Source organism: Pseudoselenomonas ruminantium (genome assembly GCF_900142515.1).
Classification (GTDB): Bacteria; Bacillota; Negativicutes; order Selenomonadales; family Selenomonadaceae; genus Selenomonas_A; species Selenomonas_A ruminantium_D.
The window spans coordinates 1-57,671 of the sequence record NZ_FRBC01000022.1 but is presented as its reverse complement, the minus strand read 5'-3'; the positions used below and the strand labels follow the sequence as shown (position 1 = coordinate 57,671).

Sequence of the window (57,671 nt, the reverse complement as noted above, 5' to 3'; positions counted from 1 at the left end):
AATACGATTGGCAAAGGCATCCAATATCCAGCGGGTGGTTTTCAAGGCATTCTTGTCACTCTGACTGGTAAATATCACCATCATTGCGCCCATCCCCCTTATACCACTGCAAACTCTGCTTTTCTATCGTGTCATACATAAATTCCAAGACCTTATGTTCCGTGAACTTTTGCAGGCAGTATTCGCGAAATTCCTGATTCTCCAAACCATTTCTTGCGCAGACAAACGCGCCCGGCAATACAATGGCATCCTTTACCAGATCTGCCACGTCAAAGACCAACGCTCCCCGCCGTGTCTTGCCATGCATTACGGCAAAACCATGCGGAATCCCTAGCACCCACAGAGCAGAGGCCGCCATACCATAAGCCAGATAATTGCCATGATTGAGGAAGATATTTGCAATATCCGTCGCATCTGTATCCCGGGTAAAATCCCCATAATCAGTCCGCTGCACGGCATATTTATACAACTGTTTGGCAAAATTAGCCTCTGCCGCCAATAATTCCGTTACATTTTCCGCATCATCAATACGCTGGCGAAAACCTGTCAGCGCACCTTCTATCTCCCGATCATCCACAAAGAAACCTTCCCCTTGCAAATCACGGTCCTTCCCCCAAACCTTTTCCAAAAAATCACAGCGTTTATACTGGAAATTCTTTGCCGCCTGCAAGCGCTTATCCTCTGCAAACCAAAAGGACATCCAGCCCTGCACATACTGTGTCGGTCGATATTCACTTTGCGGATTCAGCCATTCAATTTCTGTACCGGCCAATAACGGCGTACCACCGCCACCACAAAAACCCACAAGCACACCTGCACCGGCCAGCATCCGCATAGCCGCCTGGGTTATGGAAGTTCCCGTCCCCAGAAGAATTACCGTCGTATTGGCGATGGGGATATTCCAATATTGATTGGCTTTCTTGCCTTCTGTCAGATAGAGCACACGCCCATCCTTCTGCATCACCCGGCATTTTTCCAGATAATACACATTGGCCCGCTTGGAAAACAATATGGCCTTTAACTCAGTTGGTGTCAACCCCTGCATTCTCCCGTCTCCCTTTTCTTATTATTTTCGACAAAAACTACACACAGCCTGCTTGAACTTTCCCCGTCAAGAAAAGGCAAAAAAGTCCCCCTATGATGACAGTTTTAGTGTCTCGCATAAGGGGAGCATATCAAACGTTATTTTTGCTGTTCAGCCTCATATCGATGACTGATATACTTCACCGCTTAATAAATCTGCACACGACACGCGGCCATTTTCCATAAAGCTCCCAGTATCCATAAGCACAAGTTTTCCATCCTGCAGCCATTGCGGTTTTGCTTCATAGCCTAACGCCTGCACAGGGGTATGGCCCAATACAATAACCTGCTCGCCCTGATGGAGCTCTGGATGCATGGCCAGACTTCTGCCCCACAGCAAGGTTTTCTCCTCCTGATCAGCCAACGGCACGTCCGGATTGCAATCAGCGTGCATAAGCCAATAAGCTCTGCCATTTACCTCAACTTCTGTATACAGTGGTAATTGTTCAATCAGCTTCAGCCAGTTGTCAAACAAAACATCCTTCCGGCCAGTCTTTTCTATTTCTGAATAAGTCATCCTGCCGCCATTGTTAAGCCACAGTGCCTTAGGCGAACCAAACAGGAATGACAACAGATTAGATGACTCCACCTTTTCCTTTATGGCTTTATAAAGCATCTGCTCATGGTTGCCGCGCAGGAATATCATATGCCTGTTTCCGAAGTTCTCCATCACCCATTCCATCACAGACACTGGCTGTTCTCCCCGGTCAAGGTAATCGCCTAAGAACACCAGCAGATCCTTATCCGGATTGAAACCGGCCTTTTGATAGGCCTCCATAAATCTGTCAAATTTGCCATGAATATCGCCAAAAACCAAAAGTCTTTCTATTTTGTCCATAGCATTTCTCACCTGATTCTATTGTTACATCCTGTCCGCTGTACGACATATTTATCTCTTGTTTACATTCGACAAAAACCGCACATAGCCTGCTGCCATGTGCGGTTTCCTGTATTCCTCAGATGATTATTCTTTTCGCTTAGAATTTATAGGTGTAGTTCAGCATATAGCTGGCCGGTGCATCATAATAGGTGGAAGACGAATGGGAAATCACGTCGTGGCGATTCAGCACATTTCTGACCGTCAGGGTGATTTCCTGCGCTGCATCCGGCTGGTAGCTGGTGTGCCAGCTGGTGAGGAAATACGGCTTTGCCTTGAAGGAGTGTTCTGCCGATGGCGTCTGCACCCGGTCACACAGATAAGAACCGCTCAAGTTGGAAACCAGTTTACCCTGCTTATAGGTGATGCCGCCTGTAAGCTGTACCTTGCCGAACTTCCGGTCCCAATAACCCTTCTTCGCATTCTTGGATTCCGGATTCTGCCAAGTTACGCCCCAGTGATAAGAAAAGGGTCGCTGGCTCTTGATATCGCAAGCCAGTTCCACACCTGTATTGCGGAAATCTTCATTATTGTAGGTATACTGGCTGCGGGCAGCATTCCATGTAGCATCGATATTATCCTTGATATCCATATGGAAGACGGCAGCTTTCCACTGATGATTATTGTGATTCTGTTTCCAACCCGTTTCATAATTGATACCCTTCTGTGGTTTCAGGGACGGGTTGGGCACACCTGCATCCGTGGCGCCATACATCTGTGAGAATGTCGGCATGATGAAGGACTGTGCTACGCTGACATAAAGATTGTTGGCCGCGTCCATCTTGTGCAGCCATTGCCCTGAAGCACTGAAATTATGGTAATTCTGATCACGCCAAGCTCCGGTTGTCCAGGTTTCACGCACACCAAAAATACCGGTGTTCTTCGCATCAAACTTCTCCTCCAACTGGACAAACGCAGCCCAGTTGTTACGCCCATAATCAACAGCTGTCGGAGTGGATGGTGCATAAAGCTTCTGATAGATTTCCCGTTGCAGGCTCATGCCACCAATCCAGCTGGTACGTGGCGAAACTTTCCAACGGCGCTGCACGTCCAAGCCATAGGTAACATTCTTTTCCCGGGTGTTATACAAGGAGTTGGTTCTCCGCCCTGCAGAAGTGAGCCGCGTGGGGCCACAGGATTCCACCGTGCCATCATTCCAATAAAGACCGGCTTTCCAATTCTTGTCATGATAATTAAGCTGGGTGATATGGCGTTTGGTCTCATACTTGCGGCTATTGAACAGATCGCCCACACGTGCCGCTGCTCTGGCACTACTTACCTCCGTCACATAACGGTCATATTTTGCTTCAGTTTCATAGTAGCCATACAGGAAATCCAGATTCTTGTTCAGACTGTAATTGATACCTGCCGACTGCTTTTTCACATGATTGACATTTGTCCTGGTCTGTCCAAACGTCGTTGCCGTCCTGCTGGCATCTATCCCATGCTTCCATTCGTTGAAATCATAATGGACAACCAAACGATCATCACCGACATTGGCCGCATAGTGATGTTGTCCGGCACTGCCAATGCCAGCCGTCACCGTGTTGGCCGCTTTTTTCTTCGTAATGATATTGACTACACCAGCCATAGCTTCGCTGCCATAAAGGACGGAACCACTACCTTTGACCACTTCAATGCGTTCAATCGTGTCCGCAGGGATAGCAGACAAATCGTACTTCCCACGCCAGGATATGGGATTGCCATTCACCAGCACCAGTGTCCCGTTGTCAACGCCGCGGATATTGACATCATTGGCCATTGTGCCCATAGCAGAACCATTCTGCCCAAAAGCACCATAGGCAATGCCGTCAACTTTTGCCAATGCCTCACCAGCAGTCTGGGCACCAGTTTCCTTGATTTCTTTAGCCGTGATGACTTCCGTAGCCGCCGGGGTATCCACTTCCCGTTTATGGCTGCGGGTGGCGGTGACCACCACATCACCTAAGTTTTCCTCCACGGTCTGATTATCAGCAGCTTCCGCAAAAGAATAGCCGCTGGCCAGCATCATGGCAGTCAGCCCCAGTGCTATCTGCTTCGATAAATGTTTCGCATCTTTTTTCAAGAATAACATCCTTCCCTAAAAACTCTAATTTCATTTTTTACCAATCGTCACCATCGGCGAGTTGGAAACTATATGTTGTCGTATAGCGGCCCCGACGGCCATTCATCTGGAAACGGCAGCCACGGGCAGCACTTGCAGCCGCCGCATCCATAGCCGGATAGCCCGAGGACTTCACGACTTCCACCGACTCGATGGAATCATCCTCGGCTACCAGGATCAGCACCCGCACACTGCCTTCCACGCCCTGCTGACGCAGGCTTTCCGGATAAGCAGGGCTGGGGCGGTAGGTACAGCGCGCCGCCACACGTTCCGTGCTGGTATGGCCATTGTTCCCGCCATTGCCATTACCACTGCCAGTTCCAGCGCCAGAACCTGCTCCGCTGCCTGTCCCTGTGCCTGCCCCTTGTCCAGCGGCACTTCCATTGCCTGTTGCCGTTCCTGTGCCGTTGCCCGAGCCATTTGCTTCCGCCTGTTTTTGCCCTGCAGTCGCCCCTGCCGCCGGTGTTGTAACCTTGCTTGCCTGCGTCTGATGTTGCTGGCGGTACTCCTGTTGTTTCTGCGGCTCTTTTGTATAGCTTTCCTGAATCTGCGGCAGATTCTGAGTGGGTATGGCCACCTCCAGAGGCGGAGAGGCCGGGACGGGATCGGGCGCCGGACTGCCTCCGCCTGCTTCACCGCCGCCGGCAAGTCCGCTGTCTTCCCACAGGGCTACCTCCACCGGATCTGCTGTCTGCGGCGGCTTGACCAGCAGGAACACGCCGCTCAGGGCCACGAGGACAAACAAAATACCATGCAAGGCCAGTGCAACGGCCCAGGCCTTTAGTTCTGCCTTTTGCTCCTGCCGCATCTCACTGCCCTCCGGCACTATCGGCGGCCAGCCCCACTTTAGCCACGCCAGCACCCTTTATCTTATCCAGCAGGCCTATGACCATGCCATAGTCTAGCTTCTGGTCAGCCCGCACCACCACAGCAAACTGCGGATTCTTCTTTTGCTGGTCTGCCACCTTGTTCAGCAGTTCCGTCTCAGCGACAGGCTTATCCTCCAGCCACAGGCTGCCGTCATTTTTCATCGTGACCACATAGGTCACCTTGAGCTGCGTTTCGACATGCGCCGCCTGCGGCATATTGATGTCTACAGTCTTGAGATTCACCATATAAAGGGTACTGAGCATAAAGAACACCAATAGGAAAAACATGATGTCAATCATCGGGATGATGATGATATCCGGTTTTTCCATCTGGCGGCGGTCACGCAAACGCATAAGCCGCACCCGCCTTTGTCAGTTCCGCCTGTTTGGTTTCGACCAAAGAGAACACCTGCTCCATATCCGTGATGATATTTTCCACCCACTGCACGAAGAAGGCGTGAATGGCCAGTGCCATAATCGCCACGCACAGGCCGAAGGCCGTGGCAATCAGCGCCTCGCCAACGCCGCCGGTGATAGCTGCTGCCTGTGCCGACTGCACATTGAAGACACTGAAGGCCGAAATCATGCCGCTGATCGTGCCCAAAAGCCCCAAGAGCGGCGCCATAGTCACAATGACATTGAGATAATACAGACGTCGCTTGAAATGCGCGAGCGCCACACCGGACTGGATTTCCATGAAGCTGCTGACATCCTGCCCATCCGCAGCCCGCTCTACTGCCCGCATGATGATTTCCGCCATATTGCCGGAGGATTCCCTCGCCAGTTTCATGGCCCCGGCATAATCTTCATTCCTCATCAGGGCGAAGAACTCCCGGGCAAAGCCCCGGCCGGAATCCATGCGGCGGAAATATTGGAAGCGCTCCACGCCGATGACCATGACAAAAAGGGAGCATAAAAGCAGCACATACATAACCAGCCCGCCCTTTTGGAAGAGCTCCAGCCCTGCAACGATATTTTCCATTCACATCTACTCCATTCGCTGCTGCTTACGCAGCAGATACAAAAAATACGGTGTGCCGATAAAGGCAGTCATGATGCCCACGCGAATCTCCGTGCCGGACAGGATCACCCGCCCTACAATATCGCAGAATAGCAGGAAGATACCTCCGGCCAGGACACATGCCGGCAGCAGCCGCCGATGGTCGGGGCCGATGAGCATCCGCAGCATATGGGGCACTACCAGCCCTACAAAACCGATATTGCCGCTGATGCAGACGCCCGTTGCCGTGGCGAGCGCCGCGAGGAACAACAGGATCAGACGGAAGCGGATCACCGGCAGGCCTACGGCCCTGGCCTCCGTTTCCCCCAAGGACAGGATATTGAGCTGCCGCGCCAGCAGGCAGATAATCCCCACACTGACGGCAATGGGGAAAAGCCCCAGCCATACGTGCTCCCAGCGGCGATAATCCAGGCCGCCGATTGTCCAGAACAGATATTCCTGCAGTTTGTTCTCGCTGACTGCAGTCAGCAGCATCGCGGACACGGCCGCCAGGAACATGCCGACCACCACACCAGCCAACAAAAGGGTCAGCACGGGAATCCGCCCCCGCCTAAAGGCCAGCGCAATGGTCAGACTGACCGCCAGCAAAGCGCCCAGCAGGGCACAGATGGGCAAAGCAAACAAGGTTGCCGCCGAAAGTCCCGTGGCAATAGCCACGATTGCTCCCACAGAAGCCCCACTGGACACGCCGATAATCGCCGGATCTGCCAGTGGATTGGCAAAAAGACCCTGCAGAGCAGCCCCCGCCGCCGCCAGAGCCGCACCAGTGAGCAGGCCGACCAACGTACGCGGCAGACGGATATGCCAGATAACCGCTTCTTCATTGGGTGTCAGGCCATTCACTGGTGCCATCCCTGCGGCCTTGCGCAGGACATCCAGCACATGGGAAAAGGGAATATCCATCTGTCCCCAGCTCAGGGAAAGCAGCATCATAAAGAGCAGCAGCATAAACATGACGGCCAGCACGCTGACGAAATGATTTTTCATGACGCATCCCCTCCCATCAGCAAAGGCAGCAATTGCTGCCGTCTGGCCATCGCTTTGGTGTAAATATCCGCATGGCCGGTCTGCGGATGGAAATCCACATAGACAGAAACGCCATAGGCACGGCTCAACAGTTCCGGCTGCAAGACCGCCCTGGGCTCGCCATCTGCGAGCAAGCCCCCCTGCCCCACCAGCAACAGCCGGGAACAGAAGCGGGCCGCCAGTGCCAGATCATGCACCACCAGCAGGATTGTCCGGCCTGCCTGACAAAGTTCCCGGCAGAAACGGAAGAGTTCCTCCTGATAGAACAAGTCCAGACCACTGGCCGGTTCATCCAGCAACAGCAAGGGCGTCTGCTGGGCCAGAACTTTGGCCAGCAGCACCCGTTGCCGCTGGCCGCCCGACAGGGTATTGACCGGCGTGTCCGCCAGATCCGCCACCGCCATATATTCCATGCAGGCCTCAGCGATGCGAACATCCTGCGCCCCTTCCCGCTGCCACCAACGCAAATGCGGCGCCCGGCCCATCAGCACCACTTCCCTTACCGTGAAGGCAAAGGGCACATGACTGTGCTGGGGCAGATAAGCCACCACCCTGGCCATTTCCTGCGGGGTATAGTCCCCAAGGCTTTTGCCTTTGATTCCGATACGCCCCTCAGCAGGCAGCAGCCCGCGCAGGGCTTTCAGCAAGGTGCTCTTGCCTGCCCCATTGGGGCCAATCAGGCCGATAAGCTCGCCGCCGCCAGCCTGAAAGGAAACCTGCCGCAACACCTGCCGCCCGCCATAGCCAGCTTGCAAGCCCTGCACATCAAGCAAAAGATCAGCCATCAAAACGATACCTTTACACCCAGCTGGAAGGAACGGCCCTGCAGAGGGTAATACCAACCTGTGTAGGCAGATTTCGGCACCAGATAATACATCTGATTCGTCAGGTTGTTGACCTTGAAGTACACATCCACATTCTTCGTTGCAGCATAGGTGGTATTGAAATCCCAGATTGCATAACGACGGCAGCCATAAGTATTGTTATCCAGGCCACTGCCCATACGCCCCAGCAGATTAGCCGTCCAGCGGTCATAATGATAATGTAGTCCCAGACGATAGCCATTCGGCTGATAGAACAGCACCTTCGTTCCATCGGTCTTGGTATCGATATAGGAATACCCGATATCATAAGACCAATGCGCAGATGGTCTGCCGGTAAAGGAGAGCTGCACGCCCTGCTTCTTTTCCCGGGATACGTTCTCAGCATTCGTCAGGAACGTTGCGGGATCATAAACCCACTTGATGGCATCATGGATGTTGCTCCAGAAATAGCTGGCATCCAACGTTGCCTTCTTGGAGAAATCATGGGTGAAACCGATGGTTTCCACATGACCGGACTCCGGCTGCAGATGGGCATTGCCCCGCATCCAGGCATCCGTATAGAACATATCATCAGCTGTCGGCGCCTTGAATACCCGGCCCCAGGAACCATAAATCTTCGTCTGTTTGTCTGCCCGGTAATTGATGGCTGCTTTCGGCGTCCAATGCGTGCCGAAGGCATCGTGATGATCCATGCGCACACCCGGCACAAAGAACCATTTGTCCGTCAGGCGCATGGTATCCTGCACGAACACAGCCTTGGTAGTAATCTTCTTGTTCTCGTAACCGCTCTGCTTGTTGGTGGATTCACTCTGATGCCATTCAGCCCCGGCCACCAGCTTGTTGTTTGGCCCCAGCTTCCAGCCATTCTGATAATCCACTCCCTGCATATGGGTATCGTATTTGCCCTGATAATCCGTGGACTTATAGTTGGCAAAATAGCGCAGGAAACCTTTCACAGGCTGCTGTTCCTTGAAGTTCCAGGTCAGTGCCCCATAATTGTAATTATGCTGTTGCCGGCGGCCTGCCGCATTCCCCAGGATCCCCATATCTGCCAGTTTATGATTGAAATTCAGCTGCAAGGAGTCATTGTCGGACAGCTGTTTGTCCAAACGCAGGGAAACGCTCTTGTTGCTATAATCACTATTGGCCATGCGGGTGCGGGAATCATTATCTCCCTTGTAATTGAAATAGCCCTGCTTCTGCAAGCCTGCCGTTACGAACCAGCTCCAGCCCTGTTCACTGCCCTGATTGGTCAGTTCATAATTATGCGTCTTGAAGGAACCCGTATTCAAATCCACCGTGGTTTCACTCTTCGTTCCCTTGCGGGTAATGATATTGACCACGCCGCCGACGGCATCACTGCCGTAAAGGGCAGATCCCGCGCCCTTCACAACCTCAATGCGTTCGATATTTTTCACGGAAGGCAGCATGCCCAGGCTGACACTGGCTCTGGTCATGGAACCCTGGTCATTGTTCAAACGCTGGCCATCCACCAATACAACGACACGCTGGTCGCCATTGATGACCACTTCTGAATCACCATTCGCATTGCCATTCGTGACCACCACGCCATTGACATTGGCCAGAGCCTCACCCACCGTCTGATAGTGGTTGGCTTCAATCTGCTTTGCCGTAATCACCGTCATATCTGCGGGAGTACTCATACGCTGGGACGGCATACGTTCCGCCGTAACTACCACATCCCCCAAGTCCTCGCTTACCGTTTCAGCCTGGCAGACTGCCGTGCCAAAGCACAGTGTCCCCACAGCCAAAGCCGTTAAAATCCTGTTGGTCAATTTCTTCTGCATCAAAAAGTCCCCCTTAATTCTCTACTGCCGACAGATGCTGCTGCGGTTCCAGCTTGAACTTATCGCCATAGACGCGATAAGCGATTTCCTGCACCGCAAAGACAAAATCCTGCGAACAGTTATATATATAACCTTCATCCGGTTCCAGCAGATTGCCCTGCTGAATGGCCTTCATATTCTGCAATGACTGGTCATTCATATATTCATTCCGGAAGCGGTCGATATCAAATTTTCCATGATTGTTATAGGTGGGCAGGAACAAGATATCGGGATTGATCTCCACGAGCTTTTCCTTGCTCATTTCCTCGCCATTCTTGATGCCGGCAGCGGCGCGGCCATTGATTACCCCGGCCAACTGACAGGCTTCGTCAAAGCAACAGCCAGCGCCGCCATACCCCTTCATCAGGGAAATCAACACCACACTGCGCCGCTCACTCTGCGGAATCTCCTGCACCTTGGCGGCGATTTCCGCCAGCTTTCCATCCATCTTCTGCAACAGGAGCTCACCCCGCTGGGGTTCACCTGCTGCCTGTGCCAGCAAAGTAATGGTTTCCTTTACTTCCTGCAAGCTGCGGGGGCCCTTGCAGACCACCACGGGAATACCCAGGTCCCGCAGCGCCGCCACGCGTGACAAGTCACCCCAATCGGGGACAATCACCAAATCCGGCTGCAAGGCAGCAATCTCTTCCACGGACGGATAGCGAATCTTTGTTTCCACTTTCTTCCCCAGCTCCACCACATTGGAACTGGCCGGATCATCCAGCATGGCATTGACAGCCGCCATGCGCTCCGGTTCCACCAGCCCCAGCATGACCTCATCCGTGCTCATGGACATGGTCAGGATACGTTTGGGCTTGGCCGGCATATTGACCTGTGTTCCCTGCGCATCCGTCACCGTATAGGCGGCTTGCTCCCTTGCATCCTGTGCTTCATTCTTACAGCCAGTCAGACAGATAAGCAGCAACAGGCCGATTACAGCCAACTGCCAGCCTCTGATTTTTCTTTGCAATACTATCCCTCCGCAACAAAAACTTCGTGCGAAACAAGGTTTCGCACTGCGCCCTTACACAAAATCTAAGTCATTCTGCGCCTATCGGCTTGATTGACCAAAATTTCATAATAAAAAGCTGCCCTCAAACATGAGGACAGCTGAAAACTGCACACCAAAACTACTCAATAGCACAGAAAAACGGCAAATCCCCTCCCCATCCCTCGCAGGTAATAACGGTGATTGTCAATCAGGCAGTTCTCCTGGCTCCGGATCATTGCTCCTCCGCGCCTTCCCAGGTTTCCCCAGTGACTTGCCTTGTGCAGATTCGCTCCCCGCTACAGTGGCGTGACCGCGCCGGCCTTCAACCGGCTTTTCTATTGAGTCTTGCGACACCCGATCCACTTGATTCAATTATTAACACGTTTTTCATCATACCATTCTGATTATTTATTGTCAACGCAATCAGCGCCATAAAATATGCAGACCACCGGGAATCCAGGAAGTCACCCAGAATACCAAAAGCACCACGGTTTCCGTCAAGGTCTCGATGGCGCCATAGGTATCGCCGGTCAAGCCGCCAAGTTTATGACTGAGCCATGTGGCCATGAGCCAAGCAAAGGCCATGCCAATGACCAATGCAGCAATGGCCGCCTGTCCCCAGGGCACGACAAAGACCAAGGTCACAGCCGCCGCCAGCACTACGGTTTCTTTATCCGCCATCTCGGCAAAGATCTTCCCCATACCTTCCTTGCGGGCATAGGGAAAGAAGGCAATCGCCATGACCATGGCCATGCGGCCGATAATCGGCATGATGAACAGCGCCGTCATGATCAGCACAAGCTTCACATCCCGCATGGCTGTCCAGTTGACCAGCAGCAGACAGGCCAGCGCAATCACGCCGAAGGAGCCCACGCGGCTGTCCTTCATGATTTCCAATACCCGTTCCCGCTCCCGGCCCGAAAAGACACCATCCACAGTGTCCATAAAACCGTCCAGCATCAAACCGCCGGTCAGCAGTATGGGCAGGATAACCAACAAGGTCGTAACGAGGTTAGCCCAGCCAAATACGGCAATCAAGCACCAGGAGGCCAGCATATAGATAATGCCTAAGATAAGTCCCACCAACGGGAAGAATTTCGTACTGCGGCCAAAGTCCTCGACAGTCAGATCCTGCTGTTCCTTCACATGGATCCGTGTCAGAAACTGCAGGGCGGTAATAAATGATCTCATGAACATCATCCTCTCTTGTGATTTTTATCACTGCTTTCCTAATATCATAACCCAAACATGGCATAGCAGATAATGATAAACATCACAGTTGCCGTATACATCAGACGAATAGCGCCCATGATATGCTTGATGCCCAACGTTTCCAATGGCTCGCCCATATAGGCACGGAAATGCTGCTGGCCAAAGTAGGAGTTATAACCGCCCAGCCGGACATGCAGGGCACCAGCCACCGTGGCTTCGGCATAGCCGCCATTAGGACTTGGATGTTTCTTCGCATCCCGCAGCATCATGCGATAGGCAAATTTATAGTCATAGCCCAAAATCCAGGCCGCAAAGATAAAGAGCACCCCCGTAATCCGTGCAGGAATATAGTTGAGTACATCATCCAGCCTTGCCGCCGCCCGGCCAAAGTAGAGATACTTGTCATTCTTGTAGCCGATCATGGAATCCATGGTGTTTGCCGCCCGATAGGCCATGGCCAGCGGCACGCCACCAAGCACGAAAAAGAACAAGGGCGCAATGATTCCATCCGTAGTATTTTCCGCAATGGTCTCCACTGTGGCCCGGGCAATTTCCGGCTCATCGAGCTTATCCGTGTCGCGGCCCACAATCCATCCCACCTTGCGGCGGGCCTCAGTCATATCACCAGCCAACAGCAGGCCATAAAGTTCCTTGCCTGCCTTGGCCAGACTTTTAGGCGATATGGCAAAGGAGAGCATGATTGCGCCCACGGCCGTACTGCCCCAGCTCCAGGGAATCCGATAAGACAGCAGCATGATGCCTTCAGCCACGGCATAAACCAGCCAAAGTACCACGAGCACCAGCACTGCCCCCCAGGCAAATTTCCGCGTATCCTTGTCGGCGGGATGATAGAAAAGCCGCTCCAGCATGGATATCAGTTTGCCCATCAGCACCACCGGATGCCATTTGCTCTGGGGATCGCCAATAATGCAATCCAGCAGAAAGGCCAATATTCCCGTCATCATGGGCGTTCACCCATGATTTCAGCCAGTTTTTCCATATCCAGGCTCGTGCGTACCACGCTGGCCAGACGGTTATAGGCACGTTCCTTTTCCTGCCGCACGCTGCGCTGAATGGTCAGGTCATTAAGTCCTTTGCGTGCCCGCAGGGCGTTGAGGACTTCCCGCCGGAAATCATCCTGGTCAAAGATACCGTGGATATAGGTACCAACTACCTGCCCCTGGTCGTCAAGCTGACAAGTCAACCCTTCGGCAATATGGACCGCTTCATTCGACCGGTCAATTATTGTAAAGGGATGCGAAGTCTGACCGTCAAATCTCGTTTCACCTGTATGGATTTCGTAACCATAGAGCCCTTTGACCGCGATGTCCCGCCCCAGAAAATTCAGCTGCACGCAGTCAGCCTGTACCTGACTGGTCAGTTTTTCTGCTGCAAAGGTGGTCTCCATGGGCAGATACCCCATGCCCTGTACCTCGTCATTGGCCGATTCCGTATGCAGGGGATCGGCAATCTTCCGGCCCAGCATCTGATAGCCGCCACAGATGCCCCAAAGCGGCGTACCCTTGACCACTTGTTCACGGATTGCCGCTTCCAGTCCGCATTCCCGCAGATGGAGCAAATCCTCAGTGGTATTCTTGGAACCAGGCAGAAGAATCAGATCAGGATTTCCCAGTTCTTCCGCCCGCTTCACGTAATACAGGGACACATCCGGCTCTGCCGCCAGACTGTCAAAATCCGTGAAATTGGAGATTTTCGGTGTCTGGATGACCGCGATATGCAGATCCGCCTGCGGCTGATCCTGCTCCACAGCTTTATCATCCAGAGATACGGAGTCCTCATCATCAATGCCCATATCCTCGATATGCGGCACAATGCCCAGCACAGGCTTGCCAGTCTTCTCCTCCAAAAAGTCAACGGCTGGTGTCAAAAGTGTCACATCCCCGCGGAACTTGTTGATGATCAGGCCTTTGACCAAGGCACGCTCATCCTCATCCAATAGTTCCAACGTACCCACGAGAGATGCCAGAGCACCCCCACGATCAATATCGGCAATCAGCAGTACCGGAGCGTTCAGGTGCTTGGCCACCCGCATATTGACGATATCATTGGCCTTGAGATTGACTTCGGCAGGACTGCCAGCACCTTCGATAACGAGGGTGTCAAAATTTTTCTGCAGACGCTCCAAAGCATCTGTCACGGCACCAAAGGCCTTCAGAGAATAGCCCTTATGGTATTCCCGGGCACTCATATTGCCCACAGCCTTGCCGTTGATGATGACCTGCGAGCAGCTGTTGCCCGTAGGCTTCAACAGCACGGGATTCATGTCCACCATGGGATCCAGCCCAGCGGCCTCCGCTTGTGCCACCTGTGCCCGGCCCATTTCCTTGCCGTCTTTGGTCACATAGGAATTGAGCGCCATATTCTGCGCCTTGAAGGGCACCACCTTGCGCCCCTCCTGATGAAATATCCGGCATAACGCCGTAGTGATGATGCTCTTGCCTACATGGGAGCTGGTGCCCATCAGCATAATGGAATTTGCCATATTATCTGTCCCCTTCCTGCGCAAGGCAGGTATTGATTTTCCTGAGATTGACCGGAATCCCTGCGATGACGGCATACACATCAGCAGACGCCGCCGCGATTTTCTGATTGGCCAGGCCGCTGAGGTCACGATAAAAACGTGCCAGACGGTTTTCCGGCACAATCCCCGCGCCCACCTCATTGCTGACAAAAATCGTGGTCACACCCTGCCCTGCCGCTACCTGCGCAGCTTGCAGCAAGTGATCGATCCGTACCGTCATTTCCTGATAAGCCCGCTCCTCCGTCAATTCTCCCTCCGGAATGGCACAGAGCATATTGCTCAGATACAGGGTAATGCAGTCGAACAAGATGACCGCATGCCCGGCTGCCGCCTTTTCAATGGCCTTTTCTGCCGCAAATGGTGCCTCAAAGGTCTGCCAATTGTCAGGACGCCGCTCCTGATGCAGTTTTACCCGGTAGCGCATCTCCTCGTCATAAATCTGTGCCGTGGCAATATACCCCACGGATTCACCGGACTTCGCCGCCAGCTTCTCCGCAAAAGCAGATTTCCCTGAACGTGCCCCACCGGTCACGAGTACGATTTTTCCTGCCATAGCTCAGCCCCGGTCGTTATTGATGAGATACATCATGGCGTTGACCGCAGCGGCCGCAATGGGACTGCCACCCTTGGTACCTTCCACGGTGATATAAGGAACCATCGTCTGCTTAGCCAGTTCCGCCTTGGAATCAGCGGCCCCTACGAAACCTACCGGGATGCCCACGATGCAGGCTGGGCGCAAGCCTTCTTCCTTCACCTGACGCAGCACTTCAAACAGTGCTGTAGGTGCATTGCCAATGGCGATGATAGCCCCATTCATCTGAGAACCGAATTTGCGCATGGCGGCCATGGAACGGGTGATGCCCTGTTCCTTGGCGGTCTTGGCAATTTCCTCATCTGCAATCAGGCAGTGCACCTGCCCGCCGAAGGAAGCCAGCTTGCGCTTGTTGATGCCCGTGCGCACCATTTCCACATCAGTATAGATATCACAACCGCCTTTCAAGGCTTCCATAGCCTTATCGATGGCATCTGCCGACATCTTCGTGATTGGCGCATACTCCACATCCCCGGCCGCATGGATCAGGCGGGAATAGACTTTCACCTGTTCCGGCGTGAGATTCAGTCCCTCCAGATGCGGAGCGATGATTTCCATACTGCGGTTCTCGATTTCCATTGGCTGCTTGATAAAATCCATAGCGTTCACCTCATTTTACATAAATGGTTAGATGGGCACAAATGACAAAAGAGGATAACTCCTTCCCCAGCTGGTTCATTCCAGACTCAAACAGAGTTACCCCCTTTGGTACTTTGCACCACTTCCCCCTAAAGGCAGCTTCTTTTTAAATTAGAATTCTTCGCTCTTGCTGGCAATCTTTTCCTGAACGTACTTGATGAAGTCATCAACCTTCATGGTCTCGCTGTCCTTCACGCCACGTTTGCGGACGGCTGCCGTGCCGTCAGCCATTTCCTGATCGCCCACAACCAGCGTGTACGGCGTCTTCTTGACCTGGCTTTCACGAATCTTGTAACCCGTCTTTTCATTGCGGTCATCGACCTCAACACGCAGGCCCAGATCGAACATCTTCTTCTTGAGCTCATAAGCATAATCCGCATGTTTGTCCGTGATCGGCAGGATGCGAACCTGTACCGGAGCCAGCCACGTCGGGAATGCACCAGCATAGTTTTCAATCAGGATGCCGATGAAACGCTCGATGGAACCATAAACTACGCGATGGAGCATGACCGGACGATGTTTTTCACCATCTTCGCCCACATAAGTCAGGTCGAATTTCTCCGGCATCAGCATATCCAACTGGATCGTACCGCACTGCCAGGTACGACCGATGGAATCGCGCAGATGGAAGTCAATCTTCGGGCCGTAGAAAGCGCCGTCACCTTCATTGATGACATATTTGAGGCCACGGTTTTCCAGCGCATTGCGCAGGGCATTCGTAGCATTTTCCCAGATTTCATCGGACCCCATGGAATCATCCGGACGCGTAGAAAGTTCTGCCGTATAAGTCAGGCCAAACGTGCTGTATACTTCATCAAAGAGGTCAATCGTATGCTGGATTTCCTCTTCGATCTGTGCCGGCGTGATGAAGAGATGCGCATCATCCTGCGTGAAGTTGCGGACGCGGAACAGGCCGTGGAGAGCGCCGGAGAGCTCATGGCGGTGAACCAGTCCCAGCTCGCCCATGCGCAGCGGCAGGTCACGATAGCTGTGCTGATGGGATTTATACACCAGCATGCCGCCCGGGCAGTTCATGGGTTTTACCGCATAGTCTTCACCATCGATCTGCGTGAAGTACATGTTTTCTTTGTAGTGATCCCAGTGACCAGAAGTTTCCCAGAGCTTGCGGTTCATGATCATCGGCGTTCTGATTTCCTGATAACCATAACGGCGATGCACTTCACGCCAGTAGTTGATGAGCTCGTTGCGTACTACCATGCCATTCGGATGGAAGAACGGGAAACCCGGACCTTCTTCATGGAGGCTGAACAGATCAAGTTCCTTGCCCAGCTTGCGATGATCGCGCTTAGCAGCCTCTTCGAGCATATGCAGGTATTCATCGAGGTCGGCCTGTTTTTCAAAAGCCGTACCATAGATGCGCTGCAGCATCTTGTTCTTCTCGCTGCCGCGCCAGTAAGCACCAGCCACGCTCTGCAGCTTCAGTGCCTTGACCTTGCCCGTGGATACCACATGGGGGCCGGCGCAGAGATCCGTGAATTCACCCTGGCTGTAGAGCGTGATCAGAGCATCTTCCGGCAGGTCATTGATGAGTTCCACTTTGTAAGTTTCGCCCATTTCTTCGAACATCTTGAGGGCATCGGCACGGCTTACCTCTTTGCGTTCCAGCTTGAGGTTTTCCTTGACGATTTTCTTCATCTCTTTTTCGATATCCTTGAGATCGGCTTCGCCCAGCTGACGATCCATATCGATATCATAGTAGAAACCGTTGTCAATGGCAGGGCCAATGGCCAGTTTCACATTGTCTTCCTTGTAGAGGCGTTTCACAGCCTGAGCCAGGATATGCGAAGCCGTATGGCGCAGAGCCCAGCGGCCATCTGCTTCTTCAAACGTCAGGAACTCAACTGCACAGTCCTTATCCAGAACCGTCGTGAGGTCTTTCGTCTCACCATCAATCTTGGCAGCCAGCACTTTCTTGGCTAAGCTGTTGCTCACCTGTTTTACAAAATCCAGAACGCTCGTGCCCGCTTCCACTTCGCGAACAGAACCGTCTTTCATGGTAATCTTCAGCATGATATTCCCTCCTAAAACTAAAAAAGCTCCGCCCCTGAATAGGGACGAAGCTGCAACATCGTGGTTCCACCCTGATTGCCATAGGTATACCTATGACCACTCAGCGCCTGTAACGGTAGCGTAACCGTCTGCCCATACTGAAATTTCCGGACAGCAGCTCCAAAGTGGTAACAGTCAACACTGCTTCAGGATAATCGCACCAAACATATCCCTCTCTGAGAAACGCTCTTTCACTGTCATGTCTTTGTCATTGCCTTTAACTGATAGTGTTAATTATAGTTTTATCCACTAGAACTGTCAAGAGGATTATCATAAAAAAAGACACAACCTTCGCAAAGATTGTGTCTTTTTGCAATTAGTAGGAAGCTACTGCATCCAGAGCCTTGACGCCATAGGATTTTTCCATATGTACAGCCTGACCACCGGTGAAGATCACCAGGCAGACATCAGACGGAGCATTGGCCTTGACATAATCGAGGTCAACTTCCATGAGCTTGTCGCCCTTCTTGACCTGCTGGCCCTGTTCCACGAACACTTCGAAGCCCTGACCGCCGAGTTTCACGGTGTCAACGCCGAAGTGGATCAGGAATTCCGTACCGTCAGCAGCCTTCATGCCGATAGCATGCTTCGTATCGAAGACGAACATGACTTCAGCATCGCAGGGAGCTACTACATGGCCGTCAGCCGGAGCAATGAAGAAGCCATCGCCCATCATCTTGCCAGCAAATGCTGCATCCGGAGCTTCCGTGATGGCATGAGCTGTACCAGCAACCGGAGCGTAGAACTCGTTGTCGCCATGAGCTGCCACCGGAGTTTCAGCCTGCGTCTCAGCCTGTTCTTCAACAACAGGAGCATCAGCAGATTCTTCCACTTCCGGAGCCGTAGCCAGATATTCTTCGAGGTTGGATTTGATAACCGCAACCTTCGGGCCATAGATGACCTGTACGCCGGTACCCTTGACGATAACGCCGGAAGCACCCGTAGCCTTCAGGAGTTTCTGGTCAACCAGTTCAGAATCAGCCACGGAGCAACGCAGGCGGGTTGCGCAGCAGTCCACAGACGTGATGTTGCGCTTGCTGCCCAGTGCGCGGGCGATGGTCTGGCTCAGTTCATCCACAGCACTGCCACCTTCAGCCTTAGCGCCTGCCTTGCGGGCATTCACATCAGCCTTGGTGTAGAGCTTCGTCTCTTCATCATCATCCTCACGGCCCGGCGTCTTGAAGTCGAACTTCTTGATGAGGAAGGAGAATGCGAAGTAATACAGGAAGAAATAGATGATACCAACCGGGATGATGAGCATCCAGCTGGTCTTGTCATTGCCCTGCAGAATACCGAAGATGAACAGATCCAGCAGACCACCGGAGAAGGTCAGACCTACAGCGATATTCAGGATATGGGCAATCATGTAAGCTGCACCGGCCAGGATAACCTGCACACCGAAGAGCAGCGGAGCAACGAACAGGAAAGAGAACTCAATCGGTTCCGTGATACCGGTCAGCATGGAAGTCAGGGCTGCAGAAAGCAGGAGACCGCCAGCAACCTTCTTCTTTTCCGGACGAGCGCAGCGGTACATAGCCAGAGCAGCACCAGGCAGACCGAAAATCATGAAGATGAACTCACCGGAGAAATAACGCGTAGCGTCAGCACTGAAGTGTGCCACATTCGGGGAAGCCAGCTGAGCAAAGAAGATGTTCTGACCACCCTGGACGAGCTGGCCATCGATCATCATGCTGCCGCCCACGCCCGTCTGCCAGAACGGCAGATAGAATACATGGTGCAGACCGAACGGAATCAGCGCACGTTTCACGATACCGAAAATCAGGGTACCGATATAGCCCGTGCCCGTAACGACATTACCAAGGCTGAAGATGATGTCCTGGGCAATCGGCCAGATGAAAGTCATGGCAATACCCACGAACAGGAAAGCCACCGTAGATACGATAGGAATGAAGCGGGAGCCGCCAAAGAAGGACAGCGCATCCGGCAGAACAATCTTATAATAACGGTTGTGCAGGATGGAAACGCCGATACCAACGATGATACCGCCGAATACGCCCATCTGCAGGGACATGATACCGCAGCTCGAAGCAATGGTACCTTCCAGCACGCCCGGAGCAATGGAGCCGTCAGCCAGGATCTTGCCCGTGAGCTGCAGCATTGCATTACAGGAAACATGCATGACGAAGAAGGAAATCATGGCAGCCAAGGCTGCAACTTCCTTCTCGGCTTTGGCCATACCAATCGCAACGCCCACAGCAAAGATGATTGGCAAGTTGCCAAAGATGGTGCCACCTGCTGCGCTCATAACCGTGAGCAGGGAATGGAGCACCGTGCCATCACCGAAGATGGCTTCCAGTCCATAGGTCTTGATGGTCGTCGGGTTCGTGAACGACGCGCCAAGGCCTAACAAAAGACCGGCAATCGGCAGAACTGCAACCGGCAGCATGAAACTGCGGCCAACGCGTTGCAGCACGCTAAAAATTTCGTCTTTCAATTAGACACATCCTCTCTTGGTCCAAATAAAAAAAGCCTTCATCTGCCATTTTACCTGAGTACCACAGCAGACAAACGCTTCTCCACCGGACCTGACATAAAATATTCACCCGCGTTATTATATCATAGTTATGGAGAATACATCAAGTTATTTTTCGTGTTTATGCAATTTTTCAGTATATTTATGATAATCTCATGCCAAAAAGTCCCTGTGATTTTGCGCCAAAGCAAAACCACAGGGACTTCTTTATTCATAGTCAAACATAGTTGAGCACGGCTTTTTCCATGACACAGCGATGTATGATTCCGCTGCGATTGGATTCGCCCATCTTTTTCGCAATGGCCGATACGTGTTTTTTCACTGTTGCTTCTGCACAGATAAGCTTGTCCGCAATCTGACGGTTGGACATCCCCCGACAGATCAGCGCCGTGATCTCGCGTTCCCGTTCTGTCAGCCCGAATCGTTCCCGGAGCACCCTGCGCGCATAAGCACCACGCTCACTCTGCGGATGGAACTCATACATCCGGCGCATGATCATAGGTTCAAGCAGACGCATACAGAACAATTCTTTATCTGTAAAATTGCCGCTCTCCTTGCGGCGCAAAAGCCAGAACTTGCCTAACAGCAACCCCTTGTGCACCATGAAAATCTTGCAGGCATAACTCATGCCCAATTCATCATGCACGAGCCTGCCAATATCCGTCTGAGACAGGAATGTATCATTAAACATATCCGAATCCCGGAAGACAATGGATTTCTTCTGCCACTCCAACGCACAATAGACGCTGGATTTATGTGCCAATTCTGCCGCCCGTTCAATCAAGATTCTATCCGGTACCACCGCAGCCTTAGTATATGCTATCGGTTCCAGACAATGTTTCTCGTTCTGATCATTTTTTACGACATAGGATATCCCGCAGTCAAATGGTGCCATCTCACTGATAACCTCGAACACCGTTTCACGGAACTCGTCTACAGAAGCCATCATGATCATGGTCGCCCCTCTGGTCATCTGCCAGCACTCATCCTCATTCAATTGTAGCACGCAACAACCTGCCTTTCTTGGGGAAATAATAATTTACACATACATATCATCCATAACACACCCGCTATTATACAACGAAAAAGCAGGTCTTACAAGACCTGCTTTCCTAATAAATATAATTCCTTTACCTGCAAAGCTTCCCCACTCTTGAAGGTATGTATGTGTGTCATCACTTCCCCAAGTGACATGAATTATTATACGAGGGATTGCTATGTCATACAATACTCCCTAAGGGGAATCTTTTCTCCTATCTGCCACTTTAGTAGTATATGGACGAAAAATCAGCGAACCTTATCCGCAGCTGCCGCTAATTCCTGCAGCTCCTCACCGGTGAATTCATACTTCTCATTGCAGAACTGGCAGCAGACTTCTGCTTTGCCATCAGCAACGAGGCTGTCGAGATCTTCCTTGCCCAGGCTGATCAGCACGTTAAACAGCATTTCCTTGGAGCAATGACATTTGAACGCCAGATCCGTCTCGGACATATAGTTGATGTCAAATCCCTGCAGCATCTCGGCGATGATATCCTTGGCCGAATAGCCCTTCTCCACCATATGAGATACGGAATTGACCTTCTGCAGATTGGCTTCCAGCTTGGAGATACACTCCTCCGTAGCATCCGGCAATGGCTGGATGAAGAAACCGCCCGCGCCGATGCATTTAAAGTCCGGATTCACCAGCACGCCGAGACCGATGCCCGACGGCGTCTGCTCGGACACATAGAGATACTTGGTCAGGTCATCGGCAATCTCGCCATCGGTGATCTCGCAGCTGCCAGTGATGGGGTTCCTAAGGCCCGTGAAGCGGGTAACGGACACCGTACCATTCGTGCCGACACCGCCGCCCACATCAATCTTGCCCTTGTCGTTGAGTGGCAGGTTCACATGGGGATTGCCCACATAGCCGCGCACATAGCCCTCCGTCGTGGCATCCGCCGTGACGATGCCCAGCGGGCCGCCGCCATTAAATTTTACCGTCAGCGCTTCTTTATTCTTGAGGTTGGCCGCCATCAACAACGCCCCGGTCATCGTGCGCCCCAGGGCCGCCGCTGCCACCGGATAGCAATCGTGGCGGGAAATCGCCTCATTTACAAGATTCGTCGTTACCGCCGCATAGATGCGCACACCTTCGGCCGTAGCTTTTACTAAATGGTCTTTCATCTGTCTTTCCTCTCAAAGTGAAAAGCCCTCCCCGGCGGGGAAGGCCCGTTTTTAATTCAACGTGTAAGTTGCCAGAACTTCATCCGTATCAATATCATAAATCGAAATCGTCTTTTTGTCCAGCACCGCAAAGGTATTACGGCCATCTTCGCGCTTGGACAACGCCGCCGAACCCGGATTCAGGAACACCGTATTGCCGCGCTTCTCGAGCACCGTGGTATGGATATGGCCGCTGATAAAGAGGTCGGCCTTTAAGTGTGCCGCCAGTTTATCCTTTTCCGCATCGGTCATCACCGCATCGCCATGGGTCACGATGATGCGCAGGCCTTCGGCCACCACATAGGCATAGGGTGCTTCGATGGGCAGCTCGATGCAGCTGGCATCCACGGAAGAATCACAGTTACCCTTGGCGATGATCACCGGCACGGGGCAGTTGTTGATCTTTTCCACCAGCCCCATGGGATTGTAGTCGGCCTTCATGGGATTACGCGGCCCATGGTAGAGCACATCCCCGGCATGCAGGATCATATCCGCATCATGGAACTGCTTGTCAAAAGCCGTCTGCCAGGCACCTTCATGGCCATGCGTATCGCTGATAATGCCAATCTTCATTTGCGTTCAGCCTCCTATGCGCTTAGCCGATTTTCTTGAGCAGATTGGCCATTTCCATAGCGGCCATGGCAGCATCCGTGCCCTTGTTGCCTGCCTTCGTGCCAGCACGTTCCACAGCCTGCTCGATGTTTTCCGTGGTCACAACGCCGAAAATCGTCGGCACACCGGTCTGCATGCCCACCTGAGCTACGCCCTTGGACACTTCGTTGCAGACATAGTCATAATGCGTCGTCGAACCGCGGATCACGGCGCCCAATGCGATAACGGCATCATACTTGCCGGATTCGGCCATTTTCTTGGCCACCACGGGAATCTCGAACGCGCCCGGCACCCAGGCCACATCGATATCATCATCATTGCACTCATGACGGTGCAGGGCATCCAGCGCGCCCCCCAGCAGCTTGCTCGTAATGAATTCATTGAAACGAGCCACGACGATACCAACCTTCATGCCTTTAGCGGTAATATAACCTTCAATAATATTTGCCATTTGTCATTCCTCCATTTAATGTAATTTCTTTATCGCTTATTTCAACGTGTCATCATTCAGCAGATGACCCATCTTGGTCTTCTTGATGGTCAGATACTTCTTGTCAAATTTGTTGGCGTGAATCATCAGCGGCACACGCTCCGTGATAGTCAGGCCATAGCCTTCCAGGCCAGCACGCTTAGCCGGGTTATTGGTCATCAGGCGAATGCTCGTCAGACCCAGATCCGAGAGAATCTGCGCACCGATGCCGTAATCGCGCAGGTCAGGCGCAAAGCCCAGCTCCACATTGGCTTCCACCGTGTCACGGCCCTTATCCTGCAGAGCATAAGCACGCATCTTGTTGGCCAGGCCAATGCCACGACCTTCCTGACGCATATAGAGCACTACGCCCTCGCCGGCAGCTTCGATTTTCTTGAGTGCTGCCTGCAGCTGGTCACCGCAGTCACAGCGCATGGAGCCCAGAGCATCACCCGTGAGGCATTCGGAATGGACACGCACGAGCACGTCTTTCTTGCCTGCCACATCGCCCTTGACAATGGCCAGATGACACTTGCCGTCCAGCTTGCTTTCATAGGACTTGATGCGGAAATGCCCATACTTGCTCGGGAAATCCACATCTGCTACCTGCTGCACGAAGGTTTCCGTGCGCTTGCGGTACTCAATCAGGGACTTGACCGTAATCAGGTGCAGATTGTGTTCCTTGGCAAACTCGATAAGCTTCGGCGTGCGCATCATATGACCGTCATCATCCATGATCTCGCAGCAAAGGCCTGCGGGATAGAAACCGGCGAGGCGCGCCAAATCCGTGGTGGTTTCCGTATGACCAGCCCGGCGCAGCACGCCGCCCTCTACGGAACGCAACGGGAACACATGGCCCGGACGGCGGAAGCTGGCAGCCTTGGCCTTGGGGTCAAGGAGCAGTTTGATGGTCTGGCAGCGCTCATAAGCGGAAATGCCCGTCTCCGTATCATAAGCGTCAATGGATACCGTGAAAGCCGTCTCATGGTTGTCCGTATTGTTGACCACCATCTGGCCGATGTTGAGTTCATCGAGGCGCTTGCCATCAATCGGCGTGCAGATGAGCCCCTTGGCATAAGTGGCCATGAAGTTGATGTCCTCCGGCGTCACTGTAGCCGCAGCCACAATCAAATCGCCTTCGTTTTCGCGGTCTTCATCATCCACTACGACGACCATCTTGCCATTCTTTATATCTTCGATTGCTTGTTCAACCGTTGCAAAATCTGCCATAATCTATTCTCCTTAAATCAAAATCCATTTTCCCTGAGAAACGCCAGGGTCATATTGCTCTGGGCCTTAGCCTGCGGGGAATCCTCACGGCCCCTCAGCATCTTTTCCACATATTTGCCCAGCACATCCGTTTCAATATTGATGGAGCTGCCTGTCTTCTTGCCGCCCAGGTTCGTAACCTCCCGGGTATGCGGAATCAGGCTGACCGTAAAGTCACGATCCGTCACCGCCGCCACCGTCAAGCTGATGCCATCGAGCGCCACGGAACCCTTCTCCACGATATAGCGCAACAAATCCTTATCTGCGCTGACTGTCATCAGGATGGCATTGCCTTCGTCGGCAAATTTGACGATTTCACCTGTGCCGTCAATATGACCGCTGACGATATGACCGCCTAAACGGCTGGCCAACGTCAAGGCCCGCTCCAGATTCACGGGACTGCCCTTTTTCAGCTCCGCCAGCGAAGTACGGCGCACCGTCTCCGGCATCACATCGGCCGTGAAACCTGACCGGTCAAAATGCGTGACCGTCAGGCAGACGCCGTTGACGGCAATGCTGTCGCCTAACTGCACATCTTCCAGCACCTTCTGGCAGTCAATGACGATGCTGCCGCCGCCAATGCGGGCTACATGCCCCACTTCTTCAATTATACCGGTAAACAATTGCTCACCGTCCTTTCACATAGCCTGTCAGCAGAATATCTGCCCCCAACTGCTCCACCGTGGTATTCTCCAACTCCACAGCCTCGCTGAGCTGCGCAAAGCCCTCGCCTTCCACAGAGGTCAGCGCTGTCCGCCCGCCAATGATTTTCGGGGCGATAAAAGCATGCACCTTGCTGACCAGACCAGCCTGCAACAGGGCAAAGTTCACGGTGCCGCCGCCTTCCACAAAGACCGAGCAGATTTCCATCTCGCCCAGCTTCTTCATCAACAGCGGCAAATCCACCTGTGGGCCGCTGCCAGCTGTCATGATGGCCACGCCCTTGTCCTTCAGGGCCTGCACCTTGTCTTGCGGTGCCTGCTCCGTCACGGCAATGATGGTCAGCGCCGCTCCGTCATTTACCAATTTGGCGTCCAATGGCGTACGGGCCTTGCTGTCCACCACGATGCGCACAGGATTCTTGCCCGTCCCATTGGGCAGGCGCGTAGTCAGGCTGGGATTATCGGCCAGCACCGTGCCAATGCCCACCAGAATGCCATCATACAGGTCACGGTACTCATGAACACGAGCACGGGCCGCTTCGCCTGTTATCCACTGGGATTCTCCCGTATGCGTAGCAATCTTGCCATCCAGGCTCATGGCAGTCTTCAGCACCACAAAAGGCATCTTTTCCTGAATCCAGTGCAGGAACACTTCGTTCAGCGCCACCGCCTCGGCTTCCAGCACGCCACAACGCACATCAATGCCCGCCTGCTGCAAAATGGCAATGCCCTTGCCCGCTACCTTGGGATTCGGATCGCCCATGGCGATGACACAGCGTTTTATGCCTGCCTTGACGACGGCTTCTGCGCAGGGGCCGGTGCGCCCATGATGGGCACAGGGCTCCAGCGTCACATAGAGGGTTGCCCCCTTGGCCAGTTCCCCAGCCATATTCAGGGCATGCACCTCTGCATGGGGCGTGCCGGCCTTGCGATGCCAGCCAGCCCCGACAATACGCCCTTCGCGCACGATCACCGCCCCGACCAGCGGGTTGGGCGATGTGCGCCCCAGCGCGTTGCGGGCCAGATTCAACGCCACCCGCATAAAATCTTCATCTTGCAAATTCATCACCTCAATTATTCAAAACTAAGGTTTGTGAATGAGACTTCGATGATAAGAAAGTAAAAACCACCGCGAATCATCTTCGCGGTGGCTGTCTCTGCATGCAAACCAACATGCCTTTTCTCATCCCGACTATACGGTCGGCTCCGGAATCTCACCGAATCATGCCCCATTGACGAACAAGGGCTTGCGGGCTATACCGCCGGTGGGGAACTGCCCCCCGCCTCAAAGACAAATCTCTGCCTATTATGATAGCATAAAAAAGACAAAAAAGCAAATTTTTCCCGTTCATTTACACGTTGACGGTAAACAGTCAGCAACAATCACACTTGTTGAATATTACATACTTCTTTATAAATCTAAAAGATTCATCTTCCTGCGTTGGTCATTGTTTTGGGAAGCATTCTCTTGTAATGAAAATAGAGCCACAACTGCAATGGCATCATCAAGACAAAATATGCACTGCAAACGACCGTGACCTCAAATACATTGTATGTATGCAGTACAAAATGATCCACCCACATAATCACCAATGCCATTATTACCACACCATCCATCAACAGCCAGCTCCATGTCTTGAATCCTCTGGTGCCCTGTGTAAAGGGAGGCTTCAGGGATGCAATGGTTGTGCTGCCCGTTCGTTCAGCCCATTTATCATGTATTGACCAGCAGATAGACAGCGTACTGGCGGCAGCAGACAACCAGATAACATTTACAAGATATACGTTGCCCCCTATCTGAAATAAATCAGGGCTATGCATTACATCATTCCAGAACAAGTAAATCAATATAACCGTCTCAATTATTGTGCCGATTTTCAACAATTTCAAAGAAGCATAATAGCATGTAGACAGGAAAGACAATTCCTCCGGCCACTCAATCAGCGGACTTTGCCAACCTTCCTTGCGAGACTCCAGATAAAGTGCTACAGCACAGGCAAATACAAATACTTCCATCTTGTGCTCATCTACGAAAAACAGCGCGAACAGCACCATCCCCATAAACACCAGAAACCGCGCAGATGTTATAAAATTTTCATCATCCATCACATACCACTCCTAACCATTGATTTCGCTCAAAATCCAAGAAATCCGTTCTCCAAACATTTTCTCATCTTATTTCTTAAATTCCCGAAGAATTTCGTTTCCATAATAAAAAAGACATCGCGCCAAAGAAAATTCTCCATGGCACGGTGCCCCCATCGTTTCTTTCTCTATTCCAAATAAATGATACTCTATTTTGATTAAAATAGAATTATAATTTCATTATAGATTGATTAGTTTCCATATCTTCATACAGCAAAACAGACTTGAACTTTTGCCGATACATACAATCGAAGACATTATTTCTTGGCCAATGATATATTTTCCTGCAATCATGATGCAGAATACCTGTTCCATCTATCAAATCTGTCCATTATATGCTAAAATAGGATTGTCATTATATATTTCTATGATAGGAGATGTTATCTATGGAAAATCCTATGCTTAGCAAAGTAGAAGCTCTGAGCCGCGGTCAGTATATGACCGAAACAGCCAGCTACTCCGGTATTGCCTTCAAGGAAATCCTGATGGTGGTTCTGGTTGCCGCTTCGGCGCTGGCCACGATTTTCAGCGGCTATGCCACGATGGTTACAACAGCAGTTGCCTGCGTAGGCTGCCTGATCATGACCTTCATCGTAAGTTTTAAGCCAGGAACGGCTGGCTTTATCTCGCCGCTGTTTGCAATCTTTGAAGGCGCATCCATTGCCATGCTCTCAATGATTGCCGAATCCTTCCTGCCCGGCGTTGTCATCCAGGCCGTGCTGCTGACCTTCACCATCGCCATCGCCGCTGCTCTGGTATTCAGCCAGGGATTGATCACGGTGGACGGCAAATTCATCAAAGGCGTGACCATCGCACTGGGCGGCCTTCTGCTCGCGTACCTGTTGCGCTTTGTGCTGGGTTATTTCTTCAACATTGACTTCAGCTTTATGAACGGTGGTCTGATTGGTATCGGCATCGATCTCTTGGTTATCGGTATTGCCACGGCCTGCCTGTTCATTGATTACCAGCAGATTCAGGAAGCTGTCCAGCAGGGCTTGCCCAAGGAATATGAATGGTACTGTGCCTTCTCCCTGCTGATTACCCTCATTTGGCTCTATGTGCGCTGCATCGACCTGCTGCTGACCATCAGCAATATGGGTGATGACTGATATTCATAGGAACACAAAAACTCTCCTTGCCTGTCAATCTTTATTGGCAGCAAGGAGAGTTTTTTATCCATCCATTCGCTCTGCAAAGTCAAATAATTATCCAAAAGTCAACAATCCATCATCCCCCACAGCGCAGATATCCGTCTTGGATGAGTTGCCCTGAGTAGCATTGCGATCGAAGTAGAAACCATCAGGATTGGTCAGAAAGCGCCAATACTCCTGCTGAACTGGAGATACCGCCTCGATGTGCTGGAAAGTATAGGGCAGCGTACCGATATGCTGCACCTTGCCTCTCTGCACCTTAAAGACAATGGTCTGTCTTGGACCTTCCGGAGTACGGCCATCAATATAAAGATAGTTCTTTTTATCTTTCATATGAATCAATACCGGCTGCAAATCCGTAAGATGCGTATCCCACTCCGTCTTCCTGCCATTCAGTTCCACATACAAGCTTTCGCTCCCTTCCTGAACGGTCAGCACATCCCGCCGCTCATCATCCCGCAGGGATGTGGTCAACGGATAATTCCCCGGAAACGGCTGCGCATATTCCTTCACCGTACGCAAATAGGACTCATGGAAAAGCTGTGGATATTCCTGATACAGAAGGGTAACACTCAGCAGTCCCTCTGCATAAGGCGCGATTTCATAGGGATTGAAATAAAACGTTATGCCTCTGGGATCAAGCGTCCAGTTAAGCTTTCCTTGCAAAGCAAAGCTGCGTACCTGTTTTTTCATATCGATGAAATTCGCTTGTGGATAATCCTTTTTCAACCGAGCAATAATAAGATCCGTCAATTTTCCCGTATCCTTCACTACATGCGCCAGGGCCAGCTCCTCGCCACTCAGGGTATTGAGATTCACCCCCTGCCAGCCATACATGCCATGAGCACCAGCACCTTCTGTGGCTCCCATCTCCAGATAACTGACTACATAGTTATCTGCTCGTCGTACCAGAACATCCACATCCTGGACAAAGGAGTGATAATACTGCGGAACATCCCGACGGAACTGCCTAGCTTCCACCTTCATCCCCTTGCGTTCCTTTTGCACACGTGCCCAATCGGCCTTGGTCCGTCGCTCAATGGCCGCTGCCAGCTCAGGATAAAGGCCGCGCAGCTCCTTATCCACGGCCAGACCTGCCCAGCGCTGATGCAGGAGCTCATATTCCCCCCGCTCATCCTTGTCCATGTCATTTTGCTGATGTACCTGCTTGTAAAGACCATTGACAGCCCGTGGCTGCTGGATTTCAGCGGCTTTGCCAGCCAGTGGGACAGCCATCACCATCAGGGAGGCACACAACAAGGAACCGATTTTTTTCCTGCCTAACACATCCACCCCTCCTTTACACAAAAAACCATCCATGTTCGCTATATTCTACCGACATGGATGGTTTTCCTCTACTTGTTTTATTTTTCTATGCTTCCTTCAGCTTATGGCGGACTTTGTCCTGATTCAGTTTTGACAGGGTGCCGGCCGTCCCCAGCACGTACATCCCGTTTTTCAATTTGAGCAAGATTCCCGTCCGTCCATTGTCGGTCTCAATTACGCCCTTCATTTCAGAGTTTTCCGGTAAAGGTCTGTCGCCCCAAAATAACGACTTTGACATGTTTCGCAACTTGCTGATCCTCATACGTTCTGCCTCCTCATATACAGTTGTAACCCTAACTGAAAATTGCTTTCAGTTACCGAATAATTTCTACAAAAGAACCTTTTCTCCTGCTGAAATCATGAACTTATTTTAGCGCTGCAAACTGAAAATTGACTGAATTTTAGATTAGAATTATATTAGTTCTCCAGTGCATTACGCAGAGCTTCCTGCATGATTTCGATATCCGGTTCACAGCCCGTCCACTTCTGCAATGCTGCAGCGCCTTGGCCAGCCAGCATTTCCTCACCATTTATGATCATGTGACCATGCTCCCGGGCCTGACGCAAAAAGACCGTTTCAGCCGGAGTATAGATGATATCATAGACCACGGCTGACGGGTTGACTTTTGACCAGTCAACAGGCGGGCAGGCATCCACCTTCGGCGTCATCCCCAACGGTGTCGTATTGACCAACAAGGCGCAATCGGCCAAAACCTGCGAGAACTCTTCCGACTCCCAATGACAGACCGTAACCCTGCCATACGAAGAAAATTCTGCAGCCAACGATTCTGCCTTGGCCGGATTGCGCACTCCCAGCACGACTTCCTTGGCTCCTGCCTTGACAAGGCCCCAGATAACCGCTCGGGCAGCACCGCCAGCACCGAGCAACACGGCCTTTTCATCTTTTATCGTTACCTGTCGTTTCACCAGAGCGCCCATAAAGCCCAGACAATCTGTATTGAAGCCCCTGAGCCGGCCTTCATCATTGACTACGGTATTCACGGCTCCAATGATCCGGGCATCTTCATCAATCTCATCCAACAAAGGCATAATCGCCGTCTTATGGGGAATGGTCACATTCCAGCCACGATAATGCAGCGCTTTGAGTCCTGCCACGGCTTCAGCCAGTTTTTCCGGTTCCACCGGCAAGGCCGTGTAATTATAGTCAATCCCAGCCTTGGCGATAGCCGCATTCTGCAACACTGGCGATAGCGAATGGGCAATGGGCCAGCCAATTACCCCTAAATTCTGCGTCTTCCCAGTAATCATCAGGCATGTTCCTCTCTGGTCTTGGACAGCAGTTCCATCTTGAGTTCATAATAATCCGGCGTCATATCCAGATAGTGACGATGCGGATTTTCGAAGCGCTGCTCCTCTTCCCAAATCTCGCCATCCAGCTGTGCCTTTACATAGTCGCGGATCTCATCTAGGTCAGGCAGATCCTCCACACGCTTGCCCTGACGCACATAGAGCTTGCGCAGGTTCTTCAGCGTGCAATTTTCAAAGGTGCGATTCTTCCAAGGTTTCTGCGGGTCAACATAGCGGAAAGGCTGGCTCATATCGATGGGCTCACCACAGACGGCCATCATATCAGCCACAGCTTTGCCATCAGCATCATAGACGCGATAGAGATCCTTGAGTCCCGGATTGGTGATTTTCTCCACATTTTCCGATACCTTGATGCGCGGAGCAAAATCGCCATCTTCACCTACAGCCGCCAGCTTATACACGGCACCAAACACCGGCTCGGACTTGGCGGTAATCAGGCGCTCACCAATGCCAAAGCTGTCAATGCAGGCCCCCTGGCTCAGAAGCGATGCCACCGTGAATTCGTCCAGACTGTTGGAAACCACAATCATGCAGTCCTCAAGGCCTGCAGCATCGAGCATCTTACGCACTTTCTTGGAAAGGTACGCCAAATCGCCCGAGTCAATACGGATGCCCTTGAGACGCTTGCCCATAGGTTCCAGGATTTCATGCGCTACACGAATGGCATTGGGAATACCGGAATGGATGACATCATAGGTATCTACCAACAGCACCGTAGCATCCGGATAAGTTTCCGCATACGTCTTAAACGCCTTGAATTCATCCCCATAGAACATCACCCAGCTATGGGCCATGGTGCCGGAAATAGGAATGTTGAACATCTGCCCGGCAGACACCGTAGCCGTGCCCACGACACCACCGATATAAGCAGCGCGGGCGCCATAAGTAGCAGCATCCATATTATGTGCGCGGCGGGCACCGAAATCCGATACAGCACGACCATTGGCCGCCTTGACGATGCGGCGGGCCTTGGTGGCAATCAGGGACTGATGATTGATCTGCGCCAAGATAGCCGTTTCCACCAGCTGAGCGTCAATCAAAGGTGCCACTACCGTGATGCAGGGCTCATTCGGATACATGATCGTGCCTTCCGGCATCGCATAAATATCCCCACTGAAATGGAAGTTCTCCAGATAGTTCAGGAACTCTTCCGAGAACATGTGCTGCTGGCGAAAGTATTCCACATCTTCCTTGGAGAATTCCATATTCTCCACATACTCAATGACCTGCTCCAGGCCGGCAAAGATAGCAAAACCGCCCTTGTCCGGGTTGGCCCGGTAAAATACATCAAAAGCCACCTGTACGTCTTTATCATGATCCTGAAAATAACCATTAGCCATGGTCATCTCATAGAAATCCATCATCATGGTTATATTGCGTTTATCAAACTGTGTCAAAACGACACCTCCCATACACGGCACCGCCGCTGAATACAAATACATACCTGCTTATTATAGCATTTAATCCGTGGTATGCAAAGCATAAGGGAGCTTATTTGCCTTCGACTCATTTTAGGAACAACAAAAGTAGCTGCTGCATGTAAGTCTTGCATGCAGCAGCCCCAACTACATCGGCTCTTTTGTTTCTGTATGAAATTCTCTCACAATTTTAATCGTCTTCCTTGTTCCTGACTTGACATCATCAAATGCCCGCCAACCAAGGTCTTGCAACTTCTGCGTATTCATAACTCCTACGGAAACTTTTGAGAACCCCTTTGCCTCTTGCTTCTCTGGCAAATCGAAAACAACCTTTCTGCCAACTGATGTAGCGATATTCTCTGTAATCTCCCTAAGAGAACTAGCCCCTTCCATATCAGCTACATTATACGCTTCACCACATCTCCCTAAAAGCATAGCATACAAAATCCCAGACACTGCATCGGCAACATAGCAATAAGAAAATCTCTGTTCCCCTTTACTTTTCAAGACAATATTTTCACCACGAACACCATTCAAAAGGAACTGTGACATGGCCTTGCTATCATCTAGTCGCATGGTCGGACCATACACGCGGGATAAACGTGGAATCACAATATCCATATCATACTTTCCTATATAGGCATTGCAAAGTGCCTCTCCGGCACGCTTTCCTTCCGGATAAGCAGCTCGAAACTGGTTACAGTCAATATAACCACAGTATTTCTCATCAAATACATCATCATGCTTCAATGCTTGCCCATAAATCTCCACAGATGAAACAAATACAAACCGCTCCACTTTCGTTTCTTGCGCGTATTCCAAAAGGTGATATGTCCCAAGAATATTCGTCATTAATGACCCAATCGGATCAGCAGCATAAAGCTTGGGATGTGTATTGCTGGCCGCATGAATGACGATATCTACATGCTCAGGTAAAGAAAGAGGAGTATTGATGTCTGCCCTCAGAAAAGAAAATGCTTCATTTTTCCAATACTCGCCAAACCTTTCTTTAGCTTTCTCCGCCTTGCGCCCAATGGCTATAATCTTAGTATCCAAATCATCAACACAATTTTTATACATCAACATATCGACCAAAAAAGTTCCGATTAGTCCGCTTGCTCCAGTGATCAGTATGCTTTTGCCCTGAAGTTTTTCCCAAGGTAGTGGCAAGGCTGCCGTTCTCTCAATATCCTCATGATACAAATTCGACTTGATATACAAGACTATCTCGCCTCATTTCAACCAACTATCCCGTTTCGTACCTAAAAGTGCCTTAAATATTTCAATATCCTCTGTCGTTGTGATTTTAATATTACGCTCCGAGCCACTAGCAAAGTAAAGTGTTTCTCCTAAATCTACCATCATGTTATTTGTATATGACGGCCCATAGATTCCGATTTTCTCCGAAAATGCCTTCTCATAAGCCTTGCGAAGCTTGCCGAAATAATATGCTTGAGGAGTCTGTACCCTCCGAAGGGTTTCACGGTTGATATACTTCACTGTTGAAATCTCATCTTTCTTGATAAATATCTGCTCATTATAGGGAAGTGACGACACCCCATTTCCGTATTTTCGACAGGTTACAATCACATCCGATAACACTGCTTCGTTTATCATCGGCCGGATCCCATCATGCAGGACTACAATATCATCATCCTTTGCCTTGCCATCTAACACATTTAACGCATTACGATAGGACTCATGAACTGTACTGCCCCCCGTAACTATATCCATCAATTTTGTAATGTTATATTGCTTGGCATACGCTCTTAAAATATCATGCCATCCATCTAAACACGATACTACAATTCCATCAATATCAGGATGCTTTTGAAAATTCTCCAAAGTATAGATAATAATGGGTTTATCATAGACATTAATAAACTGCTTAGGTATATCCTGCAACGTTCGCTCCCCACGTCCAGCAGCGATGATAATCGCAATATTGCTCATAATTATCCCCCTATCCGACAAAAATTTTCTCTGCATGAACGATATGATAATGATTTTGATTACACAAAAAATATAGCGTAATTAGTTGCTCCGTACAAAATCCACAATAACGATTCAAATATTTATCCGGCAAGTCGCCTACTTTGTCCTCTACTTCCATTACGATTGGAAACATCCACTCACACAAATCGCAAAGCACTTGTTTTTTGGCAATAAACATATTACATGCGTAAAAAACCTTCCCATCAAAAACTTCTTTAGCCATTTTGCCATAAATGGGGTCACGCTGTTCCAGTACATCCAGCAGAATCTGCCAAACGGAGGGAGTGCATAATTCTAAATGACCAATTGCCACAGATGGTTCTACCCAAGTGGGGAGAGGTAATACAACATCAATATCATCACGTTGTAGGCGTTTTGCAATAAGTTCAGGATTCTTCCATAATCTTCTATAGTGACACAACCCCAGATAATCAGCATCCGCATTCTTCCACATCCAGTAAAGTGCCGTTGTCTCAGAATAACGAGGATTTCGATCCGAAATATTCTCACCTACATCATCCGTTACTTCTGCAATTTTTACATCAGCCAGCGCTGCACCTACATGAATTGGAATTACTATTTCAGGAAGCTTTGCAGGATAATTGGGAATCGGTTTGTCAACAGCAGATTTTGCTAGGAATATATTAACTTTCTTTTTTACAGATAAATCTTTATAAACCTCATCATTCATAAGCTCAAAAGACTTCCCTTTCGTGGCAAAATATTTCTTAAAAAATTCCTTCTTTAAATGATTATCCATTTCGGCATCATAGAACACAAAATTATGTAAGCCTTCCTGCTGTAATTTTTCTTTTGCAAGTTCCACCCTACCAGCCGAAACAGCAACATAAACTTCTTCATCCTGATTTACATGTGCAAGCCGCGAATCATTTGATGGAAAGGAAAAATTTCCATCCGCTTCCTGTTGTAAAGAAAATGGCATGTAAATAAACTCTCTCTCAGGCTCAAGCATATTAAAGTATGCCTTCAACCTTGAAGCATAATCATCCCGTCCCCAAATAATCATCTATTGATCTCCTTGTATATATCAAAAAATACCTTTATCAACACGATTATAATTCAAAAGTTTATAGTTTACACATATGACATTACCCCTGTGCAAACACTTTCTTGCATATATCCTGCTCCATAAAGTAATTCAAATCCTCCGGAATGCCTAAGCCGAACATTTTTGACCCTACGTCTAAGTAACCAATCTTTATGCCAGCCTCTATCATCTCGTTATAAACTGGAGCCACATAGAACTCATTATTCACCCGAATATTCTTGTCTATCATCTGATGAGCATATTTCACAAAATCCTTGCCATGACGATAATTGTAAATGCCAACAGTAGCCTCGTTGGAGATTACCTCCTTTTCCCTTACCATGGTGACATTGCCCTCATCATCATATTTTACAAAACTCCATTTAGGATCATCGGCAGGCATGGTCATAATGAAGCCGCCTTTTTTTCCCATAGCATCAAGATAATCATTGATGTCAGTATCAACATACTGATCAGAATTTGCTATCATCAGGGCATCATCATTGTCTATTAATCTCTCCGCTAGGAGCACCGTGCAAGCTGCACCTTCAGTAATGTAATCAATGACAACAATCTCACATTCTGGTGACATGCGTCTCAATTCTTCTGCCAGTCCATACTTTTTCAGATGCTCTTCCTGGCAGATGTAAATAAACCTATGCTCACATATTGGTTTGACGTTATGGGTAACATACTCAATCATGGGATGACCATAAATGTCAATCAACGGCTTTGGCATTTCATAGCCAGCTTTAGCAAAACGACTGCCTCTCCCTGCCATAGGTACCACAATATTTAGCATGGACAATCATCCTTTCCTAGATTTTTAAATAGCATATTTGTCATTATTAGCTCCCGGAAGCTTCACTACAACATTCACACACTCTGTCAGTGCCGTAAAATCCGTAACCTCCCCAGGTTCCGCCACGATTATATCACCTTCATGAAATTCCATATCAAACATCCTAACCCGTCCAGTAACAATAACCGTGATTTCCGTAGCTACTTTATGATAATGCGATTCTTCGTGTTCCCCAGCATTATAAGATTTAACAGCAACTTCACAATCATTGGTACTATAGATTGTTGGTTCAAAATCCCCAACGAACCATCCTCTTTTCATCGATTTCAAATGACTTATTTTCATTTCGCCCCCTCCTCAAATTCTTTGATTTTTTCTGGAGAATAAAAAGACTTGTACTGATTTTTATCTATTTCATAAAAAGATATTTTCTTTCCCATAAGAATTAATTCATTAATGGTGGAACTAATATAATATTTTCCATCTAAGTTGTTCTTCTTAAGCAAAACTTTCTTAGCTGCATCAACGAAGATTTTTCCGTACCTATAGTAATAAAAACCAGCAATAGCATTCCTCGAAATTGGTCTCTTCTCTGCACTCTCCACTACATCATCCCCAACGATTTTTGCATAACTCCATCTAGGATGAATACTTGAAAAAGTAATGATGCCGCAATCTGCCTTCATGGCCTCAAAATGACAAATAACTTTTTCATAATTTTCCATAATAATTTGATCGCTATTGGCAATAATCAATGGCTCATCATCCTGTATATAGTCCACTGCCATTAAGCAAGTACATAGTGCCCCAGCAGTCTGATTATGAAGTCGAATTACATAACTAGATGATGTTAACATTCTTACTGAATCATCTAAATGAAATTTTCGACAATCATCATCATTAAAAATGAAAATATGCCTTCTTGAATCCAAATTCTTGTAATCATCCACTACCATTTCGAGCATCGATTTTCCCTTAATTTCAATCATTGGTTTTGGAAAATATGACTCCTTAAAAAAAGAGGATTCCCCCATAGCTGGAATCAATATATTAATCATCTTCACACCTTCTCACCATTCTCATGATGTTTTCATAAGTCACATCGTAAACCGTGGATACTTCCATTACAAATGCGCCGCTTGCCTTGCCTGCCTGTATACCATTTGGGTTATCTTCCACGACAATGCATTCTTCTGGCCGCAGTCCAAAACTTTTGATAGCAAACTGATACATTTCCGGATCCGGTTTAGCCTTTACTACATCCTCATTTGAAACAATAAGATCCAAGTAAGGAGTAAGTGCAGCCTTCTCCATCATCAATTCAATAGTTTTTCGAATAGAATTGGAACATACAGCAATTTGGTACCCTTCCTGATGTAGTTTCGACAGAGCATACTCATGGTGAAACAACGGATGACATCGCTCATGTATGAGTTCTACTGTATAATTTTGTTTGAGCTGATTTATAAAACTATGCAAAGACTCAGGAAGGAAGAATCGTTTACTTACCATTTTTAACTTTACCTTAGTAGGAAGTCCATCAAAAGATGTCAGATGGTCATATCGACTAATAGGCAGGCCAAAAAGCCCTAAGGCCTTATTCAATGCCTCATAATGCCAGTCTTTAGCATCAATTAAGACACCATCCATATCAAAAAGTATTGCTTTAATCTTTTTCATAAGAATACTTCCTTTGCTTCGTCAGGGAAATCAGTGCATAGCAATAGTTTATCCATGTCAATCTCCCATTCCCTAATCATGTTCCAAAATGGCATGTATTCTCTGCCATGCAGTTCTGGGGAAACCAAGCAGACATCCTTGCCATCTTCCATAAATCCCTCGATTAAATCTTTTGTAATCCAATTTACAGACCAAAATCCATCCATCCAGACACCAGAAGCATCTTCATATAAACAAGGTTCCTTTTCTACTTCGCTTAGACGAGTAAAATATTTGATACCTCTTTCCCTAAATTCTATCATTTGAGGCACAGACATATCGAAAGTAAAATAATTATCAATATCGTATTTTACCAAACAATTGTAAAGCAAATCTTGAAGTCTATCGGCCTTGATATTGATAGCAAAACAAAATGCATCATCAAATTCATGAAGCCACTGAAAAACTTTCTCTGCATCCATTGCTGAATCGTCTGCTATATTATGGGACAGCACCAATTTTCCCATGTAATCCCGCACATCGGATTCAAAAGAATATCCATTTTCCAAAGCATTTCTTATTGCATCACTCGAATTTTTCTCTACTTTACTATTCCAGTACCCCCTATGCGCCAATATTCTCATATCAATATCACCTTCCACAAATACTTGTATTTCATATAATATAATAAAAATCATCGAAAGATAAAAACTATACGTATTAATCAAAAATACTGATTAATGATACAAACAATAGAATTCCAACCATCTCTCATATGCATTTTCAGAGCTATCACGCCATAATCTTAGCTTAAACTGATACTTGTACCAATATAGCATTAAATTATCTGCAATTACAACGTAATTCTTTAAAAAATCCGCGTATTGTTCAAAAAGTCTTTCTTCTGAAACATTCTCTATATATTCATTAAAAAAAGTACGAATTATAAACAATTCTGCATTTAGGAACTTACTAAAAGTATGCCCATTATTTTTCACAGCTTTGCTTCTTAAAAATTCTGTAAATCCCTCATATCTATAATTTGAAAATCGATCCGAAACACATCGAGATATATTAACCAATTTATAAAAATAATCTTGATGTTTTCGAACATAATCACATTCATGGATTTCTATACGATTATAATAAAGTTTCTCCATATCCGATAGCGAACCAAAAGAAAGAAAATCTGCAATAAAAAAAGGGAATCCAACATGAGCTTCCACAAAGCAAAGTCTAGTTTTCAACTTATCACCTCCCGGCAAAAAATTATTCAACAAGCCCTGTAAATAAATTAAAAAATCTTTCTTATTGATTCTTTGATCAGTTCTGCATTTTAACACATATTTAGCCTTAGTATAGTCAGAAATATACTTTATCCCCAATCTACTACTGGTAATTTGATAATTCACATGGCAAAAACCAGGTTCGCTAGGCAATTCATTTTCTAGAATAACAATATCTAAATCTTTACAAGCACATCTAAAACTTTCATCAGTCTCACCCAACCATGTTGATATAACAATTGGAACGTACGGATACAATTTTCTATAAAAAGCTGCCGTATTTAATGTAAAATCATGAGCGGTACAAATCGGTCCCTGCATTACGATAGCTACATCATGAATTGGAAAGGATGGTAATCGTCCATAGCCAACACCTTTCTTCAAATTAACAATTTCACCATGTATGACAAAATCAGGATCATCCTCATCATCATTGCAAATAGATGTAATCGTTCTAAAAAAAATATCGGATGAATGCGCCCCCGATAAAAGTTTATTCCTTACATCCAAATCAGAAAAAATTGAAGATAATTTTTCAGGAATAAGTTTATCCGTATACATTTTCTGTAGTTCAACTGAAGCACCATGACTTATTCCATAAGCCGGAACATAATCTGGCAATAATGCCTTAACTTCATCCTGAAACATGCTGGACATTGATAGAACAACGCCATCGTATTCATTTATTTCATTAATGATTTCATCAATTTCATAGACTGGCAATCCGCAAAACATTTCACTTTTCTTATTTCGAGTAACGACAAACCCTGTAGCCTTTATGCCAAAATATTGCAATATACCAGCATATGTTGCGCCAAAATCACCAGCTCCATATAAAAATAATCTTGACTTTCCCTTGCAGAATAATAAAAGATCATTCAAATTCGCATCCACATTTATTCCTTCTTCCAACAAACTATATCTCTTTATATCTCTATTTTTCTATCTTCATGCAATATATACCAATAATATAGCTTTATCGCAATAGTTTTTATCAAAATCCATGAATATATCAGCTTTTTGTCGGATTCAGACCATATATTCCATAAAACCTGACGATTCCTTTTTGTATTTTTCTTTAGCCAAATACTGATTGCCGCCACAAATCTATCTTTCTTTATAGATTCAAGACTAAAACTACCGTCACATTCCTTATGAATAAAATTCTCTATTGCCTGCATCATCCTCACATCTTCATCACGCAAGTTTTTTTTTTGATATTGAGTCATAAAATTACCTGTATTTAAAATTCGATAACACATCACTATGTTCTGTGTACAATAAATGTTTCCCATCAAAAGGCCATATAGAACACTAATTCTATCTCCTACAGTTGAGTGTGACAGAAACACATCTTTCATTTTCTTTTTCTTCGCAAAATCAAACCGCAACATCATTGCCGATACATGGCCTGGCATCAGCCATTTTTCAAAATCTTCTCTTGTAAATTCATCCCTTTCAAACACAAAAAAGGAACTATTCCCCATAATGTCATCAGGAAGAGGGCTATCCGTCTCATCAATTAGTCTCACCCTGCCACATACACCACCATATTCAGGATGAGTCTCTAAGAAATCAACCTGCTCTTGAATCCTGTTATCATCACACCAACAATCGTCTCCATCACATGATATAATATACTTTCCCTTTGCTCTGCACCATAGGTCATATCCATTTCTCGTTGCACCAAGATTCTTCTCTCGTAGCACTGGAACCACAATATTGGGATATTCATCCGCTATTTTTTTTATAATCTTAGGTGTTTTATCCGTAGATGCATCATCGCCTACAATAAGTTCATAGCAATAATTTGTTTTTTGAGACAAAATGCTTCTCATTGCCTTTTCAATGAACTTTTCATGATTATATGTTACAAGGGTAACACTTACAACAACTTCGTCAGTATTATCTTTTAGCATTTTTATCTCCGCATTCATCATAAAACATATCGCAAACTTCATTTAATAGCTATCACTCTATCAGGCAATCAAGACCATAAGTTCATCAATAGTTACAATTTTTCTCTTGTAGCCTGCTCGTTTGAGCATTTCCTTCACCATGATAGCTGACTTTGTAGTCAAAGCAATAATCACAGGCAGATCCTTATCTAAATGATCAAAATTAGATACTCCCATAATAGGTATGTTCTGATACACATTTCCAGACTGCCCTCTGTCCATCAAATAGGGAACTATCATATCCTTGGATAGTATTTTAGTTAAAAATCTACCTGCTGTTGTCATTGCGTAAATCATGACTGTTTCAGAATCTAATACATTCTTAACTCTATCGCTGAAATCATCTATACATAAAATCTTATCCATTAAGCGGAACTGGCTCATACTTTTAGGATAAATAGCCTTCCCTAGACCGCTTTCTTTTCCACCACCCCAGTCGTGTACCTTGGGATGCTTAAAAATTTCATGTTTCATAACCTGCAGGAATTCACCATGATATGGATTATCTGCGTTTCTGACATCCTTCATCCAATCATCCAGACCTGGATCAACCCATGGCTCGTAAGGACGCAGCCTTACATAATCAGCGCCAAACTCCTCTATACAACGCCGTGAAAATTCAGGCAGGGTACGGAAATTCCCCTCCTGATAGACCGTGGCCAGTTCCAAATGGTTAATTATACCTCTTTCCCTAAGTTCCTTCACAAATCGAAGATTGTCAATAATATTAGAGACTGGCAGCTTTGTTCCAGATAGATACTGATATGCTTCCTCTTCAAAGCTCATTACTGTAATTGCGACTTCAAGATTAAAACGGCTTAAATTCTCCACCTTTTTCCAATTCTTTTCATTAAAAAGCGAACCATTAGTTTCTATTCCAGCCCTACATTCTTTTGCTGGGTAGTTCGGTTCCCAATTCTGCATCAATCTCATAATATGCTTGCTGACAAAAAATTCTCCTAGCCCATTCGCAGTTAAATGTTTTACATACGGGAGAACTTTTTTTAATTCATTATCAATATGATTGTACTGCTGTTCTAAAATCTCCTGACGGCTTCTATTATACTCCATACATGAAGGTATAGTACAAGTCACACAATGATAATTACATACATTTTCATAAGCAAGATGCAATTCTTGTGGAAATTTTGGAACCTCATCCACATTCAAAGAATGCTTATCTACATTATTGTTTGCCACATAAGGGCATGCGTTCGGATTACAGTTACTATAATCCTTATCAAAATGCTTTTTTCTTATAAGGTTTGCTTCTTCACTATTATAAATTTCTTCCATTGATGCTTCTGATAATTTTCCTATAACGCCACCATCATACTGCCAACTACAATTTCTTACAATTCCCTCAGCGTTGATGATCTGTATGAAATTCAACGCACGTTCACATATTCTCATAGATATCAAGCTCCTTTTATCCCACGCCCAGTTCATCTAGCACGCAATTAAACAGCACACAAATCGTCTTCCACACATCCGCTGAGTATTGCCTTATATATAACTGACAATCTTTAATCAAGTAAATTGAAATATTCTATCAAAAATTTCATTTTTTAATTCTATCCCAATCTTTGGTCTTTGCGTATCAAGAATCATAGCCACACTCTTCAAATTTAATTTATTTCCAGTTACTTCACTATTTATATGTTCAATATCTTTATTATTTTTTTAAGAAACTGACATTTAGCCCCCTCAAATTTCAAAAAATTATGTAAAGATTTTTTCACATATCTATCAATCGACAAAAGTCTAACTTACAAACATCCATCACCAACGCCCCCCAAGTCAGCCCCACTCCAAACCCGGCAAAGCAAATCTTATATTCTTCCTGCTCCAGCTTCCCCCCAATGTTATAAACCACATTAGTCGGTATAGTCACACCGCTAGCGTTGCCGAAGTAGGTGACGATGTTGCTGGGCATTTTTTCGTAGGGCACATCCAGCGCCTCTGCCAGTTTATCCACCATAAACTTATTGGGTTGATGGAACATCCACCAGTCGATTTTCTCCTTGGGCATTTGAATGCGCTCCAGCAGGCTTTCAATGAGCTTCGGCACCTCAGTCTGGACGAAATAGAAGACCTCGCGCCCACCCATAACCAGGTTGTCAAGGCTACGGCTATTGCCTTCCTCATCCTCATGCATGATGGCAGTTTCCTGTGTGCTAGGAGTGCGGAAACCACCTGCAGGGATGATGAGCATCTCAGCACGACTGCCATCCATGCGAATCTCGCCCTGTATCAAGTTTTCTTCAGGACAGCTTTCAACGATGGTGATGGAGGCAGCATCGCCAACTAGGGGATAGCTGTTCCTGTCGGCCTTAGACACCTTGCGGCTCAGGACATCGGCGTTTATCATGACCACCTTGTTCACCGTGGGCTGATCCAACAGGGCAAAGGCCTGCATCAGGCCCACCAGGAAGCCAGCACAGCCCTGGTTGATATCCATGCAATAGACATCTTCCGGCAGTCCCAGTCTGCCATGAATAATATTACTAGTGGCTGGCATGAAGTAATCCGGGGACTGGGTAACAAGTATTAGGGCATCTATTTCGTCTTTCTTCAAGAGTCCTTCCTTGAAGAGATACTCCATGCCAAATACTGCTATATCCGACACGCACACATCATCATCAAACATACGGTGCTGCTCGTAGCCCATAACCATCTTCAGCCGCTTGTTGCGGGCCTTGTCAGCCTTGTAATTCTCCATTTCCTCATCAAAGGTGCGGATATTCTTGGGGACAATGGTCAAAAGGCCCGTGATTTTCTTGTTGCGATACTCAAATATCATCCTCTACTCCATACCCCTTCATCAGCTTGCGGATTTCCTCCAGATTGCAGAAATGCTCCGGCACTATATCCGTGCCCTTGATTTTCGTGTGGTACTCCTTGTCCAGAGCCGCTACCAAAGTTATCAGGTCAAAGGAATCAAGGTAACCATCCTCGAAAAAATCATTGCTGCCTGCAAAGTCATACTCAGGGCGAATCTCTGCCAAAAGTTCAATAATTTTTTTCATACGAACCTCACCAAATCTTTTATCTAACTAAACAATATACATCATCCACAAGAATATCATTAATAAATCCCATTTTTTCGTACTTCTTTATAGCCCTTATATTATCTTCCCTCACCCATACCAAAACCTGCGTTGCATCTTTATTGGCAGATAAAACATACTTCATAAGCTTGGCACCAAAATTACGACTACGATATTCCGGATTGGTCAGCCAATACCTAATCATGGCAATTTTTCTTATCCGTTCTATCCAAAGGAACGCTATAAGCATGGAGTTATCTTTTATAACCATAATCTCCTTATTACTTATTGCATTTTTTATTTCATCCAAATCAGGTATTTGTTCACATAGTTCATCGAATTCACTATGAAGCATGTCATATACGGATTCTGCATCATCCACATCTGCATAATATATATCATCAAAATTACATGATTCATATATTTTGGCATCAAACTTCATGCGGTGCAGACGCACTCTCTTATCAAACCCTGCCTTAAGGAAAGCATTTCCAACAGTGCATTCAGTACCATTTCTCTGCAGTACATCTATAGATAATGTTTCCGTTGTAGAATCAAGCAAGCCCTTTATACTTGAAACTAATCCATCAAAGGATGAAGCGAAGTAGTATACTAACGAGAAATTATTTCTCTTGCGAAATATAAACACTACATTCTTGTGCCGATACATCATCAGTTGCTGTTTACTAATCCACACTTCTGCAACGCCATCAGATATGTAGTAATTCGTATACCACTCATCCCCCAATTCTTTCACTTGAGTGATGGCGTCCTTAATTTCCTGTATATCCTCTATCAGCCGCATTTTCACTCACCTTTATGACACACATACTCATCCTGCAGCCTTTTCCTGTCTATCTTCCCATTAGGATTTCTGGGCATTTCCTCTACCCTGTAACAGATATTAGGCAGCATATACTTTGGCAGCACTTTGCCGATGCCTTCGCGGATATCCCTGAAGGGGATTTCCTCCCTGCCCTCATAGATAAGGACTATCTTCTTTTCCCCATGGTCATAGAGCACACAGGCATTGTCTATCTCCGTCATCCCTACCGCCACAGCTTCGATTTCTCCCAGCTCAATACGATAGCCTAGGTGCTTCACCTGAAAATCCCTGCGCCCCAGGAAGATAATTTCTCCATCATCCCTGCGGCGCACCATATCGCCGGTGCGGTAGATAATCTCTATGTAGGCTTTGTTCAAGGGATTCTGCACGAAAGCCCGTTCGGTCTTTCCCTTGTCACGGTAATAGCCCATAGCCAGGGATGTACCGCTGACGCAAAGCTCGCCTGTTTCTCCTGCCTGGCATTCTTTGTCTTCCTCATCCAGAATGTAGACCTTGGTATTGGGGAATACTTTGCCAATGGGCAGTTCACCCTTCTCGATATCTTCCTTAGTAACCTTGTGATAGAGGCAATCCACGGTGATCTCGATAGGGCCGTACATATTGATGAACTCTGCTTGGGGCAAGTGCTCCCTCCAGTAGGCCAGATGTTTGAGAGGAAAAACCTCCCCGGCAAAAAGCACCTTTTTCATCTTCTTCAGAGGATGGCCAGCCAGAATATCCAGATTGGCCATATTCACCATCACCGTAGGCACCCAGCAGATGAAGTCTATCTGCTTTTCCTCCAGGAACTCCGCCAGCCTCTCCGGGAAGATGGCGAGATTCTCTGGAATGCAGACAAACACCGCCTGTTTCCAAAGGATCAGGTAAAACTCCAAGGTGAAGATATCAAAGTAAACCGGTGAAAGACTGCCAATGCGCTCACCATGGCCGATATCCAGCACCCTGCACCCCTGATCGAGGAAATCAATGATACTCCTGTGGTTCATGACTACCCCTTTTGGGGTACCCGTGGAACCGGAAGTGTTGATGATGCAGAGCGGGTCAGTGTCCACGATACCTGCCAGTCTCTCCTTGATAACCTCAAGGTCATAGACCTCTCCTTGAATATCCTCAAGGCAGATGACCGGCACATCCCCTGCCTGCTCCAGTTTAGCAGCAAGGTTACTGGTTGTAAGAATGCACAAAGGCTGCAACTGCTCGATAATCCGCTTGGTGCGTTCTTCCGGCTGGCGGATGTCCAGATTGCTGTAGGCATTACCACTATAGAGAACAGCCATATCCACAGCCATCTGTTCCGCGCATTTCGGCAGGAATATCGCCATGGGACGGCCGGTGTCCGAAAAGTTCTTTATCAGCTGCTCTCCCAGCACTCCGGCTCTGTCGAAAAGCTCACCAAAGGAAGTTTCCTTTCCTTCCTCCACCACCGCAATCTTATTGCGTATGGCTTCATCCGAAACATAATTTAGCCAGTATTCCACCACATTTATCTGCATAGCAACGCCCCCGTTAAGCCGGGCAAAACATCGCTTTCAGCTTCACCCGGTCAATTTTTCCATTTTGATTCAGCGGCATGCTGCCCAGCTGATGGCAGAGCCTTGGCACCATATAATCAGGCAAGAGGTCAAGGAGGCTTTTCCTCAGTTCCTTTTCCTCAAAATCTCCCGTATAGCAAAGAATCAACCTGTCCTTTGTGCCATCAAAGAGACAACAGCAACTATCAATCCCATCAAGAGACGAAGCTGCCGTCTCAATCTCTCCCAGCTCAATACGGTGGCCCATATGCTTCACCTGGAAATCCTTCCTGCCGTCATACATGAGTTCTCCCCGCTCATTGTAGTGAACCAGGTCGCCTGTGCGGTAGATGATTTCAGGATAATCAGGATTTAAGGGATTTTGCACAAAAACCTCGGCTGTCTTCCCTGGGTTGTTGTAATAGCCATACGCCAGGGATGTCCCCCTGACGCAAAGCTCACCCTGCTCCTGTCCCGTCACCAGTCTGTTATTTTCATCCAGCACCAGCACCGTAGAATTCCGACAAGGAACACCGATGGGCAATGGCTCAGAATCTGCAAACTCCCTATCCACCATATAGTAGGTGCAATCCACGGTAATCTCCGTAGGGCCATATAGATTGGCAAAAAGAGCCTCCGGCAAAGCCTTGCGCCAAACATTCAGCTGCTTATTTGGCATGACTTCACCGGCAAATAGCACCTTCCTCAGACAGGAAACATCGCAGGCCTCCAGCACCTCAAAATTAGCAATGGTGCAAAGTACCGAAGGCACCCAAAATACCATGTTGATGCCATGCTCCCGCACATATTCCAACAGGCGCAAAGGAAAAGCAAACAACTTCCGAGGAATGATGTGCAAGGTCGCACCGGTGCTCACCATCTGATAGATGTCCAACACGGAATTATCGAAGTAAAAGGGAGCTTGGTTCCCTATGACATCATGCTCATCTACTCGAAAAGTCTCAGTCACCCACTCCGTATAATCCATGACTGACCGTTGTCCAATGGTGACTCCCTTGGGAATACCCGTAGAGCCGGAGGTAAAGAGCACATACAGCACATCCATCGCACTGATTCTGCCCGCTACTTCTGCTAACTTGCCCTCATTGGCATCAGCTTGCAAAAGATTTGAGATGAGGAGTTTTTTCGTTTTTCCCCCCGCGAATATTTGTGCATCAACAAATTGCTTTTCATCAGTTATAATAGCTGCCGGCTCCAGCACTTCAACAATCTTCCGCAATCTCTCGGTCGGCATTTTGCTGTCCAGCACCGTGTAAAAATTCCCGGAATAAGCAGCTCCCAAAAAGGAAACAACTGACTCAGCACTCTGCTCCAAATACACTGCCACAGGCCGATGGAAGATTCCCAAGCCAGCAAGTTCTGAAGCTACCCGACGAGCACTATCACGCAGCTGGGCAAAGGTGAGCTCCTTCTCACCGTCAACTATGGCAGTTTTATCAGGAACTCTTTCTGCGTTTGTATCAAGATAATCTGTGATAACCACTAAGCTACTGCCTCCTTCAAAATTTACAACCCTCTTCCATCAGTCACATCTATAGTTCTGCCACCATCAACTGTAAGTTGTTGTCCCGTCATCCAACCAGAAGCAGGAGAAATCAAAAACTCCGCTACAGAGGCAATATCCCGAGGCGCCCCTGGCCCTAAAGGAACATTTCCCTTAGTCTCATCGCGAACAGCTTCTGCATTGTACATGGCCGTAGTCATACGAGTAACCATGCCTCCGGGCAGGATAGAGTTCACCCTCACCCTTGGAGCAAGCTCTATCGCCAAATTACGCATCAAACCATCTAACGCAGCTTTTGAAGATCCGTACACACTAAAAGCTACTGCGCCTCGGTTGCTGATGTTACTGGAAATAAACACAACCGACTTCAACACCTGTCCATTAACCCTTCTGGAACTCAACAATTTGACCAACAAGGCGGGAGAATACACATGCAATGAGTATGTACTTTGGAAATCCTCAAGTTTTAATCCTCTCAATGGCAGCATTTTAAGCATTCCTGCCGAGTAAACCAACGCCTCCACCTGAACTCCTTGTTCCTTGAGCCAGGCTGAAAACTGTTCTTCCAACTTCTCCGAGCAAGTAAGATCATAATTCCAAATAAGTATATCCTTACCCTTATCACAGAGTTCTTTGGTCTCCTGAAGTCTTGCTTCATCTCTGCCGTTCAGGATAAGATTCCTGCTCGTAGACAGGCGTATGGCCGTTTCACGGCCTACGCCTGAGGAAGCGCCAGTAATCAATACATAATCCATCCTGTATCACCTCACTGTGCCGTAAAGCCACCATCTACACTCAGCACCGTACCTGTAATCCACTTAGCTGCATCCGACAAAAGAAATGCAATGGCACAGGAAATATCTCTCGGCTCGCCCCACCCCAACGGATGCATAGCGCCTACACGCTCAGAATAAGCATCATCTAAAAAGCTTGTATAGCGTTCTCCCAAAGAAGTTTTTACAAATCCGGGAGCTACACAATTTACTCTGATATTCTTAGGAGCAAACTCCATAGAAAGAGCCTTTGTCAGACCAACGATAGCTACTTTGCTGACAACATATGCTACACTAGAAGCAGAACCTACAAGGCCATAGACGGAAGATATAAAAACAATGGAACATCGTCCCCCATTGTACATCCCTTTACGCGAGAACAGCTTTGCCAAATGCAGACCTGCTTGAGTATTTATCTTTTGTACCTGTTCATACATCTCATCCGTCAGCCCACGCAAAGGCACAATGGAAGGAATACCTGCACAGTGAACCAGACCATTAAACGCTCCCATCTGCTCTTTGCCCTTTTGGAAAATATCTTTAAGACTGTCAAACTATGTAAGATTACAAACATAGCAAAGACCTTTATTATCAATGAGTCGGTTAGTTTCTGCCAGCCCTTCCTCATTCATATCCAACAACATGCACTTAGCACCCATTTCATGCAAAAGCATTGCCGTATCCCTGCCAATGCCAGATGCAGTTCCAGTTACTATGATATTTTTATCATTTAGCTGAAAAGGATTCATATCACGGCTCCATAAGCTTCAATGCATCACTGACCTTGACCACAGCAGACATATCTTTAGGCGTTATCCTTTTACTGCATTTTGATTGCAGTAAAGATAAAAATGCCAGTTTAGACAAAGAATCCCAATTCTCATTAGTTGTCAAGTCGTCATCTTCATGAAGTTCTTCAGGAAGTACATCCATAGCTTCCGCCAATAGATTTATTTTCTCATTGATATCCATTTCAAAAACTCCTATCTACTTAATTCACTTTACAATAGGTACAGCAGGATTACCAAAAACTGTAGTACTAGGCTTTACTTTCCTCAAAACAACACTTCCGGCACCTACAGTAGCATAAGCGCCAACTCTTCCATGAGGAAGTATCCTAGCACCGCTACCAAACATGACCCCCTCTTCAAGCTGGCTATAGCCAGTTATATCCACATAGCTCATAATACTGACATAATCATCAATCCGTGCATCATGCCCCACTGCTGAAGCAGTATTTAAAATAACAAAATCTCCTATAACAGCATGATCTCCTACACAAGTTCTAGGACCAAACATAACTCCTGTTCCGTAACTTACATTCCCTTGAATAATTGCAGTATTATGAATCAGTGATATGAATTTCGCTTCCTTAACTAGCACACTCTCTACTATCTTTTTCCTAACCTGCCCATTGCCAATGGCACAGAAGAACACATCATCTTCAGCTATCTCATAGCTATTAATATCACCTAAAACTGGCAATTCCAATTTCTCATACTCTTCCATATCCAGTCTTACATCGCCATCAAGGAAGCCCTTCAAATCCCACTCTTCCCCATAACCGAATGAGTCCTGCGCATGCCAGTAAACTTCCCTAGCAAAACCTCCCACGCCTATGATAATCAAATGTTTCAAGTAAATCCCTCACTCTACATAACAGTCATTTATGCTAAGCTAGCAAATAATAACTCTTAATTAATATAAATCTTCATTCCAAAGTCGCCTTCTATAACCAAAGTATCATCTACAAATCTCATTTTGTTATAGCTACAACTATATTTACCATAAAGACCTAAATCACGAAAATCATTTAGTCCTACCTCCTCCCAAAATATAAATACGCTCCGTAAATTGGAATCTCCATATTGTGTTGGATATACTTCAACATGTACATTCATTTCAATCTTATTGTCTTCGCCTTTTCTTCCATAAGTGATTGTTCTACAAGAGTTTCATTCATATTTATCTTCAAATGCTTTAGCTGCTCATTCAGAGGCTAAAGCTTCTGAATTTGATAACTCCTTCCCCATCTTTCATTCTCCTTTATCAAAAACATAATTACAATGCTGTATCTAATATGTCCTTATTTTATTTTTTGCAAATCATGTTCATTCCTTCTATCTCTAGCTCTTCATATCAAAGGCAAAGTCAGTATATTTCTGACAAAAGCCTTTGTTTGCTACAGGCAACAAATCATTTCTGTACCTATTTCTAATACATGCCTAGTCACAGGTAAATGGATAAAAATACTTCCTAGCAAAAATTCTATTTTCTACTGACTTATCATAAACTTCATTGAGACTTAGCGGGAACTACTTCTTAACAATCACAGAAAAATATGTATAATTAGCACTCTCCGCACTTTCCGAATTCAAGAAGATAATACCAGGAATATTACCCGAATTATCCCTGTACCTCTCGCACACTCTACAGCTCCCCTCGATTGCTATGCAATGTCGCTTCAAATTGCACATCCCCATAATAGCCGCCAACTCATTCATCTTGTCATTTACTCCCACGACCACCACCAATTCGAGTCCACGAATGCCAAAATTCTTCAGATTATAGAGTACATCATACTGCTCCTAACAAGTGACATATTCCTGTGATAAATATACAAAATGAGATATCATAAAACACTTGCATTTTTCTCCTTGTACAACAATTATAAACTCACTTTTTCTTCACACATAGCACAACCTCACAAATCTTGTCTACATCATCTAACGCCAAATTCGCATAAAGTGGTAGTGTCAACACTCGTTTACTGATATGTAATGCCACAGGCGTTTGGCTTACATCGAATTTTCCATGAAAACAATCAAATGTATTGGTTAATGGATAAAAATACTTTCGTGCCTTAATTCCTTCTTTTTCCAAAGCCATAGCAACATCATTTCTTGTAGCTCCGAAAACATTCTCATGAATAATCACTGGGAAATACGCGTAATTTGGCTCTACATTCTGCTGTAAAGGACTCAGTTGTATTCCTTCTATATGATCAAGATTTTCACGATACCTATCTGCAACCATCTTTCGTTTTGCAATTTCTTCATCAATTATTCTTAAGTTGCAAATTCCCATAGCGGCGCAAAATTCGTTCATTTTCGCATTCGCTCCGATTCCATCCACGCATTCTTCATCACGAATACCAAAGTTTCGCAACTTGGACAATCTACGCCCTATTTCTAGATCTCGATAACATGCTGCTCCGCCTTCAATAGTATGAAATACTTTCGTAGCATGAAAACTAAAACAGGAAACATCACCAAAGGCAGCTGTACTCACTCCTTTATATTTCACGCCAAAGGTATGTGCAGCATCATATATAACTTTGATACCGTAACTCTTCGCAATCTGTTCAATTCGCTCAACATCACAGACATTCCCATAGACATGCACGGGCATAATGGCTGTTGTACGATCTGTTATCAGTGCCTCTATCTTCTCCACATCCATAGTAAAATCAACTGGATTAATATCGCAGAATACAGGTTCCAACTTATTACGTACGATGGCATGCGTTGTAGATGCAAAAGTAAACGGAGTCGTAATAACCTCTCCTGAAAGTTCCAAAGCTTGAAGTGATAACTCCAGTGACAAATGTCCATTCACAAATAAGCCTACATTAGGTACATCAAGATATTTCTTCAGTTCTTCCTGAAGTTGTCTATGTTTTGTTCCCATATTCGTTAGCCAATGCGTATCCCAAAGTTCTCTTATTTCACTAATATAATCATCCATATGTGGCATAGAAGAACGTGTCACGTTAATCTGTCCCATTGTATCACCCCATCTCTAAAATAATCTATATATTCTTGAATATCTGTATTTTTCGTTAATTAGTTCTAGAGTTTTTAGACTTCAACTATCCTTTTCCAGCCATATTTTATCCCACTTAGGTCTTTCCACTAAATCTGTTACAATGTTCTCAAAAGTAACGTTTTTCACCGTTTCAATAAGATCAAATAGGTCAAATGGCTCTCCTTCCATCACCAAGCCAGATTTAAAATCCTTCGGTATATCTTCTTCTTTATATTTTTTTCGAAAAGAATGTTTTATTTCTTTTATCTCTTCATATTGTTGTATCAATATCGGCTTGTGTGTTCTGCTATATAGTTTATGAACACTACTACCATCACCGTAATAAGCATCGCTGAAAGCTATGGCACGATGCAAATCTCCTGTCTCGTCATAAATTCCCCATTGTTCTTTTACATATTCCTTTTCTATCTGTAAATATTCTTTTTCAATTTGTGGACACATGGAGTGTATAGATGCTTTCATTAAAGGATGTGGACGCCACCAAAGTAATACATCTTGTTGTTTTCTAAATATATCAAATACACTTCGAAGTTTATTACAAACTTTATCCGTATTTGCCAGCATAGGTGTAAGACTTGTAATATATAATATGACTTTTTTTCCAGCTATCATATTTTGCCATCCAACTGGTATATCAAAGTCCTCCCGCTCACTATTTATTACCTTATCAATTTTAGGAGAACCTAATCCCAAAATCCGTTTCTCCCAGTATGATCTATTCGTTTGATTTGTTCTCTTAGTCAAAACACTAATATATTTATCACGAATCGACTCTGATTGCACGATTACTCGATCTGAATTTATTACGCCCAAACTCAAGGCAAAATTACCAACATCATCCTCACTGCAATTTTCATCAAAAACAAAATAAGGAATATACACGAGTTTGTCTGTGCATTCCTTCAAATTTCGCGAATAAAAACGACTCTCCACTGATGTAACACGATTCAGATCATCATATGGATTGTGAAAAAAAATTATATCGGGATGCCACTCTTTTAGGTCTATTGTCTGCCAGTCTAGTGTTTTCACATATTGGGGAAACATCTCCTTTTCACAATGCCATTGTGCCACACTGCCATCTGGATTGCGATCACAATATGGGATAGGGATTACATAAGTATTGCAATGTTCCTTATCCTCATAGGCAGCTTTCCACACGCTTTCGAAGCTGTCCCACATGGAAGCTTTGTAGGGCAAGAAGACAATGTCTTTCTTGATTTCCTTTTCCTGCCGAAGATTGTTGGTTACCTGCAATATGATTTCCTGACACAGGCCGATGCACTGGGCAAGTTCCTCCTTGCTTGTATGCTGCCAGTCTGTGGATTGGATTACTTGTCCTAATGCTTGCAGGGTGTCCGTATATTCAGCGGTCTTTTCCTTGCTGAAGTCCTGCTGACATTTAGAAGTTACTGTGTTCAGGATATCCAGCACCATGATTTGTTGCTCTTTGTCCTGCAATTCCATTTGCGGCCACATTTCATTCAGCTGCAGCAGGAGTTTGATTAATTCTTTTTGGGTGCTACGGTTCATCATGGTGCTGTCACTCCCATCTATATTAGCCTTGCGGCTTGCAAGCGATATAAGGTATAACGGCAGTGCTTGCGCTTCGCTCCCTTGTACGTCAGGCTTGCTGTTCCAAGGGTCTTGGCCTGTCCGTTTCGCAAGGTTTTACACTTGCCTACTCAGGCCGTTGTGTATTTTGTTAAAACTTTTTCCAGTCCGAAGGCTTCGGTAAAATGATTAACATTTATCTGGAAAGGTTGGTTTCCCGTATATCTCCTGGACTTCGATGCCTCGCAGTTCACATTTCAGTTTCAAGCGTCTGCGGATGTAGCCTCTTTGCCAGAGATTCAGGCTGTGGTTCCGGTATTTATTGCCGTCGCGACTTTGTGCTGCGGGCATCTTCGGGATACAGATAATGCCCGGTTCTTCCGTATCCAGCATTAGATTGATTGCATGGTTGATATAGCTATGCAGCTGTTCTTCCAGACGATGACGCCTCATCAAATATTTCTTTTGTCCTGGAGTATTTCCGGGCTGGTTGGTGATGTGACGTTGATGTCTGGTCAGAACAACCAGCTTTTGCTGATATTTGCCAAAATCCCTGCCATATTCATGGCCTTGATCCGTAACCAGCATACTGTGCCAGCCAATGGTGACACCAATCGTTTTTGTGCTGGTGGTTGGTTTTGTTTTTACTTCTACGGGTATCTTTATTTCCACACCCGCTACCTGTGGTTTCAAAAGTATCTTGATTTCCCGATCATAGATGTTTTTATCCGTCAGAGGAATAAAAACACGTTTGCGGGGAATGGCAGTAGATATATAGATACCTTGATTCTTGTAACGATAACCGGATTTAGGCGGAACACTGAAACTGAATCTCTCCTTGGCGGCCAGTTTGGCAGGCATTGCCTTACGCACCTGACGGCAAAGATAGTTATCCAACACCCGCTTATCCCTATTGAATATCTCTGGCAGCTCAACAGCTTTCCTGTTCAGGATTGCCGCCAGATGCTGAGGCATTTTCAGGACATAGCGCAGATAATGTTTTGCCTCATCAGCAAAATCTGGATGCTGACTGACATTTCTCTGTACCTGCTGACGGACAGCCGTCCATTGTGCCTTGATATTGCCCAAAGCCTCATTGATGGCCAACACCACGTAAATTGTCGGCAGGTTGACCGTTTTACGAAAATCGTCGTGAAGGAGTTCCTGTTGGATTGTGTACCCCTGATAGACCTTGGCCAGACTTTTTATGCCACTGTACCGCTGGTAGATATGATTTTTGACTTTGCGGTACTCCTGTGCCACAGTCAGAAGTTTTTCCATATCCTCATCAGAAATGGGTTCTGCATTATATTGGCGCACAATTTTCCTAACCAAAACATCTCCCCTAAATTCGTAAAACTGCACTTTTACGAAAAGTATACAAAAATCGTCGAAAAAAGCAGGAAATAAGTGATTTTTGTAGAAATCATAGACTAAGAAAGATAACTGGAGTCTGCTTTTTCGAGTCGATATCTGCCGAAAGCTTTGAGATACGAGGTTTTTCGGGGGATTCTCGTAAAAGTGCAGTTATACGAAAAGAAGCCATCAGCAACTTGCCTTATCAGGCAAGGGCTGGTGGCTTTTTTATCATTGATATGCATTGGCAAATTTATTGATTTGCCGGCGTTTATAATTCAAATCTGGATGAACGTAGTAGTTCAGAGTGACAGATACGCTGCTGTGGCCCAGAAGTTCGCTGAGGACTTTGATATCCATTTTCTGTTCCAGACAGCAAGTGGCGAATTTATGACGTAACTGATGAAAATTAAAGTCTTTTATCTTATGACGGCGCAGATATTGCGCGAACTGATATTGAAGACGGCGGGGATCCATGGGGCTGTCCTTGCTACCGAAGATAAAATCTGTTTTTTCCTTTCCTATACAGATGCGTTGGATACGTGTCCATAGCTTGTCCGGAATCGGAATGATACGGCGGGACTTCTTGGACTTAGGGCTACTTACAACCAATCTTGTTCGCAAAAGATCATGCGTTGTCCTGATACGCTGAACGGTATGACGGATATAGATAAGCCGTTCCTTTTCATCAATATCCATGCACTGCAAGGCACAGCATTCTCCCAGACGGATACCCGTAAGAGAGGCCAGCGCTATGCAGTCAGCAATCAGGCTGTCATCGCCCTGGATAACATGCTGCAGCCTGCGCCAGGTAGTATTGGCAATGATCAGGCGCTCACCATAGGCTGCGGGCAAGCAGATTTCTTTATAGTCGGTGGCTATCCCATACTTTTCCTGCGCGAATTTCAGGATATTCCGAAGCAATATAACCTGATTGCGCAAGGTCAGTGCCGACAGATTCCGTTTGGCTTGCAGATATTTTTGCACCAGCTGCTCCGTGATTCTTGCTGGCTGCAAAGTCCCAAAAATCGGTGACAGATAATGTTGCCAGCCATAATGATAAATGGCATTGGTTGAGGACTTTACCCGGGACTTTTGAGCGATCAGCCATGCTTGGGCGATTTCCTCCATGGTGGTATCCGGATTGCGTTTTCTCATATGGTATCCCTCCATTTCTCGTACTGCACACGTTAGTTTTAGGATACAAAATAATGAGACACGAAAAAAGCACCCCTGCGGGTGCTTCGCTTAACTGACAAGAAAAAGGCTTACCGACCTTTCGTCAGCAAGCCTTTAACTTAACTGGCAACGCCCTATCCTCCCAGTCCGTCTCCAGACAAGTACTTTCGGCGTATGAGTGCTTAACTACTGTGTTCGGTATGGGAACAGGTGGAACCACTCAGCTATCGTCACCAGATATTCAGTTGAGTATGTACTACTCAAAACTATACAGAAGAAATTTCTATGTCGAACATTCTAGTCTTGGCGGTCAACGTCAGCCAATCATCTGCGCCTTTCAGGCTTGATTCTTGGGACGTTTTCGCATGCGGCTTGTTTCCCAATCATTTCTCGCTTTCGCTCGAATTCTTGGACAAGCCAGCAAAAGTTAAGCCCTCGATTTATTAGTATTGGTCCGCTACATGCCTTACGGCACTTCCACTCCCAACCTATCTACCTTGTCTTCTTCAAGGAATCTTACTGG

Annotated in this window: 54 protein-coding genes, 2 rRNA genes, 1 pseudogene, 2 riboswitches and 1 other annotated feature (1 of these 60 running past the window's edge); of the genes and pseudogenes, 1 reads left to right on the top strand and 56 read right to left on the bottom strand. The window is 47.1% G+C overall.

What is annotated here, in order from left to right; translation table 11 throughout:
- The 26 genes from cas3f to BUB68_RS11000 form a co-directional block, all read right to left on the bottom strand.
- Positions 1–84, bottom strand: partial view of a type I-F CRISPR-associated helicase Cas3f gene (gene cas3f / locus BUB68_RS11125; protein WP_073091337.1) — the 5' portion only. It extends 3,195 nt beyond the left edge of the window; only the first 84 of its 3,279 coding nucleotides appear in the window; the start codon lies at positions 82–84; its stop codon lies beyond the left edge, outside the window.
- Positions 56–1,045, bottom strand: a complete 990-nt coding sequence (gene cas1f / locus BUB68_RS11120; RefSeq protein WP_073091335.1) for a type I-F CRISPR-associated endonuclease Cas1f — start codon at positions 1,043–1,045, stop codon at positions 56–58. The genes cas3f and cas1f overlap by 29 nt, the downstream gene beginning before the upstream one ends.
- Positions 1,046–1,201: 156 nt before the next feature.
- Positions 1,202–1,921 carry a metallophosphoesterase gene (locus BUB68_RS11115; protein WP_073091333.1) on the bottom strand — a complete coding sequence of 240 codons (720 nt, stop codon included), beginning with the start codon at positions 1,919–1,921 and terminating at the stop codon, positions 1,202–1,204.
- A gap of 139 nt (positions 1,922–2,060) precedes the next feature.
- Positions 2,061–4,034, bottom strand: coding sequence for a TonB-dependent receptor plug domain-containing protein (locus BUB68_RS11110; RefSeq protein WP_256625890.1), 1,974 nt, complete (start codon positions 4,032–4,034; stop codon positions 2,061–2,063).
- A gap of 28 nt (positions 4,035–4,062) precedes the next feature.
- Complete coding sequence (locus tag BUB68_RS11105; RefSeq protein ID WP_073091331.1) at positions 4,063–4,872, bottom strand: TonB family protein; 810 nt, start codon at positions 4,870–4,872, stop codon at positions 4,063–4,065.
- 1 nt (position 4,873) lies between these two features.
- Positions 4,874–5,287, bottom strand: coding sequence for an ExbD/TolR family protein (locus tag BUB68_RS11100; RefSeq protein ID WP_073091329.1), 414 nt, complete (start codon positions 5,285–5,287; stop codon positions 4,874–4,876).
- Positions 5,274–5,915 carry a MotA/TolQ/ExbB proton channel family protein gene (locus tag BUB68_RS11095; protein ID WP_073091327.1) on the bottom strand — a complete coding sequence of 214 codons (642 nt, stop codon included), beginning with the start codon at positions 5,913–5,915 and terminating at the stop codon, positions 5,274–5,276. Before BUB68_RS11095 ends, BUB68_RS11100 begins: the two co-directional genes overlap by 14 nt.
- A gap of 6 nt (positions 5,916–5,921) precedes the next feature.
- A complete protein-coding gene (locus BUB68_RS11090; RefSeq protein WP_073091325.1) occupies positions 5,922–6,941 on the bottom strand; it encodes a FecCD family ABC transporter permease in 1,020 nt (339 codons plus the stop codon).
- Positions 6,938–7,765, bottom strand: coding sequence for an ABC transporter ATP-binding protein (locus tag BUB68_RS11085; RefSeq protein ID WP_073091323.1), 828 nt, complete (start codon positions 7,763–7,765; stop codon positions 6,938–6,940). The genes BUB68_RS11090 and BUB68_RS11085 overlap by 4 nt, the downstream gene beginning before the upstream one ends.
- Positions 7,765–9,612, bottom strand: a complete 1,848-nt coding sequence (locus BUB68_RS11080; protein ID WP_073091322.1) for a TonB-dependent receptor plug domain-containing protein — start codon at positions 9,610–9,612, stop codon at positions 7,765–7,767. The genes BUB68_RS11085 and BUB68_RS11080 overlap by 1 nt, the downstream gene beginning before the upstream one ends.
- 13 nt (positions 9,613–9,625) lie before the next feature.
- A complete protein-coding gene (locus tag BUB68_RS11075) occupies positions 9,626–10,627 on the bottom strand; it encodes an ABC transporter substrate-binding protein (RefSeq protein ID WP_371914861.1) in 1,002 nt (333 codons plus the stop codon).
- Positions 10,628–10,836: 209 nt separating this feature from the next.
- A riboswitch (cobalamin riboswitch) is annotated at positions 10,837–11,015 on the bottom strand.
- Positions 11,016–11,065: 50 nt separating this feature from the next.
- Positions 11,066–11,833 carry an adenosylcobinamide-GDP ribazoletransferase gene (cobS, locus tag BUB68_RS11070; protein ID WP_073091320.1) on the bottom strand — a complete coding sequence of 256 codons (768 nt, stop codon included), beginning with the start codon at positions 11,831–11,833 and terminating at the stop codon, positions 11,066–11,068.
- Between the two features lie 44 nt (positions 11,834–11,877).
- The gene (gene cbiB / locus BUB68_RS11065) at positions 11,878–12,819 is read right to left on the bottom strand and encodes an adenosylcobinamide-phosphate synthase CbiB (RefSeq protein WP_073091318.1); all 942 of its coding nucleotides are present in this window, start codon (positions 12,817–12,819) and stop codon (positions 11,878–11,880) included.
- A complete protein-coding gene (locus BUB68_RS11060) occupies positions 12,816–14,357 on the bottom strand; it encodes a cobyric acid synthase (RefSeq protein WP_073091316.1) in 1,542 nt (513 codons plus the stop codon). The genes cbiB and BUB68_RS11060 overlap by 4 nt, the downstream gene beginning before the upstream one ends.
- Position 14,358: 1 nt before the next feature.
- Complete coding sequence (gene cobU / locus BUB68_RS11055; RefSeq protein WP_073091315.1) at positions 14,359–14,949, bottom strand: bifunctional adenosylcobinamide kinase/adenosylcobinamide-phosphate guanylyltransferase; 591 nt, start codon at positions 14,947–14,949, stop codon at positions 14,359–14,361.
- A gap of 3 nt (positions 14,950–14,952) precedes the next feature.
- Positions 14,953–15,588, bottom strand: a complete 636-nt coding sequence (locus tag BUB68_RS11050; RefSeq protein WP_073091313.1) for a precorrin-8X methylmutase — start codon at positions 15,586–15,588, stop codon at positions 14,953–14,955.
- Between the two features lie 150 nt (positions 15,589–15,738).
- Complete coding sequence (gene thrS, locus BUB68_RS11045; RefSeq protein WP_073091312.1) at positions 15,739–17,658, bottom strand: threonine--tRNA ligase; 1,920 nt, start codon at positions 17,656–17,658, stop codon at positions 15,739–15,741.
- 37 nt (positions 17,659–17,695) lie between these two features.
- Positions 17,696–17,918 (bottom strand) — a binding site (T-box leader).
- Between the two features lie 95 nt (positions 17,919–18,013).
- Positions 18,014–20,152 (bottom strand): PTS sugar transporter subunit IIABC, encoded by a 2,139-nt coding sequence (locus BUB68_RS11040; RefSeq protein ID WP_073091310.1) that lies wholly within the window; start codon positions 20,150–20,152, stop codon positions 18,014–18,016.
- Between the two features lie 256 nt (positions 20,153–20,408).
- Complete coding sequence (locus tag BUB68_RS11035) at positions 20,409–21,197, bottom strand: response regulator transcription factor (RefSeq protein WP_014424136.1); 789 nt, start codon at positions 21,195–21,197, stop codon at positions 20,409–20,411.
- Positions 21,198–21,478: 281 nt separating this feature from the next.
- The gene (hslO, locus tag BUB68_RS11030) at positions 21,479–22,357 is read right to left on the bottom strand and encodes an Hsp33 family molecular chaperone HslO (RefSeq protein WP_073091307.1); all 879 of its coding nucleotides are present in this window, start codon (positions 22,355–22,357) and stop codon (positions 21,479–21,481) included.
- A gap of 51 nt (positions 22,358–22,408) precedes the next feature.
- On the bottom strand, positions 22,409–22,969 hold the full coding sequence (yfcE, locus tag BUB68_RS11025; protein WP_073091306.1) for a phosphodiesterase: 561 nt from the start codon (positions 22,967–22,969) through the stop codon (positions 22,409–22,411).
- Between the two features lie 22 nt (positions 22,970–22,991).
- The gene (ribH, locus tag BUB68_RS11020; RefSeq protein ID WP_073091305.1) at positions 22,992–23,459 is read right to left on the bottom strand and encodes a 6,7-dimethyl-8-ribityllumazine synthase; all 468 of its coding nucleotides are present in this window, start codon (positions 23,457–23,459) and stop codon (positions 22,992–22,994) included.
- A 36-nt stretch (positions 23,460–23,495) separates the two neighbouring features.
- Positions 23,496–24,707 carry a bifunctional 3,4-dihydroxy-2-butanone-4-phosphate synthase/GTP cyclohydrolase II gene (locus tag BUB68_RS11015; RefSeq protein ID WP_073091304.1) on the bottom strand — a complete coding sequence of 404 codons (1,212 nt, stop codon included), beginning with the start codon at positions 24,705–24,707 and terminating at the stop codon, positions 23,496–23,498.
- A 17-nt stretch (positions 24,708–24,724) separates the two neighbouring features.
- The gene (locus tag BUB68_RS11010) at positions 24,725–25,369 is read right to left on the bottom strand and encodes a riboflavin synthase (RefSeq protein WP_073091302.1); all 645 of its coding nucleotides are present in this window, start codon (positions 25,367–25,369) and stop codon (positions 24,725–24,727) included.
- A gap of 4 nt (positions 25,370–25,373) precedes the next feature.
- Positions 25,374–26,474, bottom strand: a complete 1,101-nt coding sequence (gene ribD, locus BUB68_RS11005) for a bifunctional diaminohydroxyphosphoribosylaminopyrimidine deaminase/5-amino-6-(5-phosphoribosylamino)uracil reductase RibD (RefSeq protein WP_073091301.1) — start codon at positions 26,472–26,474, stop codon at positions 25,374–25,376.
- A 105-nt stretch (positions 26,475–26,579) separates the two neighbouring features.
- A riboswitch (FMN riboswitch) is annotated at positions 26,580–26,705 on the bottom strand.
- A 131-nt stretch (positions 26,706–26,836) separates the two neighbouring features.
- Positions 26,837–27,514, bottom strand: coding sequence for a hypothetical protein (locus BUB68_RS11000; protein ID WP_073091300.1), 678 nt, complete (start codon positions 27,512–27,514; stop codon positions 26,837–26,839).
- Between the two features lie 425 nt (positions 27,515–27,939).
- Between BUB68_RS11000 and BUB68_RS10995 the strand changes: the two genes are divergently transcribed.
- Positions 27,940–28,662: a Bax inhibitor-1/YccA family protein gene (locus tag BUB68_RS10995; protein ID WP_073091298.1), complete on the top strand. Its 723-nt coding sequence runs from the start codon at positions 27,940–27,942 to the stop codon at positions 28,660–28,662.
- A 96-nt stretch (positions 28,663–28,758) separates the two neighbouring features.
- Here BUB68_RS10995 and BUB68_RS10990 read toward each other — a convergent pair whose 3' ends face one another.
- The 30 genes and pseudogenes from BUB68_RS10990 to BUB68_RS10840 form a co-directional block, all read right to left on the bottom strand.
- Entirely contained in the window at positions 28,759–29,991 is a 1,233-nt protein-coding gene (locus BUB68_RS10990) for an RsiV family protein (protein ID WP_073091297.1), read from the bottom strand.
- A gap of 85 nt (positions 29,992–30,076) precedes the next feature.
- Positions 30,077–30,292 carry a hypothetical protein gene (locus BUB68_RS10985; protein ID WP_073091296.1) on the bottom strand — a complete coding sequence of 72 codons (216 nt, stop codon included), beginning with the start codon at positions 30,290–30,292 and terminating at the stop codon, positions 30,077–30,079.
- Positions 30,293–30,447: 155 nt separating this feature from the next.
- Complete coding sequence (locus BUB68_RS10980) at positions 30,448–31,299, bottom strand: shikimate dehydrogenase (protein WP_073091294.1); 852 nt, start codon at positions 31,297–31,299, stop codon at positions 30,448–30,450.
- A complete protein-coding gene (locus BUB68_RS10975; protein ID WP_073091293.1) occupies positions 31,299–32,756 on the bottom strand; it encodes a nicotinate phosphoribosyltransferase in 1,458 nt (485 codons plus the stop codon). The genes BUB68_RS10980 and BUB68_RS10975 overlap by 1 nt, the downstream gene beginning before the upstream one ends.
- Before the next feature lie 168 nt (positions 32,757–32,924).
- Positions 32,925–33,998, bottom strand: a complete 1,074-nt coding sequence (locus tag BUB68_RS10970) for an NAD-dependent epimerase/dehydratase family protein (protein WP_073091291.1) — start codon at positions 33,996–33,998, stop codon at positions 32,925–32,927.
- A 12-nt stretch (positions 33,999–34,010) separates the two neighbouring features.
- Positions 34,011–34,730, bottom strand: coding sequence for an IspD/TarI family cytidylyltransferase (locus BUB68_RS10965; RefSeq protein ID WP_073091290.1), 720 nt, complete (start codon positions 34,728–34,730; stop codon positions 34,011–34,013).
- Positions 34,731–34,740: 10 nt separating this feature from the next.
- Complete coding sequence (locus BUB68_RS10960; protein ID WP_073091288.1) at positions 34,741–35,799, bottom strand: DUF4422 domain-containing protein; 1,059 nt, start codon at positions 35,797–35,799, stop codon at positions 34,741–34,743.
- 82 nt (positions 35,800–35,881) lie between these two features.
- The gene (locus tag BUB68_RS10955; RefSeq protein WP_073091286.1) at positions 35,882–36,622 is read right to left on the bottom strand and encodes a glycosyltransferase family 2 protein; all 741 of its coding nucleotides are present in this window, start codon (positions 36,620–36,622) and stop codon (positions 35,882–35,884) included.
- Between the two features lie 24 nt (positions 36,623–36,646).
- A complete protein-coding gene (locus BUB68_RS10950; RefSeq protein WP_073091283.1) occupies positions 36,647–36,967 on the bottom strand; it encodes a cupin domain-containing protein in 321 nt (106 codons plus the stop codon).
- Positions 36,964–37,680 (bottom strand): glycosyltransferase family 2 protein, encoded by a 717-nt coding sequence (locus tag BUB68_RS10945; RefSeq protein WP_073091281.1) that lies wholly within the window; start codon positions 37,678–37,680, stop codon positions 36,964–36,966. The genes BUB68_RS10950 and BUB68_RS10945 overlap by 4 nt, the downstream gene beginning before the upstream one ends.
- Positions 37,673–38,302: an HAD family hydrolase gene (locus BUB68_RS10940; RefSeq protein WP_073091278.1), complete on the bottom strand. Its 630-nt coding sequence runs from the start codon at positions 38,300–38,302 to the stop codon at positions 37,673–37,675. The genes BUB68_RS10945 and BUB68_RS10940 overlap by 8 nt, the downstream gene beginning before the upstream one ends.
- Positions 38,299–38,925, bottom strand: a complete 627-nt coding sequence (locus BUB68_RS10935; protein WP_073091276.1) for a PI-PLC domain-containing protein — start codon at positions 38,923–38,925, stop codon at positions 38,299–38,301. Before BUB68_RS10935 ends, BUB68_RS10940 begins: the two co-directional genes overlap by 4 nt.
- A gap of 93 nt (positions 38,926–39,018) precedes the next feature.
- Complete coding sequence (locus tag BUB68_RS10930) at positions 39,019–40,482, bottom strand: nucleoside-diphosphate sugar epimerase/dehydratase (RefSeq protein WP_143188158.1); 1,464 nt, start codon at positions 40,480–40,482, stop codon at positions 39,019–39,021.
- Positions 40,483–40,493: 11 nt separating this feature from the next.
- The gene (locus tag BUB68_RS10925) at positions 40,494–41,528 is read right to left on the bottom strand and encodes a glycosyltransferase (RefSeq protein WP_073091271.1); all 1,035 of its coding nucleotides are present in this window, start codon (positions 41,526–41,528) and stop codon (positions 40,494–40,496) included.
- Between the two features lie 18 nt (positions 41,529–41,546).
- Complete coding sequence (locus BUB68_RS10920; protein ID WP_073091268.1) at positions 41,547–42,938, bottom strand: radical SAM/SPASM domain-containing protein; 1,392 nt, start codon at positions 42,936–42,938, stop codon at positions 41,547–41,549.
- A 325-nt stretch (positions 42,939–43,263) separates the two neighbouring features.
- On the bottom strand, positions 43,264–44,328 hold the full coding sequence (locus BUB68_RS10915) for a 3-oxoacyl-ACP synthase III family protein (RefSeq protein ID WP_073091266.1): 1,065 nt from the start codon (positions 44,326–44,328) through the stop codon (positions 43,264–43,266).
- Positions 44,318–44,554, bottom strand: a complete 237-nt coding sequence (locus BUB68_RS10910) for an acyl carrier protein (protein ID WP_073091263.1) — start codon at positions 44,552–44,554, stop codon at positions 44,318–44,320. The genes BUB68_RS10915 and BUB68_RS10910 overlap by 11 nt, the downstream gene beginning before the upstream one ends.
- 19 nt (positions 44,555–44,573) lie before the next feature.
- A complete protein-coding gene (locus tag BUB68_RS10905; protein WP_073091261.1) occupies positions 44,574–45,380 on the bottom strand; it encodes a GNAT family N-acetyltransferase in 807 nt (268 codons plus the stop codon).
- A 2-nt stretch (positions 45,381–45,382) separates the two neighbouring features.
- Positions 45,383–46,915 (bottom strand): amino acid adenylation domain-containing protein, encoded by a 1,533-nt coding sequence (locus BUB68_RS10900; protein ID WP_073091259.1) that lies wholly within the window; start codon positions 46,913–46,915, stop codon positions 45,383–45,385.
- 13 nt (positions 46,916–46,928) lie between these two features.
- Complete coding sequence (locus BUB68_RS10895) at positions 46,929–48,437, bottom strand: amino acid adenylation domain-containing protein (RefSeq protein ID WP_073091256.1); 1,509 nt, start codon at positions 48,435–48,437, stop codon at positions 46,929–46,931.
- 23 nt (positions 48,438–48,460) lie between these two features.
- The gene (locus BUB68_RS10890) at positions 48,461–49,213 is read right to left on the bottom strand and encodes an SDR family NAD(P)-dependent oxidoreductase (protein ID WP_073091254.1); all 753 of its coding nucleotides are present in this window, start codon (positions 49,211–49,213) and stop codon (positions 48,461–48,463) included.
- A gap of 11 nt (positions 49,214–49,224) precedes the next feature.
- Positions 49,225–49,980, bottom strand: a pseudogene (locus BUB68_RS10885) (SDR family NAD(P)-dependent oxidoreductase).
- A 1-nt stretch (position 49,981) separates the two neighbouring features.
- Entirely contained in the window at positions 49,982–50,203 is a 222-nt protein-coding gene (locus BUB68_RS10880) for a hypothetical protein (protein WP_073091252.1), read from the bottom strand.
- Positions 50,204–50,227: 24 nt separating this feature from the next.
- Complete coding sequence (locus BUB68_RS10875) at positions 50,228–50,869, bottom strand: NeuD/PglB/VioB family sugar acetyltransferase (protein WP_073091249.1); 642 nt, start codon at positions 50,867–50,869, stop codon at positions 50,228–50,230.
- A 1,038-nt stretch (positions 50,870–51,907) separates the two neighbouring features.
- Positions 51,908–53,017 (bottom strand): DegT/DnrJ/EryC1/StrS family aminotransferase, encoded by a 1,110-nt coding sequence (locus tag BUB68_RS10865; RefSeq protein WP_073091244.1) that lies wholly within the window; start codon positions 53,015–53,017, stop codon positions 51,908–51,910.
- Positions 53,018–53,098: 81 nt separating this feature from the next.
- Positions 53,099–54,595, bottom strand: coding sequence for a CDP-glycerol glycerophosphotransferase family protein (locus BUB68_RS10860; RefSeq protein WP_073091242.1), 1,497 nt, complete (start codon positions 54,593–54,595; stop codon positions 53,099–53,101).
- A gap of 207 nt (positions 54,596–54,802) precedes the next feature.
- Positions 54,803–55,948 (bottom strand): hypothetical protein, encoded by a 1,146-nt coding sequence (locus BUB68_RS10855; RefSeq protein WP_073091240.1) that lies wholly within the window; start codon positions 55,946–55,948, stop codon positions 54,803–54,805.
- A gap of 252 nt (positions 55,949–56,200) precedes the next feature.
- Complete coding sequence (locus BUB68_RS10850) at positions 56,201–57,127, bottom strand: tyrosine-type recombinase/integrase (RefSeq protein WP_073091237.1); 927 nt, start codon at positions 57,125–57,127, stop codon at positions 56,201–56,203.
- A gap of 142 nt (positions 57,128–57,269) precedes the next feature.
- Positions 57,270–57,386, bottom strand: a 5S ribosomal RNA gene (rrf, locus tag BUB68_RS10845).
- 185 nt (positions 57,387–57,571) lie between these two features.
- Positions 57,572–57,671: ribosomal RNA gene (locus tag BUB68_RS10840) — 23S ribosomal RNA — on the bottom strand; the annotation flags it as partial.

What these genes read in the sequence shown, in the direction of transcription:
- cas1f (WP_073091335.1), bottom strand. Translation starts at nt 1,045, where the DNA reads ATGCAGGGGTTGACACCAACTGAGTTAAAGGCCATATTGTTTTCCAAG.
- BUB68_RS11115 (WP_073091333.1), bottom strand. Translation starts at nt 1,921, where the DNA reads ATGGACAAAATAGAAAGACTTTTGGTTTTTGGCGATATTCATGGCAAA.
- BUB68_RS11110 (WP_256625890.1), bottom strand. Translation starts at nt 4,034, where the DNA reads ATGTTATTCTTGAAAAAAGATGCGAAACATTTATCGAAGCAGATAGCA.
- BUB68_RS11105 (WP_073091331.1), bottom strand. Translation starts at nt 4,872, where the DNA reads ATGCGGCAGGAGCAAAAGGCAGAACTAAAGGCCTGGGCCGTTGCACTG.
- BUB68_RS11100 (WP_073091329.1), bottom strand. Translation starts at nt 5,287, where the DNA reads ATGCGTTTGCGTGACCGCCGCCAGATGGAAAAACCGGATATCATCATC.
- BUB68_RS11095 (WP_073091327.1), bottom strand. Translation starts at nt 5,915, where the DNA reads ATGGAAAATATCGTTGCAGGGCTGGAGCTCTTCCAAAAGGGCGGGCTG.
- BUB68_RS11090 (WP_073091325.1), bottom strand. Translation starts at nt 6,941, where the DNA reads ATGAAAAATCATTTCGTCAGCGTGCTGGCCGTCATGTTTATGCTGCTG.
- BUB68_RS11085 (WP_073091323.1), bottom strand. Translation starts at nt 7,765, where the DNA reads ATGGCTGATCTTTTGCTTGATGTGCAGGGCTTGCAAGCTGGCTATGGC.
- BUB68_RS11080 (WP_073091322.1), bottom strand. Translation starts at nt 9,612, where the DNA reads ATGCAGAAGAAATTGACCAACAGGATTTTAACGGCTTTGGCTGTGGGG.
- cobS (WP_073091320.1), bottom strand. Translation starts at nt 11,833, where the DNA reads ATGAGATCATTTATTACCGCCCTGCAGTTTCTGACACGGATCCATGTG.
- cbiB (WP_073091318.1), bottom strand. Translation starts at nt 12,819, where the DNA reads ATGATGACGGGAATATTGGCCTTTCTGCTGGATTGCATTATTGGCGAT.
- BUB68_RS11060 (WP_073091316.1), bottom strand. Translation starts at nt 14,357, where the DNA reads ATGGCAAATTCCATTATGCTGATGGGCACCAGCTCCCATGTAGGCAAG.
- cobU (WP_073091315.1), bottom strand. Translation starts at nt 14,949, where the DNA reads ATGGCAGGAAAAATCGTACTCGTGACCGGTGGGGCACGTTCAGGGAAA.
- BUB68_RS11050 (WP_073091313.1), bottom strand. Translation starts at nt 15,588, where the DNA reads ATGGATTTTATCAAGCAGCCAATGGAAATCGAGAACCGCAGTATGGAA.
- thrS (WP_073091312.1), bottom strand. Translation starts at nt 17,658, where the DNA reads ATGCTGAAGATTACCATGAAAGACGGTTCTGTTCGCGAAGTGGAAGCG.
- hslO (WP_073091307.1), bottom strand. Translation starts at nt 22,357, where the DNA reads ATGAAAGACCATTTAGTAAAAGCTACGGCCGAAGGTGTGCGCATCTAT.
- yfcE (WP_073091306.1), bottom strand. Translation starts at nt 22,969, where the DNA reads ATGAAGATTGGCATTATCAGCGATACGCATGGCCATGAAGGTGCCTGG.
- ribH (WP_073091305.1), bottom strand. Translation starts at nt 23,459, where the DNA reads ATGGCAAATATTATTGAAGGTTATATTACCGCTAAAGGCATGAAGGTT.
- BUB68_RS11015 (WP_073091304.1), bottom strand. Translation starts at nt 24,707, where the DNA reads ATGGCAGATTTTGCAACGGTTGAACAAGCAATCGAAGATATAAAGAAT.
- ribD (WP_073091301.1), bottom strand. Translation starts at nt 26,474, where the DNA reads ATGAATTTGCAAGATGAAGATTTTATGCGGGTGGCGTTGAATCTGGCC.
- BUB68_RS11000 (WP_073091300.1), bottom strand. Translation starts at nt 27,514, where the DNA reads ATGGATGATGAAAATTTTATAACATCTGCGCGGTTTCTGGTGTTTATG.
- BUB68_RS10995 (WP_073091298.1), top strand. Translation starts at nt 27,940, where the DNA reads ATGGAAAATCCTATGCTTAGCAAAGTAGAAGCTCTGAGCCGCGGTCAG.
- BUB68_RS10985 (WP_073091296.1), bottom strand. Translation starts at nt 30,292, where the DNA reads ATGAGGATCAGCAAGTTGCGAAACATGTCAAAGTCGTTATTTTGGGGC.
- BUB68_RS10980 (WP_073091294.1), bottom strand. Translation starts at nt 31,299, where the DNA reads ATGATTACTGGGAAGACGCAGAATTTAGGGGTAATTGGCTGGCCCATT.
- BUB68_RS10965 (WP_073091290.1), bottom strand. Translation starts at nt 34,730, where the DNA reads ATGAGCAATATTGCGATTATCATCGCTGCTGGACGTGGGGAGCGAACG.
- BUB68_RS10960 (WP_073091288.1), bottom strand. Translation starts at nt 35,799, where the DNA reads ATGATTATTTGGGGACGGGATGATTATGCTTCAAGGTTGAAGGCATAC.
- BUB68_RS10955 (WP_073091286.1), bottom strand. Translation starts at nt 36,622, where the DNA reads ATGCTAAATATTGTGGTACCTATGGCAGGGAGAGGCAGTCGTTTTGCT.
- BUB68_RS10950 (WP_073091283.1), bottom strand. Translation starts at nt 36,967, where the DNA reads ATGAAAATAAGTCATTTGAAATCGATGAAAAGAGGATGGTTCGTTGGG.
- BUB68_RS10945 (WP_073091281.1), bottom strand. Translation starts at nt 37,680, where the DNA reads ATGATTAATATATTGATTCCAGCTATGGGGGAATCCTCTTTTTTTAAG.
- BUB68_RS10940 (WP_073091278.1), bottom strand. Translation starts at nt 38,302, where the DNA reads ATGAAAAAGATTAAAGCAATACTTTTTGATATGGATGGTGTCTTAATT.
- BUB68_RS10935 (WP_073091276.1), bottom strand. Translation starts at nt 38,925, where the DNA reads ATGAGAATATTGGCGCATAGGGGGTACTGGAATAGTAAAGTAGAGAAA.
- BUB68_RS10925 (WP_073091271.1), bottom strand. Translation starts at nt 41,528, where the DNA reads ATGAAGTTTGCGATATGTTTTATGATGAATGCGGAGATAAAAATGCTA.
- BUB68_RS10920 (WP_073091268.1), bottom strand. Translation starts at nt 42,938, where the DNA reads ATGAGAATATGTGAACGTGCGTTGAATTTCATACAGATCATCAACGCT.
- BUB68_RS10915 (WP_073091266.1), bottom strand. Translation starts at nt 44,328, where the DNA reads ATGATATTTGAGTATCGCAACAAGAAAATCACGGGCCTTTTGACCATT.
- BUB68_RS10910 (WP_073091263.1), bottom strand. Translation starts at nt 44,554, where the DNA reads ATGAAAAAAATTATTGAACTTTTGGCAGAGATTCGCCCTGAGTATGAC.
- BUB68_RS10905 (WP_073091261.1), bottom strand. Translation starts at nt 45,380, where the DNA reads ATGCGGCTGATAGAGGATATACAGGAAATTAAGGACGCCATCACTCAA.
- BUB68_RS10900 (WP_073091259.1), bottom strand. Translation starts at nt 46,915, where the DNA reads ATGCAGATAAATGTGGTGGAATACTGGCTAAATTATGTTTCGGATGAA.
- BUB68_RS10890 (WP_073091254.1), bottom strand. Translation starts at nt 49,213, where the DNA reads ATGGATTATGTATTGATTACTGGCGCTTCCTCAGGCGTAGGCCGTGAA.
- BUB68_RS10880 (WP_073091252.1), bottom strand. Translation starts at nt 50,203, where the DNA reads ATGGATATCAATGAGAAAATAAATCTATTGGCGGAAGCTATGGATGTA.
- BUB68_RS10865 (WP_073091244.1), bottom strand. Translation starts at nt 53,017, where the DNA reads ATGGGACAGATTAACGTGACACGTTCTTCTATGCCACATATGGATGAT.
- BUB68_RS10860 (WP_073091242.1), bottom strand. Translation starts at nt 54,595, where the DNA reads ATGATGAACCGTAGCACCCAAAAAGAATTAATCAAACTCCTGCTGCAG.
- BUB68_RS10850 (WP_073091237.1), bottom strand. Translation starts at nt 57,127, where the DNA reads ATGAGAAAACGCAATCCGGATACCACCATGGAGGAAATCGCCCAAGCA.